54 protein-coding genes (2 of these 54 running past the window's edge) are annotated in these 56,875 nt (G+C 42.3%); 28 read left to right on the top strand and 26 right to left on the bottom strand.

The annotated features are described in order from the left end of the window. From AC04MN_RS03815 to AC04MN_RS03805, 3 genes are all read left to right on the top strand, one after another. A protein-coding gene (locus tag AC04MN_RS03815) for a DUF4143 domain-containing protein (protein ID WP_475381865.1) crosses the window boundary here: on the top strand, positions 1–304 show its 3' portion. It extends 155 nt beyond the left edge of the window; only the last 304 of its 459 coding nucleotides appear in the window; its start codon lies beyond the left edge, outside the window; its stop codon occupies positions 302–304. 54 nt (positions 305–358) lie between these two features. Next, positions 359–1,543, top strand: a complete 1,185-nt coding sequence (locus AC04MN_RS03810) for an ATP-binding protein (protein ID WP_475381864.1) — start codon at positions 359–361, stop codon at positions 1,541–1,543. A gap of 188 nt (positions 1,544–1,731) precedes the next feature. Next, positions 1,732–3,003: a hypothetical protein gene (locus tag AC04MN_RS03805; RefSeq protein WP_475381863.1), complete on the top strand. Its 1,272-nt coding sequence runs from the start codon at positions 1,732–1,734 to the stop codon at positions 3,001–3,003. 90 nt (positions 3,004–3,093) lie between these two features. Here the strand turns inward: AC04MN_RS03805 and AC04MN_RS03800 are convergent, their stop codons facing one another. Further along, entirely contained in the window at positions 3,094–3,630 is a 537-nt protein-coding gene (locus AC04MN_RS03800) for a hypothetical protein (protein ID WP_475381862.1), read from the bottom strand. Positions 3,631–3,891: 261 nt separating this feature from the next. Continuing rightward, complete coding sequence (locus tag AC04MN_RS03795) at positions 3,892–5,001, bottom strand: hypothetical protein (RefSeq protein WP_475381861.1); 1,110 nt, start codon at positions 4,999–5,001, stop codon at positions 3,892–3,894. Between the two features lie 156 nt (positions 5,002–5,157). Here AC04MN_RS03795 and AC04MN_RS03790 point away from each other — a divergent pair, with 156 nt between their 5' ends. Next, positions 5,158–6,234, top strand: a complete 1,077-nt coding sequence (locus AC04MN_RS03790; protein WP_475381860.1) for a helix-turn-helix domain-containing protein — start codon at positions 5,158–5,160, stop codon at positions 6,232–6,234. Next, a complete protein-coding gene (locus AC04MN_RS03785; protein ID WP_475381859.1) occupies positions 6,231–6,509 on the top strand; it encodes a hypothetical protein in 279 nt (92 codons plus the stop codon). Before AC04MN_RS03790 ends, AC04MN_RS03785 begins: the two co-directional genes overlap by 4 nt. Positions 6,510–6,518: 9 nt before the next feature. Here the strand turns inward: AC04MN_RS03785 and AC04MN_RS03780 are convergent, their stop codons facing one another. After that, a complete protein-coding gene (locus AC04MN_RS03780) occupies positions 6,519–7,625 on the bottom strand; it encodes a glycosyltransferase family 9 protein (protein ID WP_475381858.1) in 1,107 nt (368 codons plus the stop codon). 51 nt (positions 7,626–7,676) lie between these two features. Between AC04MN_RS03780 and AC04MN_RS03775 the strand changes: the two genes are divergently transcribed. The 8 genes from AC04MN_RS03775 (at position 7,677) to AC04MN_RS03740 (ending at position 16,176) form a co-directional block, all read left to right on the top strand. Beyond that, complete coding sequence (locus tag AC04MN_RS03775) at positions 7,677–8,912, top strand: O-antigen ligase family protein (protein WP_475381857.1); 1,236 nt, start codon at positions 7,677–7,679, stop codon at positions 8,910–8,912. A 134-nt stretch (positions 8,913–9,046) separates the two neighbouring features. Then, positions 9,047–10,435 (top strand): lipopolysaccharide biosynthesis protein, encoded by a 1,389-nt coding sequence (locus tag AC04MN_RS03770; protein ID WP_475381856.1) that lies wholly within the window; start codon positions 9,047–9,049, stop codon positions 10,433–10,435. A gap of 15 nt (positions 10,436–10,450) precedes the next feature. Further along, positions 10,451–11,545, top strand: a complete 1,095-nt coding sequence (gene hisC, locus AC04MN_RS03765; RefSeq protein ID WP_475381855.1) for a histidinol-phosphate transaminase — start codon at positions 10,451–10,453, stop codon at positions 11,543–11,545. Continuing rightward, entirely contained in the window at positions 11,542–12,177 is a 636-nt protein-coding gene (locus AC04MN_RS03760) for an HAD family hydrolase (protein ID WP_475381854.1), read from the top strand. Before hisC ends, AC04MN_RS03760 begins: the two co-directional genes overlap by 4 nt. Before the next feature lie 2 nt (positions 12,178–12,179). Further along, on the top strand, positions 12,180–13,538 hold the full coding sequence (locus AC04MN_RS03755) for a phenylacetate--CoA ligase family protein (protein WP_475381853.1): 1,359 nt from the start codon (positions 12,180–12,182) through the stop codon (positions 13,536–13,538). After that, the gene (locus AC04MN_RS03750; RefSeq protein ID WP_475381852.1) at positions 13,531–14,637 is read left to right on the top strand and encodes a glycosyltransferase; all 1,107 of its coding nucleotides are present in this window, start codon (positions 13,531–13,533) and stop codon (positions 14,635–14,637) included. Before AC04MN_RS03755 ends, AC04MN_RS03750 begins: the two co-directional genes overlap by 8 nt. Beyond that, positions 14,634–15,362, top strand: coding sequence for a DUF2334 domain-containing protein (locus tag AC04MN_RS03745; RefSeq protein WP_475381851.1), 729 nt, complete (start codon positions 14,634–14,636; stop codon positions 15,360–15,362). Before AC04MN_RS03750 ends, AC04MN_RS03745 begins: the two co-directional genes overlap by 4 nt. Before the next feature lie 106 nt (positions 15,363–15,468). Further along, entirely contained in the window at positions 15,469–16,176 is a 708-nt protein-coding gene (locus AC04MN_RS03740) for a class I SAM-dependent methyltransferase (RefSeq protein ID WP_475381850.1), read from the top strand. Positions 16,177–16,369: 193 nt separating this feature from the next. On the opposite strand, the gene AC04MN_RS03735 is transcribed toward AC04MN_RS03740, so the two are convergent. Genes AC04MN_RS03735 through AC04MN_RS03725 form a run of 3 tightly spaced genes read right to left on the bottom strand, consistent with a single transcriptional unit; the run spans position 16,370 to position 19,309 of the window. Further along, complete coding sequence (locus AC04MN_RS03735) at positions 16,370–17,509, bottom strand: glycosyltransferase family 4 protein (protein WP_475381849.1); 1,140 nt, start codon at positions 17,507–17,509, stop codon at positions 16,370–16,372. Next, positions 17,481–18,557 (bottom strand): glycosyltransferase family 4 protein, encoded by a 1,077-nt coding sequence (locus tag AC04MN_RS03730; RefSeq protein ID WP_475381848.1) that lies wholly within the window; start codon positions 18,555–18,557, stop codon positions 17,481–17,483. The genes AC04MN_RS03735 and AC04MN_RS03730 overlap by 29 nt, the downstream gene beginning before the upstream one ends. A gap of 29 nt (positions 18,558–18,586) precedes the next feature. Continuing rightward, positions 18,587–19,309, bottom strand: coding sequence for a hypothetical protein (locus AC04MN_RS03725; RefSeq protein WP_475381847.1), 723 nt, complete (start codon positions 19,307–19,309; stop codon positions 18,587–18,589). Between the two features lie 757 nt (positions 19,310–20,066). Here AC04MN_RS03725 and AC04MN_RS03720 point away from each other — a divergent pair. The 3 genes from AC04MN_RS03720 to AC04MN_RS03710 all read left to right on the top strand — a co-directional run bounded on the left by AC04MN_RS03720 (position 20,067) and on the right by AC04MN_RS03710 (position 23,118). Beyond that, on the top strand, positions 20,067–21,326 hold the full coding sequence (locus AC04MN_RS03720; protein ID WP_475381846.1) for a nucleotide sugar dehydrogenase: 1,260 nt from the start codon (positions 20,067–20,069) through the stop codon (positions 21,324–21,326). 25 nt (positions 21,327–21,351) lie between these two features. Continuing rightward, a complete protein-coding gene (locus AC04MN_RS03715) occupies positions 21,352–22,323 on the top strand; it encodes a GDP-mannose 4,6-dehydratase (protein ID WP_475381845.1) in 972 nt (323 codons plus the stop codon). A 414-nt stretch (positions 22,324–22,737) separates the two neighbouring features. Next, a complete protein-coding gene (locus AC04MN_RS03710; RefSeq protein ID WP_475381844.1) occupies positions 22,738–23,118 on the top strand; it encodes a hypothetical protein in 381 nt (126 codons plus the stop codon). 104 nt (positions 23,119–23,222) lie between these two features. On the opposite strand, the gene AC04MN_RS03705 is transcribed toward AC04MN_RS03710, so the two are convergent. The 5 genes from AC04MN_RS03705 to AC04MN_RS03685 all read right to left on the bottom strand — a co-directional run bounded on the left by AC04MN_RS03705 (position 23,223) and on the right by AC04MN_RS03685 (position 29,656). Beyond that, complete coding sequence (locus AC04MN_RS03705) at positions 23,223–25,082, bottom strand: DUF5050 domain-containing protein (RefSeq protein ID WP_475381843.1); 1,860 nt, start codon at positions 25,080–25,082, stop codon at positions 23,223–23,225. Between the two features lie 64 nt (positions 25,083–25,146). Next, positions 25,147–27,003 (bottom strand): hypothetical protein, encoded by a 1,857-nt coding sequence (locus AC04MN_RS03700; RefSeq protein WP_475381842.1) that lies wholly within the window; start codon positions 27,001–27,003, stop codon positions 25,147–25,149. 78 nt (positions 27,004–27,081) lie between these two features. Then, entirely contained in the window at positions 27,082–27,747 is a 666-nt protein-coding gene (locus AC04MN_RS03695) for a hypothetical protein (protein ID WP_475381841.1), read from the bottom strand. Positions 27,748–27,931: 184 nt separating this feature from the next. Then, on the bottom strand, positions 27,932–29,116 hold the full coding sequence (locus AC04MN_RS03690) for a hypothetical protein (protein WP_475381840.1): 1,185 nt from the start codon (positions 29,114–29,116) through the stop codon (positions 27,932–27,934). A gap of 9 nt (positions 29,117–29,125) precedes the next feature. Continuing rightward, positions 29,126–29,656 carry a peroxiredoxin gene (locus tag AC04MN_RS03685; protein WP_475381839.1) on the bottom strand — a complete coding sequence of 177 codons (531 nt, stop codon included), beginning with the start codon at positions 29,654–29,656 and terminating at the stop codon, positions 29,126–29,128. A 67-nt stretch (positions 29,657–29,723) separates the two neighbouring features. On the opposite strand from AC04MN_RS03685, the gene AC04MN_RS03680 reads away from it, so the two are divergent. Both AC04MN_RS03680 and AC04MN_RS03675 read left to right on the top strand, forming a co-directional pair. Further along, positions 29,724–30,491, top strand: a complete 768-nt coding sequence (locus AC04MN_RS03680) for an exodeoxyribonuclease III (RefSeq protein ID WP_475381838.1) — start codon at positions 29,724–29,726, stop codon at positions 30,489–30,491. A gap of 3 nt (positions 30,492–30,494) precedes the next feature. Next, the gene (locus AC04MN_RS03675) at positions 30,495–31,064 is read left to right on the top strand and encodes an FxsA family protein (RefSeq protein WP_475381837.1); all 570 of its coding nucleotides are present in this window, start codon (positions 30,495–30,497) and stop codon (positions 31,062–31,064) included. On the opposite strand, the gene AC04MN_RS03670 is transcribed toward AC04MN_RS03675, so the two are convergent. Then, the gene (locus tag AC04MN_RS03670; protein ID WP_475381836.1) at positions 31,009–32,229 is read right to left on the bottom strand and encodes a penicillin-binding transpeptidase domain-containing protein; all 1,221 of its coding nucleotides are present in this window, start codon (positions 32,227–32,229) and stop codon (positions 31,009–31,011) included. The genes AC04MN_RS03675 and AC04MN_RS03670 overlap by 56 nt on opposite strands. A gap of 159 nt (positions 32,230–32,388) precedes the next feature. Between AC04MN_RS03670 and AC04MN_RS03665 the strand changes: the two genes are divergently transcribed. The 3 genes from AC04MN_RS03665 (at position 32,389) to AC04MN_RS03655 (ending at position 34,178) form a co-directional block, all read left to right on the top strand. Beyond that, positions 32,389–32,997 (top strand): TetR/AcrR family transcriptional regulator, encoded by a 609-nt coding sequence (locus AC04MN_RS03665; RefSeq protein ID WP_475381835.1) that lies wholly within the window; start codon positions 32,389–32,391, stop codon positions 32,995–32,997. A gap of 30 nt (positions 32,998–33,027) precedes the next feature. Beyond that, entirely contained in the window at positions 33,028–33,474 is a 447-nt protein-coding gene (locus tag AC04MN_RS03660) for a hypothetical protein (RefSeq protein ID WP_475381834.1), read from the top strand. Between the two features lie 338 nt (positions 33,475–33,812). Further along, the gene (locus AC04MN_RS03655) at positions 33,813–34,178 is read left to right on the top strand and encodes a TraR/DksA family transcriptional regulator (RefSeq protein WP_475381833.1); all 366 of its coding nucleotides are present in this window, start codon (positions 33,813–33,815) and stop codon (positions 34,176–34,178) included. A 46-nt stretch (positions 34,179–34,224) separates the two neighbouring features. Here the strand turns inward: AC04MN_RS03655 and AC04MN_RS03650 are convergent, their stop codons facing one another. From AC04MN_RS03650 to AC04MN_RS03640, 3 genes are all read right to left on the bottom strand, one after another. Then, a complete protein-coding gene (locus AC04MN_RS03650) occupies positions 34,225–34,959 on the bottom strand; it encodes a hypothetical protein (RefSeq protein ID WP_475381832.1) in 735 nt (244 codons plus the stop codon). Between the two features lie 75 nt (positions 34,960–35,034). Further along, positions 35,035–35,559 (bottom strand): hypothetical protein, encoded by a 525-nt coding sequence (locus tag AC04MN_RS03645; RefSeq protein WP_475381831.1) that lies wholly within the window; start codon positions 35,557–35,559, stop codon positions 35,035–35,037. Further along, positions 35,556–36,539, bottom strand: coding sequence for an A/G-specific adenine glycosylase (locus tag AC04MN_RS03640; RefSeq protein ID WP_475381830.1), 984 nt, complete (start codon positions 36,537–36,539; stop codon positions 35,556–35,558). The genes AC04MN_RS03645 and AC04MN_RS03640 overlap by 4 nt, the downstream gene beginning before the upstream one ends. A 73-nt stretch (positions 36,540–36,612) precedes the next feature. On the opposite strand from AC04MN_RS03640, the gene speB reads away from it, so the two are divergent. Then, on the top strand, positions 36,613–37,548 hold the full coding sequence (gene speB / locus AC04MN_RS03635) for an agmatinase (protein ID WP_475381829.1): 936 nt from the start codon (positions 36,613–36,615) through the stop codon (positions 37,546–37,548). Positions 37,549–37,581: 33 nt separating this feature from the next. On the opposite strand, the gene AC04MN_RS03630 is transcribed toward speB, so the two are convergent. The 4 genes from AC04MN_RS03630 to AC04MN_RS03615 all read right to left on the bottom strand — a co-directional run bounded on the left by AC04MN_RS03630 (position 37,582) and on the right by AC04MN_RS03615 (position 42,313). Continuing rightward, positions 37,582–38,976, bottom strand: coding sequence for a sigma-54-dependent transcriptional regulator (locus AC04MN_RS03630; RefSeq protein WP_475381828.1), 1,395 nt, complete (start codon positions 38,974–38,976; stop codon positions 37,582–37,584). A gap of 135 nt (positions 38,977–39,111) precedes the next feature. Beyond that, complete coding sequence (locus tag AC04MN_RS03625) at positions 39,112–40,971, bottom strand: histidine kinase dimerization/phospho-acceptor domain-containing protein (RefSeq protein ID WP_475381827.1); 1,860 nt, start codon at positions 40,969–40,971, stop codon at positions 39,112–39,114. Continuing rightward, positions 40,959–41,636: an HAD family hydrolase gene (locus AC04MN_RS03620; RefSeq protein WP_475381826.1), complete on the bottom strand. Its 678-nt coding sequence runs from the start codon at positions 41,634–41,636 to the stop codon at positions 40,959–40,961. Before AC04MN_RS03620 ends, AC04MN_RS03625 begins: the two co-directional genes overlap by 13 nt. Next, positions 41,633–42,313 carry a DUF2817 domain-containing protein gene (locus AC04MN_RS03615; protein WP_475381825.1) on the bottom strand — a complete coding sequence of 227 codons (681 nt, stop codon included), beginning with the start codon at positions 42,311–42,313 and terminating at the stop codon, positions 41,633–41,635. The genes AC04MN_RS03620 and AC04MN_RS03615 overlap by 4 nt, the downstream gene beginning before the upstream one ends. Positions 42,314–42,359: 46 nt before the next feature. Here AC04MN_RS03615 and glmU point away from each other — a divergent pair, with 46 nt between their 5' ends. Next, positions 42,360–43,766 (top strand): bifunctional UDP-N-acetylglucosamine diphosphorylase/glucosamine-1-phosphate N-acetyltransferase GlmU, encoded by a 1,407-nt coding sequence (gene glmU / locus AC04MN_RS03610; RefSeq protein WP_475381824.1) that lies wholly within the window; start codon positions 42,360–42,362, stop codon positions 43,764–43,766. A 3-nt stretch (positions 43,767–43,769) separates the two neighbouring features. Then, a complete protein-coding gene (glmS, locus tag AC04MN_RS03605; protein WP_475381823.1) occupies positions 43,770–45,656 on the top strand; it encodes a glutamine--fructose-6-phosphate transaminase (isomerizing) in 1,887 nt (628 codons plus the stop codon). Positions 45,657–45,761: 105 nt separating this feature from the next. On the opposite strand, the gene AC04MN_RS03600 is transcribed toward glmS, so the two are convergent. The 5 genes from AC04MN_RS03600 to AC04MN_RS03580 all read right to left on the bottom strand — a co-directional run bounded on the left by AC04MN_RS03600 (position 45,762) and on the right by AC04MN_RS03580 (position 50,636). Further along, the gene (locus AC04MN_RS03600; protein WP_475381822.1) at positions 45,762–46,874 is read right to left on the bottom strand and encodes a hypothetical protein; all 1,113 of its coding nucleotides are present in this window, start codon (positions 46,872–46,874) and stop codon (positions 45,762–45,764) included. A 114-nt stretch (positions 46,875–46,988) separates the two neighbouring features. Further along, positions 46,989–47,840, bottom strand: a complete 852-nt coding sequence (locus AC04MN_RS03595) for a PilZ domain-containing protein (protein WP_475381821.1) — start codon at positions 47,838–47,840, stop codon at positions 46,989–46,991. 66 nt (positions 47,841–47,906) lie between these two features. Beyond that, positions 47,907–48,875, bottom strand: coding sequence for an ABC transporter ATP-binding protein (locus AC04MN_RS03590; protein ID WP_475381820.1), 969 nt, complete (start codon positions 48,873–48,875; stop codon positions 47,907–47,909). Further along, positions 48,875–49,864: an ABC transporter ATP-binding protein gene (locus tag AC04MN_RS03585; protein ID WP_475381819.1), complete on the bottom strand. Its 990-nt coding sequence runs from the start codon at positions 49,862–49,864 to the stop codon at positions 48,875–48,877. Before AC04MN_RS03585 ends, AC04MN_RS03590 begins: the two co-directional genes overlap by 1 nt. Positions 49,865–49,958: 94 nt before the next feature. Beyond that, positions 49,959–50,636: an HAD family hydrolase gene (locus tag AC04MN_RS03580; RefSeq protein ID WP_475381818.1), complete on the bottom strand. Its 678-nt coding sequence runs from the start codon at positions 50,634–50,636 to the stop codon at positions 49,959–49,961. 47 nt (positions 50,637–50,683) lie between these two features. On the opposite strand from AC04MN_RS03580, the gene AC04MN_RS03575 reads away from it, so the two are divergent. Continuing rightward, positions 50,684–51,355 (top strand): O-methyltransferase, encoded by a 672-nt coding sequence (locus tag AC04MN_RS03575; RefSeq protein ID WP_475381817.1) that lies wholly within the window; start codon positions 50,684–50,686, stop codon positions 51,353–51,355. A 110-nt stretch (positions 51,356–51,465) separates the two neighbouring features. Next, complete coding sequence (gene infA, locus AC04MN_RS03570; RefSeq protein WP_475381816.1) at positions 51,466–51,687, top strand: translation initiation factor IF-1; 222 nt, start codon at positions 51,466–51,468, stop codon at positions 51,685–51,687. A gap of 44 nt (positions 51,688–51,731) precedes the next feature. On the opposite strand, the gene AC04MN_RS03565 is transcribed toward infA, so the two are convergent. Then, positions 51,732–52,493, bottom strand: coding sequence for a hypothetical protein (locus AC04MN_RS03565; RefSeq protein ID WP_475381815.1), 762 nt, complete (start codon positions 52,491–52,493; stop codon positions 51,732–51,734). Between the two features lie 122 nt (positions 52,494–52,615). Here AC04MN_RS03565 and AC04MN_RS03560 point away from each other — a divergent pair, with 122 nt between their 5' ends. After that, positions 52,616–52,885: a hypothetical protein gene (locus AC04MN_RS03560; RefSeq protein ID WP_475381814.1), complete on the top strand. Its 270-nt coding sequence runs from the start codon at positions 52,616–52,618 to the stop codon at positions 52,883–52,885. Further along, a complete protein-coding gene (locus AC04MN_RS03555) occupies positions 52,882–55,728 on the top strand; it encodes a tail fiber domain-containing protein (RefSeq protein ID WP_475381813.1) in 2,847 nt (948 codons plus the stop codon). Before AC04MN_RS03560 ends, AC04MN_RS03555 begins: the two co-directional genes overlap by 4 nt. A 71-nt stretch (positions 55,729–55,799) precedes the next feature. Here AC04MN_RS03555 and AC04MN_RS03550 read toward each other — a convergent pair whose 3' ends face one another. Next, positions 55,800–56,875, bottom strand: partial view of a thiamine pyrophosphate-dependent enzyme gene (locus AC04MN_RS03550; protein WP_475381812.1) — the end only. Its footprint extends 1,720 nt past the window's final position; 1,076 of the gene's 2,796 nt are visible here — the last part of the coding sequence; the start codon falls outside the window, past its right edge; the stop codon is at positions 55,800–55,802.

The following is a 56,875-nucleotide window of genomic DNA, read 5'->3' as shown; positions in this document are numbered from 1 at the left end:
ATTTTACTGGCTAAGAGATCAAGGGACTCAGAAAGCTGAAGTAGACTTTTTAATAGAAAAAGATAGTCGAATTGTTCCAGTTGAAGTTAAGTCTGGAAGCATTGGGAAATTGCAGTCTCTTCAGCAGTTCATCATTGATAAGGGCGTAAATTATGGAGTTAAGTTGTCACTTGATGAACCAGGGAATTATGAGCAGAGTTTTATAAAAAATGGCGTAAAGATAGATTGCGCTATTCAATCAATTCCTATTTTTTGTGTTGAATATATTAATGATCACTTTGAAATCTCAAATAAACCAGTTTGAAGTCCAGACTTATGGTGTTGACTATATTTGGATTTCATCCTAAAATAGCCAAATATGTGGATTAACAGGGATTTGCAGTCATTTTTAAAGTCAACTCAAGCTCTTCCTATCAAAATATTGAAGGGACCTAGGCAGGTTGGCAAAACCTCTCTGCTAGAGAAGTTAAGCGGATATAAGGTCATTTACTTTGATGATTTGATGACCCGACGGGCTGCTTCTGAAAATCCTAGAATGTTTTTTGATCAATTTACTGAGCCACTAATTCTAGATGAAGCTAGTTTGGTTCCAGAGATTTTTTTAGAGTTAAAGAGAAGGGTCGATGAGCAAAGAAGAAATCCAAGTTTACCAAAAGTGGACTTCTGGATAACGGGTTCTAATCAGACTTTGCTTCAAAAGAACGTTCGCGAGTCACTAGCCGGTCGGGCCAGCTACTTCAGTTTAAACACCCTATCCATGCATGAAATCGGAGATACGAAATTAGGTGATTTTTTGATTCGTGGTGGTTGGCCTGAATTGTACGTCAATCGTGAAATTTCGCCAGTCCGATATTTGAATGACTTCGCTCATACCTTTATTGAAAAAGATATCGTAGCGGCTGCGGGCATTGAAAGATCAGGGGCATTTGGAAAAGCCTTAAGTTTAATCGCGGGAAGGGTTGGCCAACTGGTTAACTCCTCGGACATCGCCAAAAATGTTGGCGTAGATACTACAACAATTCAATCTTGGACGAGGCTACTTCAGCAGAATGGAGTTGTTTCAATCGTGCCTCCATACACGACTAATTTAAATCAACGTCTAATTAAAACGCCTAAAATTTTTTTTGACGATGTGGGATTGGCCAGCCGACTACAGGGATGGAGTGACATATTGCCATTAATGTCTAGCTCGCAGTTCGGGCATTTGGTTGAAAATCTAGCATTTACAGAGCTCTCGAAATTCTTCACAAATTGTGGTGAAGATCCAAAAATATATTTTGTTCGTTCAAAGGATCAGGTCGAAGTAGATTTCTTAATTGAATTTAATAACAATCGATTTATTGCCATAGAAGTTAAGGCCACTCCAGAGTCATGGTCTGAAAAACAGCATGAGTTAATTGAAAGCTTGGGTATTAATGTTGTCGAAAAGTGGGTTGTGACTCCCAGCTATCTATCGACGTCTTTTATTAATAATCCTGCTGTAAAGCTAATAGAGTACAAAAACATTTGGGCTGAGCTACAAAGATTTTCATCGGCGGGTTAATACCCGTGCAAAAGAGAAGTGTTTTTGGGGTTCCTTTGTCCAAAGTTTAGACAGTCTTATAACTCTTACCCTTGAAATCCTCTTGAGTCGAAAAAACGCGAAATTTTTTATAGAATGGCCCGACATCAGAATCGTGGCCCCGTCCTTCTAACTATTTCAGTCGGGGATTTTTTGTTAAGGGAGATTTTATGACCATGTTTGCGAGCTCTAAAAGTTCCATTAAGGCGCTGTCGGTTGTTCTTGCATTATCTGCCTTAGCTTCGGGCTGTTCTTTTAATAAAAAGAATGTCGAGACAAAAATTAAGAATTCAGAAGTCCTTTTAGATGAATCCCGCAAACAGCTTTCAGAGCAATCAGCCGCGCGTATTACTGCTGAAGATGTAAAGATCTCGTTTATCGGCCAAGCCGACGCGAACGACTACCTGATGAGAATAGAATGGCCTGAATCCGTTCCTGCGATGCAGGTGGAGGTCGGTGATGGCCAGCCAATTCAGGCGAAAGATACGTCTTCTATTGAACTTCCGGTATCTGGCGGTGCAGAAATTAAATTGAAATTGAAATCGAAAACTAAAGATGGCTTGGTTATTTCGAGTTTTGAAGTGGCTAAGAAAGTTCCATTAGACTTTGAGTTTCCTAAGTTACTATCAGCTTCGAAAGATGTTGAGGTTAGTGATGATTTCAATCGAATTTTCTTTAATGACGACTCTACTGTAATAACGAATGGCTACAGATTATTACTACATTCAAACGAAATTGTTTTTAAAACCAACGTAAGAATTTTTACGTTCGCTCCTAATTCAGTCAGAATTAAGACTTCTAACCTAAACCTTCTCGAGAATGGTCCTTACATCGAGATGAATGCTAAATCTGCTCGGGGGATGATTTTTATTTATTTGATTGGTGCAAATGGTGCTGATGGAAGAAGCTCTTTGGATTTGGCTTTTGAGGCTTATAATCAAGATATTCGTAAGCCGGCACCTGCGGGCGGAGTGGGAGCTCCTGGTGAGTTGACGACTACAAAGTGCTCTGGCAAGGGGGACTTCCAACGCTGTACGGATGTATGTGTTGGTGCGACGAACGGTCAAAATGGTGCAGATGGTTTAAAAGCTCCGGATGCCGAAGATGGATATATGGGTGGACGCCCAGGTCATTTGAAAGTGTTAATCGAGGATTATTCGAAGGCTGCATTTAGAATTTACCAGAAGGCTGGTTTGCCTGGTAAAGGTGGTCAAGGGCACGCATCACAAATTGGTGGAAAAGGTGGCCCGGTTCATCCGCAGACTTGCAGCGATCGAGTTCGTGCAGGAGCTGATGGAATTACACTGCCTGCTGGCGAGGAAGGTCGATCAGGGCAAGAGGCTCAGCCCGCTATATTAGAAGTCCCTCGTGATCCAGGGATCTTTATGGTTCAACAATTAACCGAATCCAACGATCCCTTCCGAGTCTTCGCTACTAAGTAGCGGTCACGCGAAAAGCACATCGTGCTAGACAGTAACCGCCGTCAGGCGAAAAGCACATCGTGCTAGACAGTAGCCATCGCCAGGCGAAGCCTAAAGACTATTCATGAAATTAAAGATTCGAATAAGATACGGTAGGACTGCGGCGATGGTTAGTAAAAAACCTAGTAGCAGTGCTAAGACTTTGACCATATTTAGAAAATCCAACGCAGGTCTGTCTTTAATAGCAACGGTAAGTTCTTTGATAAGTATCTTATGTTCGTCAAAACGATTGTTCATTTCATCGAATCTGAGATCTATTTCAGCGAACCTATTGTCGATCTGTTGAAATCTAATATCTATTTCTTCAAACCTGTTGTCGATCTGTTGAAACCTAATGTCTATTTCCTTAAACCGGTTATCAATTTCTTTAAACCGGTTATCGATTTCCCTAAAGCGGGCATCCATTTCTTTAAACTGAAATTGAACGCCTTGAAACTGCATCTGCATTTCGCTAAAGCCTGCCTTCATATCCTTTTGAGTTGCCACGTCGCTCACAAGTACCTCTTTTAAAAGTTGTGTATGAGTTTCGGCTTGTCGGCGAGTAAGTCCTGCTTCAATTAATCTGTTTGAGTACGACATCGTATCCATTGCTTGCTCCGCATATCGTGAAAAGTTCGATGCAGAAGTAACACTACATAGATGATGCCGGTCTCAAATGTAAAAGCACCGAAGCTCATTGCCGGTAATCCGAATTCACTTAGTCTATCGGAAAGGCCATTAAAGAATTCAAGTGAGAATCTTAGAAAAAATAAAATAATCCTGACAAATTTTACCGCCGCTGGGGCGGTAAAAATCGGAAGTTTGATATCGAAAAAGACTTGCTGGCTGAGGGCGATGAAATGTCGAAAGCTAATTGGATTTCAGGTATTGCAGTAAATGAATCTGTTGTTTGGATTGATTGAATCGACTGTCATTTTTAATGTTCGATTTTAGCTGATTTAAAACGGCTATTCTTTCCGACAAAGTCGCAAGCAAACTTCCCAGCTCAGGTATTTCATATCCAATCGAAATATCTTTGAAGTAAGGGCTGGTATGTATACTTTGATGCATGATCATCGGAAGCTGGAACCCATAGGATAAGCTATAGGTGCCTGTGATTTTGAACTTCGAAAAGTCCTCGAAGGCATCCATTCCGGGGTGCATAAGTGGAGCTAAAACATGGGATTTGGAAAGCCATGAAAATAGAAGCTGATTGGGTACAAAACCATCAAAGAAAATAAACGAATCATGTAGTCCCATTCTTTGAACTTCAGATTTAAGCCAAGGACCATCGCCACGAAGACTATTGCCCAAGACCGCAAATATAAGTTCTTTCGAAGGAGGCTGGGCAGCTAGAGCTTTTAGAAGGCCCTTATAGTCACGGCGAGTTTGTTCGACTGTCCCTGGGATCGCAACAACAATTTTATTGTTTATCAATTTTTGATGATCTTCACCGATAGTGGAATTGCCATCAAATTCATAATAACAAGGGAAAAAGTTAGTTGTTGAAATTGAAGACTTCGCAAGGAAAGGCTTCAAGTTGTCATGCACGTAGTCTGCAAGGACTAGATATTTTTTAAGACGTAAGCTGATCAATTTTTGGGAAAATGAATTTATCAGTTTTACAGCATTGTGGTGAATACCGCGAACTTCGATCTTATGCCCTTGCGAGTTGCGAAAGGGCATCATCAATAAGAAGTCCCGAACAACATTGCTTTGTGCGGTATTGATAAACACAATATCAGGGTCTATTTTTTTAAGATGCTTCAACCCCTCAATAGCCGTTTTCCATGAGGCGCGACCTTCTGTTTGAAAGAATTTTTTAGAGGCATAGGTAATTGAAGTGGGTATTCTGTCTTCTAGCAAGGGATTGGTTAAAAGATGAATTTCGTATTCGTCTTTAATAAGGTTCATGACAGAAAACATCACATCGTGATGAGCCGTTCCGAACTCGCAGTATAGCATGACTTTTTTATTCATAGATATTCAATGGACCTTAACTCAGGAGCTAGATTTCTGAAAAGACTAAAGTATCAATTTTGCATCATACGACATGGACCTAGGTGCGTAAAGCTATGTAAAATAGTGTAAATTAGTGTAAAACAATGTAAATTAGTGTAAAATAGGCGAATATTCATGAATATAAATGGGTACTTATCGATCATTGAAGCTGCGGCCTTTGTAGGGGTGTCTCGTCCGACTTTTAATAGTCGGCGGAAACAGCTTAATTTGAACGAGGTAAAAGATGGTAATCGGACATTAATTAAAAAATCAGATCTTCTTGGGCTGTATGCTAAAGAGAATGCCTGTATTCCTATCTTGAACTTAGTGGTTACAGAGCAAGACCGTTTAAACAGTGTGCTTGTTGATGATACGACCTTCGACTTACGAAAGATTAATATTGTCGATGCTTACGGTGCGATTTCATTGATGGTTGCGGCAGCGCAGGTGATTGAAGCCAAAAGGTCTCTTTATTTAATAGTTAATAAAAGCAGGGCGATTTTGCAGCTTTGCCAAATTGGTTTTTTTCAAGAGTTACAAAGGCGTTTTGAGGGACTGGTCTTTTGGAGCTCTGATGATCTTCCAAATTTCGAAGGGGTGTCGTCTCAAATATTTTTGCCAATTAAATTTATCGCATTTAGGGGGCAAGAGACTCAATATTTAGAGAATGTTTTGAATCCATTGTTGCTTAAGCAGGGATATAAGGAAGATGTCATTGGTTACTTGGGTTGGATTATTGGAGAGATTGCTGACAACGCATTAACTCATGCCAAGGGGCCATGTTATATTCTTTTGGGGCAGTTTGGTAGTAGATCAAATTTTCTTGAAATTGCGATAGGGGATATGGGGCAGGGGATTCAGAGTTCATTAAAGAGTAATCCTAAATATGCTAACTTCTCTGACAAATCCGCCTTGATTAAGGCCTTTCAGTCCAGGGTCAGTAGTTGGTCTGATGAGAATCCCAGGGGTAAGGGGCTGAGTGATATGTTATCAATCGCTATGGGCAGTGGCTCGCTACTTAGAGTTGATTCTAAAGAGTTGGGAGTTATATTCAATTTTAGTAACGGGCAACAAGAGCTACAAATAACAACGCCAATGACGAATTTGGGTGGAACGCGATTTTGTTGGGTGCTTGTGAATGATAAATTTGAAGAAGTCGGTCGGCAAGAGGTCGATCAGTTTATTTCACGACAGCTAGAGAAGGTAACATGAAAAATATCGAATTAAAGAGTTATGGATCTGTGCTGACAGGAAGGCCTTGGGGGGCACAGGCATATGCGGACATCAAGGAATCCATTGGCGAGGAAATCATTCAGTTAGATTTTTCTGGGGTGTTTTCATTAGGATCTTCATTTGGAGAAGAGTTTGTTGTTCCGATAGCAAAAAAACAAAACAATGAAATCCAAATTAAAGGAGCTAATGCGCCTGTTCGGAACTGTTTGGCCTTAATAGCGACTGATTTCGATATAAAAATTAGTTTTATTTAGTTTCTACTATTATGCTTTTAAAAAGCTAACAGCCGCATCGACAACAGCATCAAGATCAATATCATTGATATCTTGTTCGGGTTTACCCAAGTCTTTAGAATAAATGATTTTTACATTTTTATGGATGGGCGCCCAAATCAACGAATTTTTTTCCGCTCCGAGGTCGGTTCTATACAAGGCAACTAGATTTTTTTCGAATGCCGAGCAAAGGTGGACGATGGCTGTATCCGGCGAAATGACTAAATCAGCTGCCTTAACTAAGGCGGCGTTGAAGAAGAAATCTGGGCTGGGCGAAACAACCCAATGAGTTGCTAAATGGGGAGCCTGTTCAATAAATTTCGCTGCTCGCGGCAAATCGTTATTATTTCCAATGCTGACAATCAACGCTTTAGGGTACGATTGCAATATCTTTTCAACAATCAATTTCGAGCTCTCGGCCGAGAGACTTCGCATTCTCGCTCCAGCGAAGGAATTGAGAATAACGATTCTGGAGTACTTTTGTTTTAAAGTTTTGATGTAGCTGTCGGCATTAGATTCTATTGGAGTTGGGATATCTAGGCTGTATTTTGATTTCTTGGCCGTAATATTTAAAATCTCTAGAGTTTTGCGATATCGTTGTAGGACCTGGTCTTTATTTACGTCAAACAAAGCATTTGCGTTAAAAATAGCAAAGCTATTTGAAGCAAAACCTATACGAAATGCAATATTCAAAAACCGCATTAAAAACAAAACTCGGGCGGTCACAATATGTGAGGTATTTATTCCGACGTCATATCGCGCGCGATTTGTTATGCAGAAAGCTAAAGTTGCCCAAACCCCCTTCGGAAGTTCAATTATCTGAATATTGGGCTTTGTTTTATAAAGAAAGGAGGTTTGTGGATTCGAGAGCACGGTGACCGAGTGGTCAGCATCAAGCAGTTCATTTATCAAAAAAGAAGCGGTTATTGAGTCTCCGACTTTACCGTCTAATCTTAACATCAAAATATTGAGTTTTCCTTGAGCTAGAGTGCTCTCTAGTTTCCGGTCAAAAAGAATTCGGAAGCTCTTAAGCACTAGGGATCTTCCCGCATCAATTCTGCGGTGATTCATTTTTCTGATTAGCTGGTGTAGGGTCATTGTAACAAAATAGATGATATTTAACCCAAAGTGTAGTTTAGTTTTAGGCGTATGAATTCCACACGTTACCAAAACATGATGCAGTATATTCTCCCATTGATGGCCGTGTCTTCGCTCATTTCGCAGACCTTAGTGGATTTCTTTTTGATAATTTGTGTAGGTCATTGGCTTTATTACTTCGCAAAAGAGCGGAATCGCAAAGAGTTTTTGCCTTACACGGGCCTTGAGTGGGCTTTCGGTGGTCTTTTTGTTGCGATGCTTTTAAGTGTTTTAGTGAACTATTGGGGACAGTGGGAATACTTGTGGCCTGTTCATAAAATTAAATGGGTATTTGAGTTCTATGCTATGCTTTGGTTTTTGCGACGGTATGGATTTAGTGCGGAAAAGACTGTGAAAACCATTTTGTGGGTTGGGATGATTCCCTCCATATACGCGATTGCAACTTATTTTAACGGCACTGACTTTTTGAATCCGGATCGTGATACTGCGGAGCGAGTGGTAGGCCTTGTGAACAGCGCGACATATCATGCCCATGCGGGGGCATTGCTGTTGGGATTGAGCCTTTTCCTCTTTGTTCAGGGTCGGATGTATAAATTCAGAGCTAACTGGCATTTGATTCCGATGTTATTGATCTTTTTTGTATCATTTTATCTTACATATACTCGTGGTGCTTGGTTGGCATTTTTCGTTGGATTGATTGTGTTTGTGTTGCTTCAAGGTCGAAAGGTGTTTTTAACTTTTGTGGCTCTTATGTTAATTGTGCTTCCGGTTACATATACGATTGGGCATCAATTTAGAGAGCGAGTTCAACAGTCCGTAGATCCGGCAAAAATGGATATGAGTAGAATCGGTTTATTTAATGCTTATGTAAAGATATTCAAAGAGCATTGGGTTTTTGGCGCTGGATATGATGCCTACAAAAGAGATCAGTCATTTATCCCATATACGGCCGCTGAGGGGGTCAATGGAGACTTGCAGTTGTCGCATGCTCACAATCAATATTTGCAAATTGCAGCGACGACAGGGATATTGGGGTTAATTTCCTTTTCGGCAGTTTTTGTTGTTTTGATTGCAAAGATGAGTAAGGGATTGTTGCCTGGATGTCGTCAATTAACAGTTCGTTTGCCTCTTTTGGGGATTGTTTTAGTGCTTTTCTTGACGGATCAATCTTTTGAGTATGCAAAAATTAAGACACTTATAGTTTTAACTATGGCGTTACTGTGCGTGCTTAATGATGCGAATAGATTTTCGTTGGTGGGAAAATGTGCAGTTCCTCGGGGTGTCTAGTTGGTGTGTTTATGCAGTAAATTATTAGCCGTGCCTGAAATAGCTGAGTTTGCTTTCTTTGTGTTTCACACAAGATTAGTGATATAGCTATTTAGATAGAATGTTGACTACCTTAAGTCTAGTAGAGAGATTTCATGACGAGTACAATACTTAAATACTCCCTATCGAAAGTGATTCCAGCGATGCTCTCGTTTGCCGCTCTTGCTTTATTTACGAGTGCGCTGGGGCCGACGGAATACGGAAAGCTTTCTTTACTAAATACATACATTGCATATTCATTTGGGTTTTTTTTGGTCTGGCCCAACCATTGCCTGTCGAGATTTGGGGTCGGTTCAGATGCAAATGCCTGGCAGTGCATGAAATGGCTATTTATATCCATTGGTATACTAGTAGTAGCTTTTATTTTCTGGGTCCTGGGGGGCGGGGAGTCAAGAATAGCCTTAATTATCGCGCTATCAGCAATGGCTCAGAGTTTTAGTGATTTTTGCTTTAGATTTTTGAATGTGCGAGGACAAGAGAATAAGTTTCTGTTTCAATCAATATTGAGGCCAACAGTCTACATAATATGTGGCCTTTGCTTCATCCACACATGGGGCAATTCCCATGTCGTTTTAGCATCTGCACTTGTTTGTGCATTTATCGTATCAATTTTACCGCAATTAAAATTTTTAATGGCCAGTGTATTTGGCAATCATAATTTGAAGGGCAGCATTACTTTAAAGGAAAGTTTGATATATTCTTTTCCATTGATTAGTGCTTCGGGTAGCCTAATGGTGTTTGATACTATGGATCGATTTGTGTTGAAGAGGATTGTAGGGGAGGAAGTTTTAGGTGTCTACCTTGCTAATTTTGAACTGATCGGCTTTTTTATATCATCACTATTTAATGTTGGGTTTCTAGTTTATTCGCCTATGCTATTTCGCGCATCTGATATTCAAGATATAGTTCAAATTGCAAGAATGAAGGTCCAATTCTTTCTTGGATTTGCGGCCCCAATAGCTTGGGGACTTGTACTTGCTGGAGATGAAGTACTTGTTTTGTTGTCGGGAAGCTCATATCAACTTGCATCACCGTGGATTGCATCTGTATTGGCTTTTTCAGCAATTTTGCTTGGCTTAAAGGCAAGTTTTTTAGATTCTTTCTTAATGAATAGAAATAAAACGGTCTGGGTTTTTGCGTTCAATATTTTGGCCATTGCTATTAAGGCCTTCTTGATGTGGATTTTGATCCCTCGTTTTGGTGAGCTGGGAGCTGCAATTTCTGGAAGTGGTGCGTTGCTTGTTGTCGTGCTTGCCATTCTACGGATAGAACGGCGTACTTTAATTGATGAGATTTGGATCTTTGCAAGTTCAAAATATTTCCGGCTAACTTCTGCAGTTGCTATAGTGTGGGGTGTGGCGGCGATGTCGTTAGGTGGTGTGTGGCGACTCGTTGTGGGCATATGTTTTGGAATAAGTTGGATTATGATTACTTATTTTACTAACTGGCTCGATGTTCGTAGTCGACTGCGCAGAAAAATTTAGAAATGGAATCGTGTGATGTTTGTAAATAAATTTGTTAAAAGAACTAAACCATACCCATTGGTAAAGCATTTAGCTTGGGAGTTGGCTGGTCGCAGTGATGTGTTAAAGCTGGATTGGAATGAATCATCCCTACCTCCTTCGCCAAAAGTCTTAGAAGCGTTGCATGCTCACCTGAGTTCGACGATGCTAAACTGGTATCCAGATGTGAACAATACAGAACTGCGCGAAGCGATTGCTGATTACGTAAACCTAGGACCAGATTATGTTCAGTACTATGCAAGTTCTGATTCTTTGCACGAGTATATCGTACGAACATTCATAGAACCAGGGGATAGGGTTACAATCGTCAGTCCAACTTACGACAATTTTAGGTCTTCGGCCGAAAGTTTAGGCGCCCTTGTTGACTACTTTCAATTGCGCGAGGATTTTTCTTTAGATATAGAATCTTTTAAGTCCCACTTAGAAGTGATCGAACCTAAAATTGTATATATCTGTAGCCCCAATAATCCGACGGGATCAACAACTAGTATTGGCGATCTAGAAAGTCTTTTATCTCGATATTCAAGCACTCTATTTTTGGTTGACGAGGCGTATTATGAGTTTTCTCAGATTACGGCCGTAAGATTGTGTCAGTCCTATTCAAATATCATTATTTCAAGAACTTTCTCCAAAGCTTTCGCGTTGGCTTCGTTGAGAATTGGGTATGTGGTCTCACATCCTGTGAATATTCAGTTTCTAGACCGAATTAGAAATGCAAAAAACATAAACTCTTTTGCTCAAGTCGCGGCCTTGGCCGCACTAAATGATCTCGATTACACAATGAGTGTGGTCGCTCAAATCAATGAGGGAAAAAAATGGTTTATCGATCAAATAGAAAATTCATGCGATGAGCGGATACGCTGTTACCCATCGGATGGTAACTTTGTTCTTGTGCGCATAGATAAATCATTAAAAGTTGATCTGATTTCGGACCTGGAGAAAAATGGTATATTTGTTAGAAATTATTCCCACGTTCTAGGAATGGATGATTTCTTTAGGGTTACAATGGGAAATAAAGAACAAATGGAAAAAGTTTCTTCAGCTATTTTAGAATTTTTGGTGAACAAGTGAAGTTAGTGCTAATTGATTTTTGCGATACTTTTGTTGATGGGCAAACAGCGTTAGAATTTTGCGATTTCGCCACAGGCCAGGGACTATTCACGTTGAATCGAGGTCTTTGGCGGTTAATTAAATTGCTGGATTATTTGAAAATTGTTCCAGGATCTTTGCGGCGCAAGTTTTACACTCTTTCCCTAGTTGGGCAATCTAAAAAACGACTAGATTTAGCGGCAGAAAGTTATGCCAAAAGCCTTCGGTTAAGAGTTTTCCCGTCGGTTCTTAAGTTGGTACGCGAATATAAGACTGCGGGATTTGAGGTTATTGTACTTTCTGCAGGATTTGCTGTTTATATCAGAAAACTGAATGAGGAGCTAAAAGTTTTTGATGATGTCATAGCAAATGAAATTCAATTCAAAAGTGAATTCTGCACGGGCCAAATCGCAGGAAAGGACTGTTTTGCGCACGAGAAAATTATCAGATTGCAGGAGCAGCGTGATTTGAAATTAGCCGATGAAATTGTATCGCTGTCTGATCATAGCAGCGATCTATCGATGCTTTTGATGGCGAATGTGCCTTTAGTCGTATATAAAAATGCAATGCCCAAGTGGGCTGTTGAGTTTGGGTTTAAAGGTTTGAAAGTTTAAATATGGTGTTCGTACGAAAAGTAGTGTTCTTTATTAAGTATCGAATTTCGGGACGATCGCAGCAGGCCGACTTAAGTCTTTTGATGAATTCGGACGAAATTCGAGATGTTCAATTAGCTTCTTTTAATCGATTGATTCAGTATTTATGGAATTACTCTCCATTCTATAAAGAAAAATGGATTGCCGCAGGTATAGTGAGCCCCTTAATTAGTTCACTAAGTGAAGTGTCCAAGTTTCCGATTGTTACAAAAGATGAACTAAGAGATGCAATTTCAAAAAAAAATCTTAATGTTGAACAATTTAAAAAATCAACAGTACAAAAGACCACAGGATCGACAGGACACCCTTTAAGCTTTCGACAAGAACGTGAGCTTTTTGATCTAAAAAGAACAATTTCTTTGAGGGCTCTGTTGTCGATTGGCTTTATCCCGGGCGAAAAGATCGTCAAATTATGGAGAGCAAGCTTCAAAAAGTCTTTGGTCACGAGGCTCCGCGAGTCCATAGAAGGTGTTTATACAATTTCTATATATGACCCTGAAAATTCACAAAAAACAAAAATCAATCAGCAAAGAGCTGACGATCTGTGGCGCTATATAACTAGTGTTCAACCAGAATACATTGATGGCTTTGTAAGTGCTTTCACAGCACTGATTCCCCACTGGGAACATGCAAGTAAAGTGGTAAATTGGCGTTTGAAGGGCGTAATTACGGGCGCTGAAAGATTGAGTGACGACGATCGTCAACTAATTCAGCGTTTCTTTAATGTTCCTGTTTATAATAGGTATGGTGGAACGGAGACGTCACTGATCGCACATGAGTGCCAAGTTCAGGCCGTGTCCGAGCACAAGCTGCATATCCAAGAGGATCGACATTTTGTCGAAGTCGTTGATGAGAATAACAACGTATTAAGCAATGGCCAGGGAAGAATTGTTGTCACAGATTTAGATTCGAAAATGTTTCCGCTCGTCCGCTATGTAAATGGTGACGAAGCTGAGGTCTCGGATTCGTCAAAATGTAATTGTGGCTCATCGTTTAGATTGATTGAACGCGTGATTGGTCGAACGAACGAAAATTTCATTTTAAAAGATGGTTCTCAAATTTCAAGTCATCTATGGCAGAATATTTTTAAAAAAATTGCCCAGGTTAAGTCGTACAGACTGATTCAACAAAATGACTATTCAGTCGATTTCTATCTTATTCCAGATGTGAACCTTGATGAAATTCAGTTGGAAAATATGCGTGATAAGATTTCACAGGTCATGATTGATTGTGAGGTCCGATGTCATTTGGTTGAAGAAATCCCTTTATCTGTTGGTGGAAAGTTTAGCCAACATATCTGTATGGTAAAAAGAAGTGAATAAGGAGGTACAGGTTCACTTTATAACTGGGTTAGGTGTTGGCGGTGCGGAAAATATGCTGCTACGGTTTGTTCGAAACAGTTCCCAGCTTAAGCATATCGTTTTCTATTTTGATCGATCTACGGGGATGGAGCCTGAATTTATTGAAGCCGGAGTGACACTTATTAAAATCAGAGCAACAGTTCCTGGGTTTTTGCAGGGTCTGGCTCGCGCGTGCCTGGTGTTAACGCAGCATAGGGAGAGACGATCGCTGTCATGGATGTACCATTCAAATATTTTTGCAGCGCTATGTGCTTTGATTTCTTTTAGTTCAAAACCAGTTTTATCTGTGCGGGGGAATTACGTTGCCTTGGCGACATATACTTTTGCCTTCAGATTCACACTGTATGCTAATGCTATTCTGTCCCATTTAGGCTGGAGATTTGTGTTTAATTCCGAGAGATCATTGGCAGATGCCGTAAAAATTTTGCGATTTAGAAAGAAGAACTGTATCCATATTCCAAACGGATTTGAATTGAGTAGAGTTGGATTTTCCACTGATCTAAGGACGAAAGCTAGGACTGATCTAAACGTTCATGAAAAAAACGTTGTCACTTTTTTGGGACGAACCCATTCTGTTAAACAGCCGGAGCTTGCTATAGAAGTTATGGGGGCGCTGAGGAAGATATCTGAAAGATTCTATTTTTTAGGGATCGGAAAGGGATGGCGTGGATCTGAAATGGAAGCAAAGATTCGTGCAAATGGAATTTTGGATTCCATCCTGAGGCTTGATCATGTCGATGATATTAAGTACTACTTAAACGCAACTGACGTGCTTATATTAACATCAAAGTCAGAGGCATTCCCGAATGTTGTCGGCGAAGCTTTAGGCTGCGGCGCCCGAGTTGCCTCATTTGATGTTGGCGATGTTTCTGATCTTATTTCTAGCTCTGATGGTAAAATCGTGGGCGGAGTCGATGAAATGGTTTCCGCCATTGGGAAGATGTTGGACGTTGATGAGAGCGTTGATGATAAACTTGATAGGTCAGAAAATTTTTTGTGTCGATTTAGCATCGAGGAGATGCTTAAGAAATACTTTCAGTTACTGGAGAAGTCGAAATGATGGGGCGTTATTTAGTTCGTTTTGACGATATATGCCCGACAATGAATTGGGCCGTATTTGACGAAATAGAAAAGATTTGCGATGAGTTTGGTGTTTTACCTATTATAGCTGTGGTTCCTGATAACAAGGACAAAATGTTGATATTTCAGGAGGCAGTAAGTGATGAATACTTTTGGGAGCGTATTCGAGCTGTCCAAGCCAAGGGCTGGACTATTGCTCTACATGGTTACCAGCACATTTATGAGAGCAATAGTTCGGGATTAACTGGAATCAATGGTTTTAGTGAATTTGCTGGACTGCCTTATGAAGTTCAGTCGGCAAAAATCAGTAAGGGGTTAGAAATTTTTAGGATCAACTCTGTGAGGGCGGACTGTTGGATTGCACCCGGACATTCTTTTGATCAACTGACTCTGCGTGCACTCAAGGAGAAGGGCCTTTATATAGTGTCCGATGGATTTGCTCTATTTCCCTTTCGAAAGGATGGGATTTCTTGGATCCCCCAACAGCTCTGGAGATTTAGGAGATTTCCTCTTGGCGTCTGGACAGTGTGTTTGCATCACAACAACTGGAAGGACGGCGATTTGGAGAAATTCCGAAGAGATTTGAGTCAATACGCAATTGTTAAATTTAATGACCTATCTTTTAGAAATGACATATTTTCCTTTTTTTCGAATGCTTGCTTGAAGTTTATTTGGATTCTTCTATTTAAAATTAGAAAGAGATAGGTGCCTAATCGGTAGTACTGGCGAAGTGGATTTTAGTTTTTAATCGGAGAATTCAGGTGATAACAATCAATGAAGCTAAGGCTGTCATAAATCTATTGGAGAAGATATGAAGGATTCATACTTATACGGTGTAAGAAAATTTGAATTGGGTCATATAGTTAAAAAAATAAACGCGTTCAAGCGTGTTAACGTAAATATTGTAGAAATTGGCGGTGGTAACGGCGAGCAAATTGAGGTTATGAAAAGGCTTCTTCCGAGCGCTAATTTACGAAGCTTCGATTTGTTTGAAAAATTTGATGAAGTTGGTGAGGTGCTTGTTGAAAAATACGATGGGAAAACATTGCCACTTGAGAGTAGTTCTGTTGACATTATCTTTTCATCTCATGTTTTGCTTCATGTAGAAAATATAGACTTATATTTTTCTGAAATCCGCCGAATTTTAAAAGGTGATGGGCTGGTCATTTTTGTTGTGCCTACATTTTCATGGCGAGTATGGACAAATTTTGCGTTGCCAATTGAGATAATTAAGAAAATAAAAAATAAGCAAGGTGCTGCACTGAAAAGACTGAATCCGCTTAAGGCGGGGCTGGGTAATCGTTGGAATTTACTCACTCAAGTGTACTATTTCGCAAATTGGAATTCTTTCTTTGGCAAGCATCACTGGACTGTACAAAATAGTTTTACGGTTCCACTTTTTTATACTGGCGTGCGAACATTTGGTTTAAGGGTTCCGATAGGTCTACGGCTTGCAATTTCATATCTGTTGGGTGGGAGCTCTCGAGTGCTTATTTGTATCCCGATGAAAAAAAGTTGATCAACCTCAATTAGAACGAACCAACTTTATAAGTCTGCCAATTGTGCTTCGAGGAGATTGAGGCAGTATGCAGACATATGGTCCGGAATGAGTGTCTGTAACAAATTGGAAGTCTATTTTGTGGTCTGCTCTGATCTTTCCTCAAATTTTTTTTGGGGGGGGCGGGGGTAGATTAGTAAATAATAACTGAACTTCATGATGCGCCATAAAAATGTTCAATTGCATTTAATATTAATTTTGAATCGTACTTATTGATTGCAAGATCCCGAGAGTTATTGCCATATAAAATTAGAGTTTTAGCATTGCAAGTTAGAATTTCTTTTATGGCGGTCGCTAGGCTATCCACATTTCGTGGTTCGCAGATAAAGCCATTATTAGAATCCGATATGCATTCTCGGCAGCCAGGCACGTTCGTTGTTATAATAGGTAGTTCCATTGATAGGGACTCAAGTAGAAACATTGGAACACCTTCTCTGTAAGATGGTAGTATGGCGCATGATGCGGTTTCAAGAAATCGAGTAATATCGTTTTGGTGCCCCCAAAAAATACATCGAGGATGGGATTTTTTGTATTGGGCAATGTCTATTGTCGACAGGCTTGCTGGGTTGTCTGGATCGATATCGCCGACAATATCTATAACAAAATTGTAGTTGGATGTTATTTTTTTTGACGCAGCTAAAAGTTCCTCAATTCCTTTGTCTTTAATAAGACGAGCGCAGAATAAAAAACGAAAAACTTCCGATGTTTTTTTTTCTGTTGGAGTCTTCCTTTTAAAAATTTTCGTATCGATGCCTGAACCGGAAATCACAGTAAATTTATCTACGTTGCGGTCAATTATCTTGAGTTTCAAAAATAGATCTAGATCATCTTTATTCTGAAAGATCGTGCGTATATTGCTTCCGGTAATGGCGACTTTATACAAAGTCTTTACTATTTGCCTAATTAGTGTTGCCTTAAGTGATGAATTAGTAAAGGTATATCCAAGGCCTGTAATACTGTTTATGAAAGTGATCTTTTTGAAAAACTTTGCGATTAGAGAGGTGTAGATGACCGGTTTTATTGTAAAGCTATGGAAGTATTGCGGCTGTATTTCAAAAACTTTTTTGGCGATCGATAATATGGACAAGAGTTCGTTAATTGGGTTTAAGCCTTTCCGGGACAACCGAACTTTGTGTAAAATGTGTGGAGCAATGTCAAGACCTGCTAGGCTTTCGAACTCGGGCAGCAAAATATGAACGTCATAACCTTTTGCTACTAAATGCTTGTAAAGGCCGAAGCGATGAGCCTTGAACGAGTGTGAGGAATTATTGAAGAGAATAACGCGTTTTGACATTTAGGCGCTTTCTGATGCATGTGTATTTAGCTGCTGCCATTAAAATTGCAAGATAGGCAAAAACAACTAAGGAAGTCCAAGCAGATCTCATATTGGCAAGTGGAATAGCGATCAAGATGCAGCTAAGATTTGTAATAACCAGAGTAATTGTTGTGGTAACGTGGTCAAAGCCACGATCGACAAAAAAGTGATGAATATGAGAGCGATCTGGAGTGAACGGAGATTTTTTATTAGATAGGCGAATTAGGGAAACTCGTATTAAGTCAAAAAGTGGGATTGAAATGACGGCTAAACCCACCGCAGGTGCATTTACAATGTGGTGAGTTAAATTTGGAATTGTTCGATTAAACTCAACAAAGCGAATCGCTAAAATAGCTACCACAAACCCGATGATCATAGAGCCAGTATCACCCATAAAGATTTTGGCGTTGTAGAAGTTGAAAATAAGAAAGCCGAGCAAGGCGCCTGCTAATGAAAAACCTAGTATTGCGTGGCTATTAAGGTCATTTAGTTGGAACCAAATTGCAAAACAAAGCGACGAGACGGCACCCAAGCTGCCAGCAAGTCCATTGATTCCATCAATTAGATTAAAGGCATTAATCATAGTCACGATGATCAATGCAGAGACGATGGTTCCGATAATCGGAGAGACTTCGTTAATGCCCATTATACCCCAGAAGTTATTCAGACGTAGATTCCCAATGGCCGAGACGATAAGGGCTGCGGCGAATTGCAGCGCAAGCTTTTTCTTGGCGGTCAGAATGAGTATGTCGTCTTTGACGCCTGCTAAAAATAGTATCACGAGGGATGGTATGATAAAGCGCAGATCGGTGAAACCGTTAATGTCATAGGCGACCGAATAGCCAATGATCAGTCCGGAAAAAATGCCAATACCTCCCAGTGTCGGGGTGCGAACCTTGTGGAATTTGCGATCCTCGTCGGGTTCGTCCATTAGGTGTTTAAGGTCTGCGACTTTGATAATAACCGGTATTGCATTGACGACAATGAAAAAGCTTAAAATGAAAGGCAGTAGAAAACTTTCAAACATAGTGAGCATTGTATCCTATACTTTTCTAATTAGTCGAGTTCAGTTTTAATTTTTATGTTTTTTGCATTTCGTCGCTTGTTATGAATACAAAAGACAAAAATCAGAGATGCTGCGTAGATAAAATATGAAAATGACATTTTCATTCTGTACAGCGTTCCTAAGTTTACTATTGCCAATGCTTGGATCGTTGTGCCAATGGTAAAAGTCAGAAGTGTGATGCTGCATAAGATTCGCAAATCGTAGTGTATCGAGGCGCAATAAACTAGAAATATTAAGCATGCTGTTAGTATGATGGACTCAATTTTTGCTACCAACGATTCGATTTGGGACATTTTGTTGTATCTAAGCGGATTTTTAACTTCTGTTCGCAGGAATGGGCCCCAGAGTGATATCTGTACAGCTCTTGGAATGTACTTTACAATGCTTGAGATCGATTGGAATTGAATAGTTGTGTCAATATTTGAATTTGCGTCCGGACAGCACTCGCTAAACCCCTTTCTAATCTCAGATATTTTAAATCCAATGCGTTCAATTGGCTCCGGCATGTATTTTGTTTTGGTCCAGCTTAAGGTGGCTGGGGTGTCGATAGAAGGTTGCGGCTGTCCTTCGTAAAATAAATTGTTAGTGGTGGGGGTCTGCGCTAATCCGTATAAAACCGCAATGGCGGTCAGAATCAAGCCCATTTTAATCAATTTTTCAGCTGTTTTCATCAATGCCAACAGAACCCCAGATCCTAATAGAGTGACTAGCATTATTTTTAGATAGTAAGGCCTGATTAAAAGGGCAAGTATTCCAGCGGAGGTGATGCCAAATAAACAGGCTGTAGCTATTTTCACAATGGACGTTTTCTTTAGTAACAGAATTTGAAGTATGACAGCTTGAAGTAAGCAGATGCTTAGTACCGTGAATGTGTCTTTGTGGATTTGACTGTATAGTATTGCATGAGACGGGAGGAGAGCGTAGAACATTGGTGGAAATATGGCTTGCGTCTCTGTTAACCCATGTAGTCGTCCGGTCTTGAAAATGGCAAGCGAAGCTATTGCTATAAGTCCAGCATTTACAATTAGGAAAAAAAAAGGATAGGGTCCAAAAATATAGTAAATCGCTGTCAGTATTTTAATTAAGACCGAAGTTCCATTAAATATCATGCCGTCAAAAATACTCAAAAAACTTGTTGCAGACTTTGAAGCAAGGGTTGCTGAATGGTGAAACTCAATCCAATCCCTATTGTTCAATAGGCCCATGGTGTTAAACTCCGGGAGTAGAAATGAAATAGCGAGCTGAGTAATGGCCCCCAAGGTCAATGGGAGACAGAAAAAAACAAATAGTACTTTGTATTGTATATTAGCTCGCAAAATATTCATCGTGAAGTAGGCTATTTCTGATTTTTGATGGCAAGCAAGTGTTTATTTCGACCGTTGTGCGTCACCATTTAATTTGATCGACTTTTCTATTATCATTACTTTATTTTTACCTACGGTAACAAGTTTGTATTGAAAGAATGTGTATATGCGAAAAATTTCGGTAGTAGGGTTGGGTTATGTTGGGTTGCCTTTGGCAGCAGCCATGTCACATAAATTAAATGTTATTGGCTTTGACATTTCAAATTTAAGAATTCAAGAGCTCGAGTCCGGTGTTGATCGGACTCTCGAGTTGACGCCTTCGGAGCTTAATGAAGCAAAAGTGGTCTATACGAGTGACTTAAGCCGACTTAGAGATTGCGATTTTCATATTATTACTGTGCCAACTCCTGTCAACGAATCTCGCCAACCTGATTTGACCCCTTTGATCAAGGCTTCAGAGTCAATTGCTAAGGTTCTTAAACGAGGCGATATCGTTGTCTATGAGTCCACGGTCTATCCTGGCTGCACTGAGGAAGTCTGTGTGCCTTTGTTAGAAAAAGGTAGTGGTTTAAAGTTCAACGTTGACTTTTTTTGTGGCTATTCGCCCGAGCGCATCAATCCTGGGGACAAAGAACGTACTGTGACGAAGATTTTAAAGATTGTCAGTGGTTCGACGCCTGAATCTCTTGATGTAATTAGTAATATTTACAGTTCTGTAATAGAAGCGGGTATTTATCGAGCGTCATCGATTAAGGTTGCTGAGGCTGCGAAAGTCATCGAGAACTCACAGAGGGATATTAATATTGCTTTTGTTAACGAGTTGGCATTGATCTTTGAGCGCATGGGTTTGGATACCCGGGAAGTCTTGGATGCTGCTGGAACCAAATGGAATTTTTTGAAATTCTTCCCCGGTTTGGTAGGAGGGCACTGTATCGGAGTCGATCCGTACTATCTTACTCACAAGGCTGAGCAGCTTGGCTATCATCCTGAAGTAATTTTGGCCGGCCGACGTATTAATGACAATATGGGTGTACATGTCGCGAACCAAGTAGTGAAGAGAATGATTCGTAAAGGTCTGAATGTTCATGGTGCACGAGTTCTTGTTTTAGGAATGACTTTTAAAGAAAATTGCCCAGATGTTCGAAACTCTAAGGTGATAGATGTGGTGCGCGAGTTAAAAGAATTTGGAATTTCTGTGGATGTTTATGATCCTCATGCAATTTCAGATGAAGTTGTGCATGAATACGGGTTTGAACTTGCCGACGCTCGCGTCTTGCGAAATATGGCTGGATACGATTCTGTTATCTTGGCAGTTGCGCATAAAGAATTTTTGGAGCTTCCGTGGGTTGAAATGGATCGCAGTCGCATGGTTATTTATGATGTTAAAGGTTTGTTACCCAAAAATCTAGTAGATGCCCGATTGTAAAGACGTCAGACGATAAGGATTTTCAATGAAAAAAGTTTTGGTAACTGGCGCTGCCGGTTTTATTGCGTCCAAGGTATGTGAATTTTTATTAGCTGATGGGGTTGAGGTTGTTGGTATTGATAATATGAACGACTATTACGATGTTCAGTTGAAAGATTATCGTCTAAAGCAATTGAATGGAAAAAAAGGCTTTCAATTTCATCAATTGGATATCGAAAATCAAAGTGCTTTGACGAGTCTTTTTGATTCACACAAGTTTGACGTTGTATTTAATCTTGCCGCGCGAGCGGGAGTTCGATACTCCATGGAAAATCCCCATATCTACATGACTACAAACGCTAACGGCTCTTTAAATCTTTTAGAGCAAATGCGACGTACTGGGGTTAAAAAATTCATCCTGGCTTCAACATCTTCTTTGTATGCTGGCCAGAAGATGCCATTCACTGAAGACCTTGCTGTCAATGTGCCGATCTCACCGTATGCCGCCTCGAAAAAGGCCGCAGAGCTGATGGCTTATTCGTACCATTACCTATATGGCATTGATGTTTCGATTGTTCGGTACTTCACTGTATTTGGTCCTTGTGGTCGTCCTGATATGTCCATCTTCAGATTCACTCAATGGGTGATGAACGAGCAAAAACTTGAGGTCTTTGGAGATGGGGCGCAATCTCGGGACTTTACTTATGTTGAAGATATTGCGCGTGGGACTATTGCTGCAGCCAAAGAGATTGGTTATGAAATTATCAATCTAGGCGGTGGACGCAATCCAATTTCATTGAACCGAGTTATAGATGGCATCGCAAAATACGTTGGTAAGCCAGCGGTTTGTGACAATAAAGCCTTTCATAAGGCAGACCTACTAGAAACGTGGGCTGATATTAGTAAAGCAGAACGCCTTCTGGGCTGGAAGCCAATCGTCAGCTTTGAAGAGGGCCTTGAGCGCACCGTGAAGTGGCATTTAGACAATGCCGAATGGCTAAAAAATGTGAAGTTGTAAATTTTTACAGAGAACTCTATCAAAAGGATTCAGATTGATCTGCATTCCATTCGATTGGTGAGCCGGAGAAAGTTACGAAGCGCTAGGTATCGTATATTTCTAGTGGTTCATTGCTTACCGCCGCGATGGCGGTGAATTTTGTTACTTTGAACAGTAAATGATGAGAATTTTAATCATTTTTAGTTTCAACTCTTTTCAGTACTTGCCGATCAGAATATGGAATTCGGATTGCACAAGTAAATTAGGGAAGCCTAATTCATATTAGAAGATGGTATTATAGCTGAATATCCAAGTATTCAATTAGTTAAAGCGAAAGGATATATGGATACACTGGTACACTCTAATAGACTCGTCGATGCGGGGTTTACTCGAAAGCAAGCCGAAGTTCAAACACAACTTTTGAAAGAGGTGATCATGAGCGATTTGGCAAAGCAAGTTGACGTGGCCAGTGGCTTTAGGGATATGAACAGTAGCTTCAAGGAAGTTCAAAATCAATTTCGTGAAGTGAATGCTCAATTTAAAGAAATAGATAATCGGTTTAAAGAAATAGATAATCGATTTAAAGAAGTCGATAATCGGTTTAAAGAAGTCGATAATAGGTTTGATCAAGTTCAAATACAAATTGAAGGTCTAAGTTTGCAAATTAAGGAATTAGCAGTTTTAATCAAGGATCGTCCAGCTTTGGATTTTATAAATGTTATAAAAATGTTAGGCTTGTTGATGGGTTTTCTTTTTGCCGTTTCCGCTGCATTGCCTTACCTCATTAGAGTGTTTAATTTTTTTAGCAAACTCTAGGGAGGTAATAGACAGTAGCCGTCAGGCGAAAAGCGGGCACCGCTAGACAGCAGCCGCCAGGCGAAAAGCGGGCACCGCTAGACAGTAGCCGTCAGGCGAAAAGCTTATGGTTGGTATCTCAAAGTGTAAAATCCGTCAAACCCGATAAAGAAAAGTGTGTTGGCATCAATACGGTACATGTTGTTCAGGGTTCCCCCCATTGATCCCATGTCGGTGTGTTGAATGATATCTGTACCTGTGGCCGGATCCAGCGAGTAGATGTTTGCATCGGACCCGGTGTCTCCTGTAAAAAATATTCTATCGCCAATCAAAGTTAACTTACCTCCAACAGCTAAGCCCGAGGTATGAACTTTCAAATCAGCGCCGCTCAGATTTGTCGAGAATAAACCTGATTCCATTTCGCCCGCTCCAACAAAGTAAATGCGACCACTATTGACGACAAAAGCCTGAGGACCAATATTGTAAGTTGTCCCGTCACTGTTTAGGTCAATCATCAACGTGAATTTCTGATTCGCAGGATTGAATAAAAAGTAAGATGACATATCGTCAGCAAAGTTTTCTTTCATTCCGGCAAACCACAGTCCGCCTTCTTTAAAAAATTCGATTGAATAAGTATATTCAAGATCAACTATTTTTTCCCAATTTAAAAAATCAGAGCTGACTTTATAAAGTCCAATTCCTTGAGTTGTCGTTTGGCCGCTAATATAAAGCTGACCATCGATATCGAAAACTCCACCTATATCAGAACTTGTGCTTAACGAGGGGAGCCGACTGATCGTGAGACCCGTTCCGTCGTTATTGGAATCAAGAACAAATAATTTTGCCTGATCTGCAGAGGCCGAGCTCGCACGAGCGGAAAACAAAAGTTTGCCATTAAAGACAATTAAATTTGAAATACCATCGGCATCACCTGGAACAAAGTTAGTCACTTGCTCTACGCTCGATCCGTCCGGGTTCATTCTAAATAGCTTATCTTTATTATAGTTTCCTATATTTAGCGTAAAGTAGACTTTGGATTTGAATTCAATCGAATTAAAATTGAAATAAGGGCTAATGTCATTACCCGAGGAGTTCGTTGCAGCAATACGTTTCGCATTAGAGTAATCGATGTCTGCAATATAAAGAGTGGTATTAGAGGTTCCTGGTTTATATGCTTTAAAGTATCTTTTCCCAGCGACAATAGGGCCAGCAAAGAAGCCATCGTAGCCTGAACTACTATACATAATTTCTTTGCAAGTAGTGCCATTTAGCCGGCACCCCATCCCGCCGCTTGCTGTACTTAACGCTAAGACTGCTTGATCAGTGATGTCGACTCCACCGTTATCGTGCTCTGGATTTGCAAGCCGTCCCCAAGTAGCCCCGTTAGTAAATTCGACTTTCGAAAAGAAGTATTTTTTCATATTCAGGTCGATCTGCCCACCAGATAAAGAAATTGAAAGTATACCTGAAGTCAGTTGGTTGCGAGGAATTGAAACAGAGTCATCACCACAATTGACTCCAGGGAGAGCTGGCGCCAATTGGCAACTGCGCGCAGATTTGATGCTGCCATTGCCTGTGCTATCTTTGACCAGCAAAATATTATCAGAGATGAACGACGAAGGATAAGGGGCTTCGTCCGAAGGGTTGTTGGCAATTGAAACTCCAGGAGGGCGAATAAAGGCTTGAACATTGCTGGTGACAGTCGGAGCCGATAGTAGATTCACAGAGCCAATCGAAACGGCCGCAGCAGTTGAATATGAAGAAGCCGCAGCGGGATTTGAAAGATAGACGTTATCGTAAGTCCAGGTCTCTGAAGTTGCAGAGACTTCCGTGAAGATAATAGATGAATTGGGCTTTAAGCTAAACCCACTGGAAGATCCTGATGCCGCATCTAGTTCATTTAAGAGGGATGCATCCAAGCTGCAAGCTGTCAGCATTGCAAGTAAAGCAAAGGATAGTAATAAACGCGCTTTTCGTGTTCCCATTATATTGGATTATCGGAACAAAACTAGAATATCTTTATACGTTTTCCCAAATTGAGACAGGGGATTAGATGTCTTCCTTATGCACTGAAATTAAGTTGAGCAACCGAGCCATCAAGTCGGGCTGAACCACCGGAGTTGGCAAAGGCTGACGGTAAAAACGGCTAAGTTCGACTTCGGGAAGGCCACGGTGTTCTAGCACGAACCTGTCGACAATCTTTTGAATTTGATCAAAGGGCAGTCCTTTGCGGCGTTCAGTTAAAACCTCGTCGACAATTTCGATTAGCGCATTACCCGTGATGCGATGATCGGTATTGAGCCGTTCGGTGCGTTCTTTAATGGCCGCGATTTCTCGATGAAGTGTATTTTGTTTTGTATTCACACTTAAACACGCTTTGGCTAAAGCTCTATACGAGTTAAAAAGCTTTGTAAGGTGCTGGCTTTGCGTCTCGCTCATCTTTTGATCCCGAGACTTAGCAAAACCCGATTTTATTTTCGAAAAGAAATCGCGGGTAGAAATGTCATTCAATATAATTTGTGGAAGGATAGTCAACGCGGTTCGCATATTGAAAAGTGCCGGATGGTTGACTCCATCTGCGACTTTTTCTTGGTGCCCAGAAACCTTGGCCTTTTCAAACCAAGAGTATTCTTTATCGAAGCTCGCCACTAGGCGACGATGCTTTTGAGTTAAGATTTGGCGCTGTTCTTGGTTGAAGCCGGCTCGATATAGAAGACGTTGAACTCTTTCTCGTTCGAAATGATGATCGAACTCGTTTAAGACGCTGTGTTTTGCGAAATTTTTAAGAGGCTTTTTATCTTTGGTTTTTAGATAGTCAACGGCTTGAGCAAAGACCTGAACGATAAGGCGAGCTTTGCCTTTTTGTTCATTAAGATTTGTAGAAAATCTTTCTACGTCGTCATATCGATATTTATCGTGTCGAATACCGAATTGTCGAACAGAGCCATAGTCGATAATTCCGGCGTCAGCTAAAACGTTGTCTCCATCCCAGTCAAGCCATGCAAAAACATAGTCCATCTCTAGGCGGGCCGAGAACTTAGCAAATGCAAAGCTGATTTCTTTAAGCAACTGATCGTATTTTTGGGGGCTACGTAGATTGATATTCCATTTCTTATTGTTTACTTGTCGCTCAATGAGGTAATCGACTGACGACTTAAGATCGTAATAGCGTTCTTGCTTTAGATATAAAAACAGATGGGCTGGTCGAATCAGGTTTTGAGCTGCTCGAACTCCGATACCGTAGCCATTGCCATGATCAATTACACAAAGCATACGTTCTGTTTCGTAGCCTTGAAGATGCATAATTTCGGCAAGAATTGATGCGCCCACCAATTCATCGATTTCTGCCAGGCCACAGCCATATCCAAACTCTGTTCCGCCTGTTTTAAGTGGACGGTTGGCTTGTACGGCTCCTGGTGCTAACGACGTCACTCCGGTGCCTCGACTGGAAACATCCCAGGTTATACCTTTATGCTGAACAACCCCGTTCCAAATGCCACGGCCGTCACCAGATGTTTTGCCTTGTTTGTTACTGTGTTGAAGCTGCAAGTAGCGAGTTGCCATGTAGGCGTTAGGTTTGATTGTTTGAGGGTCTAAGCGTTTTTTTGAAAGTTCATCGTACTCGTTAATAATTTGGATCGAGAAGGTAGAGATTAGTTTGTCGACAAGCTGGGGATTTAAGGTATGAGAATGATCTTGAGGAATCAAGCCCATCTCTTTTGCTAGAACAAAATTAAAGTAAGCAATTTGCCCTTTTCCCAGTTCACGCACTTTGTAGGGGACATAACCTTCAGGAACTTTATCCATCCACGGATGCAGTCCATTCAGTTGATCAAGCGCTGAATAAAAATTTGAACTCTTGTTAAGTGTTTGATTCTTGCGTAAAACCTGGTGTTTTGTCGTCATGCCTAAATTATCGGCTATTTAAGGCTGTTCTTAAATGAGACATCGATAATCTAGACTTTTGAAGTATAAAGATTTTTCCTACCTGAAGTTTGAAATCGCATCGTAGCGGATGCTAACGGCCTTAAGAATGCCGTCTTCTTTTTTCGAAATGACGATTTCGAACTCGTCATGGCTTAATTGAAAGACTCTGACATCGGTTCCATTTTCAAAAAGTTTGTCGAACTTATTGGCGATAACGGGGCTTTTTCTATTCCATGCAGAGACTTGATTTTGGCTGGTTTGCAGTTGAAAACTCCAAAGGCTGTTCCCAATTTTTTGGCTTGGAGTGAAGTCGATAATTGTTGGTGCAGACATCTGCAGCCGCAGCCCAGCGCTCTGAGCTGTGGCGCTTCCACATAGAACTTCAGCGGCCTTACGTTGACCCGCAAAGGATTGAAAACTATGAATACGTAGGTTTTTTTCAGAGAGTCCTTCTACATAGTATTCAGCATCTTTTGCGACTAAAATCAGGTTCTTGGGAAGGCTGTTTAGATCCTTAATCTGAGATTCCTTAGTTAATGAACTCACGAATTCTGGTCTGGCAGCGCAGGTCGCGGCTTCGATAAATGAGGGCTTGAAAATCCGGTTGCTTGCGGGCTCTCGGCTGGTAAGTCGAGCTTCAGATTTAGCAAGATTGGAAGTCGCCATGCTAAACGGAGTCAGTAGAATTAGACTAGTTGTGAAAAGAAGTGCGTGCTGTTTCATCCGAGTCCCCAGACCAATGTATGAGTTCTAAGTTGTTATACCAAATGCTTTTCTTAGTAAATAGCAATTGAGATGCCAACGACTAGACCTCCAATTGTTATATAGGGGCTTCCCAGTCTGTGCCGAGACAAAAAATTAGAATCAAACTGTCTAAAGATTTAATTCGTAAAGTAATTAAACATTTTTATTTAAAATTCACGCAAGCAAAACCACCTAGAGGTGTTTTTAAATTTGTGACTTGGCCTTGGTAAATGCGAGCAATAACCAGCTGAAGTTCACCTTGGTAGGCGTAGCAACGTAAGTCGAATTTAAAAGATTGGGGGCCGGCAGGAGTTTCAAAAATTTGTTCAGGGGCTGGCACATATTCTTGTGCTAAGGTTTCTGAAGGTTCTAAACTATCAAAAAATTTACGACTTATCGATGCGCCTTTGTAAGACTGTTTTGATCCATAAGCCCGTAAAGGCTTAAAGAACCACTTCTTTTTTTCGCCCCAAAGAGATTCTTTGTTATCAATCGTAAGTACAGAACATTGTGGAATGACTTTTTGCAGACGCTCTTGGAAGTCGGGAGTAAATCCCAACTGGGTTAAATAGTCGGGGCGTGCCCATTCAGTCATGCGTTCTTTGTCAGCCAATAAGTAATACTCAAAGGGGTGCGGAGAAAGGCAAAGTTCTTGGGACTCCCAAGCATCTCTGATTTGTTTAGATTCGGGTCCCGATAATAGAAAATCAGTGAAGCGATTATAGATAAAATCATAATCCACAGGGTTGATTTGTCGATAATCAAGAACGTCAACACTCCAGCCCCACTGCTCGAAAAGGCTTTTATAAACCAAAAATTCGACAAAGAGTCTTTGAGAAGCAGGTTCCTCATCTATGATAGCAATGCGAATTTTATCGGCATTGGGGGGCGTTTTCTTTTTGCCTGCCTTCGCATGCAATTGGAGTTCGGAAAGTACCATTTGTTTGATGACCTCTTCGTTGAAAGAAGATACCGGGTTTACACCTTTTTTGCATAGGTACAGCTCTAATCCTAATGCAAGAAAGGCGGCATTTGTATTCATCTCGATAAGCTTGATATTCCCATTTTCGTCGATATGAAAATCAAAGCTGTTGGCCATCGCTCGATTGCCGGGATCTATAAGGCCTTTCTTTTTAAGTTCGGCTTGATGGGCTTCGATGTATTTTGATGAAGTCCGTAGCTGATCAAAGTCCAAGATGGCTTGTTGAATTTGTTCGAGTGTGGAATTCGGCAAGTTAATTTCAAAAGGTGAAATTAGATTTTCAGAAACAAGAGGGGCAAGCTCTTGATCGCCAAGGCGTGGAAAGCGAGCATGAAGATGTTCAAGAAATTTGCTTTTTGTTTCCACGCAAGACTCCTACTTGGGTACTACGATATGAGAGTCGCCTTTTTTCCAACCCGCCTGGCAGAGTTCGCCGGACTGACATGCTAGTAAGACTCGCAGGATCTCGTTGGCATCACGCCCAACAGCTGTATTATTTATCGAAAAGTGTTGGATGCGTTGTTGAGGGTCGATGATAAACGTGCCGCGAGTCGCGATTCCGCGTTCCTCGATAAGAACGCCGTAATCTTTGGCCACTCTTTTTGTAAGATCCGAGATTAGGGGATAGTTGAGGTTCCCAAGATCGTCGCGAAGCCATCTTTTGTGTGAATGCTCGGAGTCAACGCTGCAACCTAAAACTTGAGCTCCAGCTTTTTCAAAAGAAGACGAGAGTTCGCGAAATTGAGTCAGTTCTGTCGGGCAAACAAAAGTGAAATCCAAGGGATAGAAAAACAAAACCACCCATTTTCCCTTATAGTCTTCCAGAGAAATTTCGCGGATCTCGCCGCCATCAAAAACAGCTTTGGCCTTAAATTGAGGTGCAGGTTGTAAGATTTGAATTGGCATGGCTTTTTTCCCCTTGGTTTGCTATCTATTGATGCCAACGATCGGGCTTCAACTCAAGGAGAAATTAGTGAAAATTGTGACATGGAATGTGAACGGCATTCGAGCTTGTTATAAAAAAGGTCTTGAGGATTTTTTAGTCAAAGAGCAGCCAGATATTTTTTGCGTGCAAGAGACAAAAGCCCATATTGAACAAGTTGAAGAAGGGGCACGAAAATTAGGACGTCTTCATTCTTATTGGAGTTCAGCCGTTCGGAAGGGATACTCGGGGACTGCTACTTTTACTGATATGGAGCCCGCGAAAATCGAAAAAGGCATTGGCATCGAAGCCTATGATTCTGAGGGCCGAATTGTGATGACCGATCACGGCTATTTTGACCTTTACAACATTTATTTTCCAAACGGGGGGTCTGGCGAAGAGCGGCACTTGTTTAAACAGCAATTCCTTAAAGATTTAAATACTCATTTGGCCGAAAAAATAAAAAAGGGGCGCGAAATAATTGTGGTGGGGGATTATAACGTCGCCCATACGACGATCGATGTTTATGATCCGGTTCGGTTGTCAAAAGAAAGTGGGTTCTTACCCGAAGAGCGCGCCTGGTTTGATTCCTTTCTGGCGTTAGGATTTGTTGATACTTTTAGACATTTTCATCCCGAAGAACCCAATAGATACTCGTGGTGGTCATATCGAGAGCTGGCAAGAACCAATAATCGTGGTTGGAGAATCGATTATATTTGTATTACCAAGGGTCTGTTGAAATATTTGAAGTCTGCAGATGTGTTGGATCAAGTTGAAGGTTCGGATCATTGCCCTGTTGTGGCGACGTTGGAGTTTTAATTTATGTTTAAGTTAATACCTTTTTGGTTTATCGCAGAGATCGTGGCTTTTTGGGTGGGTGTGAAGCACTTAGGCTTTTGGGATACGATGTTGTTATGGTGGGGGCCAAGTTTGATTGGATTTATTATCACCTCAAGTTTTACTCGGGCCGCTTTGGCATCGATGCAAACATCGGTGATGGCGGGGCAAGTACCTGAAAAAAGAATTCTTCATGCTGGAGCTATATTCTTTGGTGGAGTCCTATTTTGGCTTCCGTTTATAATGACCCGAATCGTAGGACTGTTGTTTATTCTTCCAGGTTTCCGACATTTGATTTTGTATCGCTTCCAAAAAATAGCTTCTGAAAAATTAGCTCAAGGAGCCGCCTCCGCGTTCCAGTTCAATATGTTTGGCACTAATGCGGGTCCGGCAGGAATGGGCGGATTTAAATTTTATCGATATGATATGAAAACCACTAAAACTTCCGAGCGTGATGTAACTCCCGATCAAGATGTGTTAGACGTAAAGCCGATCGAGGTTACTCACTCTTCGACTTCAGATTCGGATTCGGAAGGGTCGCGCCAGAAGAACTAAAAAACTTTCTAAACATCGACTGGCCTAGATGCCCAGATTTGACGGTCCAATATTTTTTGCTGACCGTCACTGCGGCCACGGCAATCTTGTCTTCATCGTCCATTGCATAGCCAACAAACCAGTCGACACGACCTGCAGGTTTTTCACCTGTTAAGTGGCCCGTTTTACCGCCCATTTCAATTTCTTTAAACTTACGATCGCGAGTGATCTGGCGAAATGTTTTACGAGAAGTTCCTGCGATCACGGTTCTTTCCATTAATTGGCGTACTTCTTCGGCCGAGTCTTTATCCATAACTTGCCCTTTCGCGAGGGCTTCAGAGGTGTAAAGGACGTCTCCGGATTTATCTGCAATTTTATCTACGAGGTAGGGAATCACCATGTTGCCATCGTTCGCGACCGACGCTGCGATCATTGCGCCTTGGACGGGGCTCATTTTATTAGTTTTATTGTAACCCGAAGCGACCTCGGCCATCTCGAAACCTTTTTCAGGTGGAACATAGGCAATGCCCATTTGAACCGGAAAATCCGTCGGGATCGGCTGATTAAACATAAATCGTTCAGCGTAAGTTTGAATGTCGATAGGGTCTAAATTTTCAATACTCAGACGGCCAAAGGCAGTATTCAGCGATCGGGCAAAGGCATCGCGCAGAGTGACCGTGTGAGTCCAGCGATTGACTTGGTCGGAAAGAACATTCTTTTTATAAAGAGTGTAAGCGCCGCCATTATAGTTGATCCGATGATCTGCATTGATACCTTTTTTATCTACCGCTGCTGTGGCAGTGACTACTTTGAAAACCGAAGCTGCCGGGAAAGTAGCCTGAAGAGCCCAGCTCAAGGCATTGGGATCATCTTTTTGGAAACTGGTCATCGCTAAAATACGACCGGTTTTGGCATCCATTAATACAATAGATGCATAATCGGGCTTGTAGCTTTGGAGCAGCTTTTCGGCTTCCCGTTGAAGTAGAGGGTCAATTGTATATGTGATCTGGGCCTGGCGCTTCTTGCCCCCAAGGGTGATCTCGTAGGAGGCAGGGAACTGATTCTTCTGGATGGCGGGACCCAGGCTCTGAGCGATTTCGGCCCGCGACAGAGTTTTGGTCTCTAAAGCTTTTTCTGCCTTTTCGGGTTCTGAGCCCCCAAAAATGAAGCCCGACAACAGAGCCATACAGGCTCCCGAAAATGTGAGTAAAATTAAAGGTTTGCCGAGGCGGCTTATTTGCTTCAGTTGCATTTGTTTAATGGTAACCAAAAAACGAAGCTGGAATCAACTAAGTATAGATAAAGACCTTTATTTTTGAAACATGTTGCGCTAAGACAGGCCCTCATGAAGACCAAAGAACGCATTCTTGTTACTTCCATTGAATTATTCAATCGCAACGGTGTTGCCGCTATTACGACGAATCATATCGCCAAGGCGATGGATATCAGTCCGGGCAATCTTTACTTTCACTATGACAACAAAGAAGAGATTCTTGTCGAGTTATTCAAGAGAATGGCTAAAGACACCTATGCTATTTGGCGCCCCAAAAAAGTGAAAACTTTAACGCCAATTAAGTTTATTGAAGAAAACTTCGAGATTTATTGGAAGTACCGTTTTTTTCATCGCGAGATGTACTCTTTAAGACGTAAAGATACGGCCTTGGCGAAAATGTGGAGAGCCCATATTCAAAAGATGATTAAGCTAATGATAGTTTTGTATCGTCAGTGGGTGCGTCAGGGGTATATGGCTAAAATCGCCGATCTTTCTGAAATGCAGTATATCGCTGAATCTTTATTGGCCATGGCGACGACGTTCTTGCAGTTTTTTGAGTCGGCCGAGAAGAGCCCAGGAAAGAAAAGTATCGAGCGCGGAAAGCGCCACGTAGCCCGGCTACTATTGCCATACACTACTGGCGAAACAAAAGCCGAGTTTGAAAAATTTCTATTGTCATGACAAAAAAGGGCTCGTCAGAGCCCTTTTATTTTGAGTTGGGCTGGCTCGGCATTTGCTTTTATTCCCACTATTACGATCACTGATTTTGACGAAGAGTCCGTTAGAGAGTGGGTTTCGATGAAGTTCTTATTGTTTTTAGCCTTTGTGATGGGTTTGGTTTTGAATGCCGAGGTGGTGCTTGCGGCAAATAACTCGATGGCGAAGAAGATGGAGTGTTCTGCTTTGAAGGAAGAACTTAAAGCCATGCAGCAGGCTCAACAGTCCATTGTGAATTCCTTAGTTTCAAATCATCAAACATTTGCAGTTACTTTAGAGGAGTATTCTGACACGGCAGTGTCGGCTCCGAAGGTTGCCAGTAAAGAAATGAAAAGATCCGCTCAATCTTTTAGAAGCCGTGGGGTTCAGGGTAAAAAGATTGCGGAAAAACTTAATAAGGCCAGTGCGGATTTAATCGCTCGAGTGGCGACTTGTTTGTAAGTTGAGGCCTTTATCAAATTCTGTAGCTATCTTTGAAGTTCGGGGGAATGGAAAAGGAGCTGAATCGAAGCGATCGTCGAAAGACGATCGCTTTTTTGTTTTGATTTGAGAAATTTGAAACCTTTTTCGCGATGCGATATAATGGAGTGATAAACAGGTTTCTATAGGGAGAATGACAAATTCTTACATGTCGCATTGTTTAGAAATTACGAATATTTGGTTAATTTTAAGTTAATGTAAGATTTTTTACTTGCAAAAAATACACGCCTACTACTTAATAAGGCAGTTCCAAATTGGCACTCTGGACTAGAGTAGGAACTTTAACTTGAGGGGGAGATATGGCTATCTCTGAGAAGTTGGTTGAAGAATGTAGATCTAAGCTTCTGCGTACAAAAGCAGACTTGTTGAACCGAGTGAAAGATTCTCGCACGACATTGGATAACGATGAGCGTGGTGGTGATGAAGGGGATCAGACGGTTCGAGTGCTTGCGGAAGCGGAATTCCTAAGTATGCACGAACGTCTTCGTGGTCAACTTATGGAAATCGAAAGTGCGTTGGCTCGTATCGATTCCGGAACGTTCGGTCTATGCGAAGAGACTGAAGAAGAAATCGAGGCAGAAAGATTGTTAGCGATTCCTTGGACTCGCTTATCGATTGAAGGTGCTGAGATTCGTGAATCAATGAATAAAAGGTACGCGCGCTAAAATTGAGTATTTTAAAACCCCGGGTGAGAACTCGGGGTTTTTTGTTTTAGTAGCTAAAGACTTTTATCGAATCTGTAGTGGTTCCATACAAGATAAAGATTCGATTCTGCGAGTCCCATTCGACTCGACCATTAAAGGTGTTGGTTATTTGATTTTCAAAAATCAATGGTTTGAATAACCAAATATTGCCTAGTTTTGTTTTCGAATTTCTACGTAAAGATCTCTCTTGCGTGATGACATCTATCTGACTGCGATTATGATTTAGATAGAGTGTATCTGAAGTTCGAAATTTATTTTTCTCCCAATAAAGTTTTATTCGATCGTGACTAAAGCGAATCTCTTTTAACCTGTGGAGTGTAGGGGCGTATATTTCTCCTAGGTACTTAAAGCAGGTTTGTGATTCTCTTTTTAAATTCCGAATGATGCGAGGGCATGCGGTGAATTTTTGTTCTAAATAGGACCACACCCTTATTTCGGTAAAATGAAATTGAAAGCGACTCCATTCAGGCGTGTCGGTTTCAGGATCCTCTTCGTTGTCCTCATTTTCAGAAGGAGGATTCTCTACGGGCGGGGGGGCTTCGTCTGTAGGATTGGTGGGATTGGGATCGGTGGTTGTCTCTGAAGGGGGTGTCGTGGTGTCCTCTGTGATGTCAGAAGCTGGAGGTGTAGCAACTCCGATGCTTTCTAATATTTCCGCCGCCTTCTTGTTGTCAGCTTTTTGGCAGGCGACAAGAGTCACAGCAAGTATCGGTAAAAGCAGGAGCCAGCATTGAACCTTCATACTACAGATTGTAGTCCTATCCTACTTAGCGAGGGTTAAATGCGGGTAAGATTTATGAGTCGAAATAAGCTGCCGCTATTCAGTTAAACGCAAGCTTTGATAGATGTCCGTGCAGGGTTTAATGAGTCTTGGGAAGCTTTGAGCTTCACTAGAGCAGGTCAAAGTAAGAGTCCCTTTTCCATTGTTGATAATGAATTGGCGCATCTGTCTGTTTTTGCCACGATGATGAAGATCAAAAACCTGAGTGGATAGAGCTTCATGTTTAAAATTTTTGGAAGCCAGAAGTTCAAATCCCAAGTTGAGATAATCTTGGGGTTTGGATGTAAATTTAGAAGATGGCTCGTAAGCCACGCTGACAATCAGATCTTCGTTGTTTTTTTTGCTTGTCATTTGAAGGCGCGTGATTTGGGCTTGCTCGAGGAAGCTCCATTGGGCGTCATAGTTGGTAGGAAGCTTCAAAGAATAGCGTTTATTTAACAACCATCGATAGCTAAGTGGGTCGGCAAGAGCCGAACTGCCAACACCAGGATGAGGTGCAGCTTTCGACAGACTTTGATATGCTGTAATGAAAAATAGAACCCATAACACGGTAAACTTCATGAAATTGAATTTAGCACTTTTTGAAGTAGGGAAGAAGGATTGATTTTCTTCAAATTTGAAATCTCGACCCATTCTAAATTAACATTTTTTGATTTGGCCGATGTTTCTTTAGAAATTTTAATATTTACATAAATATCGTGATGAGTGATCGCGTGTTTGACGTCCCAGTTTTTGGGTTTGTTTTTGCTAATAGTTATTTTTCCTGGAAAAATCATCTGCTTTTTTAGAAAAGGGGCGTAGTCATTTTGAACTAACGCCACCCTGTTATTTTTGACGTGAAGATCGACATCCCAAATCCAGACTTCTGATTCTTTTCGAGGTTTTTTTAAAGGAAGTTCGGCTACCTTATTTTTTTCGAAGGCGACACACGAAGACGCCCACGGGCACATAGTGCATAGATACTTTTGTGGACTGCATAGAGTTGCACCCAGCTCCATCAAGGCTTGATTGACAACGTCGGGCTCTCCGAGTTGGGAAAGTTGATCTGAAAGATCCTGAAGCTTTTGTCGGCCGGTATTGCCCCACCACTCTAATTTTAAGCCGTGCTTCCGTGATAAAACTCGAATGACATTGCCGTCAAGAACGCCCACTTTTTCCTGAAAGGCGATACTAGCCACCGCTCGAGAAGTGTAGGGCCCAAATCCAGGAAGCTCGATAAGTTCGGCTGCTGATTGCGGGAATGAAGGAAGTGAGGCGATCGCTTTTGCAGCTTTGTGTAAATTGCGGGCGCGAGAGTAATATCCTAAACCAGCCCAAGATTCTAGAACTGCAGATTCCGGCGCTTCAGCTAAAGCGTGAACAGTAGGAAATTTACGAATGAATTTTTCAAAATAAGGAATGACGGCAACGACCGTCGTTTGTTGTAGCATGACTTCAGAGATCCAAATTTGATACGGATCTTTTGTTCTTCGCCAAGGTAGATCTCGGTGATTTTTTTTGTACCATTGCGTAAGATTTTTGTGGTCGTTTTTCAGGTTCATTCGCGATACATTAATCATGAATTAGATGTGCAGTCAAAGACTGTAGCGTACGTCAGTAAGGACGAGGTGAGATATGGAATTTAAACCCTTAAGTGGCCGAGATTTTCCAAGATTTTCTGCAATAAAAACTTTTTTCCGTATGCCAATTGCCAATATTCAAGATGATTTCGATGTGGCTTTGTTTGGGATTCCCTATGACGGTGGAGTCTCTTATCGACCCGGCGCAAGATTTGCTCCTTCGAAAGTTCGAGAGCTATCCAGCTTGGGGCGAGGTTTTCATTGGGGCCGAGCTCAGACATTTTTCGAAAAAATTCGTGTGGCTGATATCGGAGACTGCCCAACAGTTCCGATAGACCAAGCGCAGACTTATGAGCGTATTGAAAAATTTGTGACTCAAATTTTAGATTCGAAAAAAAGATTTGTCTCGGTCGGCGGTGATCATTCTACCACTTTGCCGGTGTTACGGGCCTTGCGCAAACATTATGGGCGCCCGCTGGCATTTATTCATTTTGATGCCCACTTAGACACGTATCCTGCGGCATGGAACTGCGAATATCATCATGGTGCTTTTGCACGTCATGCTGTGGAAGAGGGTTTGGTGGATCCCAAGCAGATGATTCAAATAGGTATTCGAGGTCCGCTTGCGGGGGGCGATGATTTGGATTTTGTAAAACGCCATGGTATTCGAGTGGTCACAGTAGACGAAATTCGCGTTCAAGGTCTTGAAAGCTTTTTGAAGACACTGCCCGAGTTTAAAAATATTCCAACCTACATAAGCTATGACATTGATAATTTGGATCCAGCATTTGCTCCTGGGACGGGAACGCCAGTACCAGGGGGCTTATCAACATATGAAGTTCAAAGAATTTTTCGCGCCCTCAAGATTGATCAAATGGTTGGGGGGGATGTCGTCGAAATATGTCCTGCATATGATCATGCTGATATTACTTCTTTAGCCGGCGTTGATGCCATGTTTGAGATGCTACATTTGATGGCGAGCTCAAAATAAAGAAAAAGGCGGTTGGGTAAACCGCCTTTTTTTTTAAATCTGTTGATCTGGAGCCAAACCTTTTTTCTTAATCTTTTCTACTAAGGTTGTGCGGTTCAGGCGCAATAGAGCTGCTGCCTGGTTGCGGTTCCATCCGGTTTTCTCTAAGGCCTTGGTGATAAGGGCATTTTCGAAAGCATCGACGGCGCTGTTAAAATCAAGGCCGCCCTCTGGAATCTCTAACGAGCCAATCTCTGTCTTAGCCGCTTTCGAGGTTTTATATTTCGCCGGTAGATCGCTGACATCAACTTGGCCTTGTCCTTTAAGAATGGTCATTCGCTCGACAAGATTTTCAAGTTCGCGAATATTGCCAGGCCAATTGTAGTTCATCAGGCACTCTAAGGCATCCGCGGTGATGCCGGTTAAACCTTTGCCTTTATTGCGACCAAATATATCCATAAAGTGATTTAACAAAAGTGGGATATCCGAGCGACGCTCGCGCAGAGCAGGAACAGGCATCGGAATGACGTTCAGTCGATAGAACAGATCTTCTCGGAATCGGCCATTTTCGACAGCATCTTCTAAGTTAATGTTGGTTGCGGCGATCACGCGAACATTGACGGTCACTGTTTTTGTCGAGCCCACAGGTTCAAAACTGCGCTCTTGCAGAGCTCGTAAAAGTTTGACCTGAAGGGATGGTTCTAGATCACCGATTTCATCTAAAAAGATAGTCCCACCATCGGCCATTTCAAAACGACCCATGCGGTTGGCGATCGCTCCGGTAAATGCGCCTTTGATATGACCGAAAAGTTCACTTTCTAAAAGCTCAGAAGGAATGGCTCCACAGTTGATAGGAATAAAAGGGCCATTTGCACGAGGCGAGTTGTAGTGAATTGCTTTAGCAATCAATTCTTTTCCGGTTCCGGATTCACCTTGGACTAATATGGTCGAGTCCGAGTCAGCAACTCGCTCGATCAATCCTAAAACGTTCTGAATTTGTTCGCTGGTTCCAATAATCTGATCAAATTTGTATTTTTTATTTAGCTCTGAACGAAGCTGTTTGTTTTCTTGTTGAAGCTGCTTATGGGCCATAGCTTTTTCCACTAAGCTTAACAGTTCATCCAGGTTAAAAGGCTTAGTTACAAAATGGAATGCGCCCTTTTGGGTTGCACGTACTGCGGATTCGACAGTCGCATGTCCAGTTAAGATGATAACTTCGCAGGAAGGATACTGATTTTTGATCCAGGTCATAAACTCGATACCATCGCCATCAGGCAGATTTAAATCGACAATGGCTAGATCAACAGAGGTGTCTCCTTGGCAAAGGAGTTTGGCTTCTTCAATTTTATTTGCAGTGATGACGCTAAGTCCTTTGCGATCAAGCACTCTAAATAAAGCCGTTCTAAGACTGGATTCATCATCCAAAATAAGAACTCTTTGGTTTCGCATGAACCTTCCTTCCTGGTGGGTTCGAAAATCCGAATTAGATCCTGGAGGAGTCTTTAATAAATCCTTTTTAAAGATCCTTACAGTAGGATAACAAATTTGACGGGACTGTCAAAAAATCCGCACCAATTAAGGCTTTCAGGACCCTAAAACTGGACGAGGGAAGGAAATTTTTGCCAGGTAGAGGCCTGAACTTGCAGGCTCAAAATCTAGGCTGGCATTGTGGTCTCGAAGGATCTGTTGAGCCACTGGAAGTGCTAAACCTACAGGAGCATTGAAGTTTTCTTGAGTCGTCGATTCAAGATCATTGAGATTGCGAATATTGATTCGGATTTTTTCGAGGTCTGCTGAAACATCAATGATGACGTGAAGGGGAAGCGAATTCTTTTCACGTTTCTTTTCTAAAAGATGATCAATGTGTGCCTGAAGAACGTTCTTGAGGGCTTGAGCGAGCATATTAAAATGTCCTCGAATCTCAAAAGTAGCGGTTTGAAAATTGCCATCAATAAGAATTCCCGCAGACTTTGTTTTCAGCTCAATCACTTTAAGTGCGCGAATGATGACCTCTTTGATTTCGAAAGTTTTTTCGGTATCCGAGCCGGGATCTCGGGTGAACCCCAGAAGATTCTGAATGATTTCTTTGCAGCGCAAAGCCCCTTGCTCCATCTCTAAGATGTCTGGATACAGCGGATGAGAGTTTGGAAGATCCATCTTTATCAGCTGAGTGAAACTGATAATTCCCGCCAGAGGATTATTTAATTCATGAGCAATACTGCTGCCGATAGTTCCCAGCTCGGCTAAGCGTGCGGACTCTAGAATCTGCCTTTCCATTTTCACTTGCTCGGTGATGTCATGATATTGATGCACAAAAACTGGAGGCTTTTGTGCATCTAATAACAAACTCTGTGAAAAGACTTCGAAGTGCTTCCGTTGATGGTCTTTGATTTCCATACGGAAGTTTTGCCCGCGACGGCAGTCGGCGCAGGGCTTGTCTTTTTTAAAAAGCACCTCATAACACTTGCGGCTTTTCGTCGACTCGATGTCGGGAATAGACTTTAGGTTGTTTGTCTGAATAATGTCGTAATTTGGATCGATAATCACGACTGGCTCGGACATCGAGTTGAATGTCGTTTCCCATTGTTCTTTGATGGTTTCAATCTGTTGAAGCTTGTGAATTCGGTCCAGGGCTAAGCTGACGGTTTCTGCAACCCTTTGAAGGAAGTTGCTTTCTTCTTTATTGAAGGCCCGATCCGGAGCCCTCATGAAAAAAATGGATCCTGTTTTACTATGATTTTTAAACAGGCCCACTTTGAGGGCGGCAAAATTCAGATCTTTCTTTAATTGATTTTCAAATAGCTCATCTTGGGGAGAGAAAAAAATGCGAATCCATGACGTGTCCACTGTTGGCGCTAAAGCATGAACAAGAGTGCTTTCTATTTCAGCCACCGAGCTGGATTGGTGAACCGCTATTAATGCCTTCTTTAAACCTTCGATTCGATTATTGGTAATGAATAATTTTCTTCTTGATTCTGTGAGATACCGAGTCCTTTTTTCAACTCGTTGCTCTAATTCGATTTGAAGTTTTTTAAGAGCCGAAGTTTGCTCTCGAATTAGGACAACCAGATTTTCATCTTGCTTTCTTTGGTTGGCTTCTTCGATGGCCGAATAAAGAAATTTTTCCATCTCGGGGTCTTGGGTGTCTTTAAGTATCCGAAAGAAATTGTACTGCTCGTGAAGCTGAGCCAATTTATCGGAAGAAAAATCCGATGGTACAGAGGCGATAAATTGAGTCGCTGGATGTCGGTCCTTTATAGTTTTAAAGATATCAGCAAATTTCTTTTCCAAAATATTCGTGATAGTCAGAACGATCACGTCGTAGTCGGTCTTTTCAATCCATTGGCGCGCCGTTATTAAATCCGGGGCGATCTGTATACCCCAGTCTTCAAGCTTACGATCCCAACTACCGACAAAAAGAAAGCCTGCCTTTAGAGTTTGCATGTATCCAGCAATTCTTTTAGGTGATGGATTGTGAAATCGGGGTGATCTTCGGGGAGCTCTGGTTGTTCGCCGATATGTTCTCCGTATGCGAAGTAACAAGTTTGGCAGCCCAGCTTTTTCGCATCACGAATTTCAGCCGAGAGGCGGTTGCCGATACTTAAAAGAGCTGCCGGTGAGATGTTTTCTCGCGCCAAGATGTCTGCAAAAGCTTTTTCTTTTCTTTCGCCTCGGAAGGAATCTAGAATGTAAATCTTTTTAAAGAATTTCTCGATTCCTAGGGCTGAAATCTTTTGTAGTTGGGCGTCCCTTTGTCCCATGGTGACTAAGTACATTGGAAATCTTGAAAAAAGATTTTTTAAAAGCTCTTCGCCTCCATCCATGATTGGTAAGCGAGGCGGAACCTCTGGCGAATAAAATTCCGAGATCGCGGATTGTAAGGCCAGCTCCCGTTCAGCGCCCTCGTAGGTGTCGGTGATAATGCCAAATATTTCAGGATGCGAAAAAATGCGAGAAAGTTCTTTGCGAAGTTTTAGACACTCTTCCAGGGTACAGCTTGTGCCGACAGACATCATCGCTAAGCAGGCCTTTTCAGCGGCTTTTGGAATAAGCAAACCCGAGGTGTCCAGTAGGGTGTCATCAAGATCAAAAGCCAAGGTTTTAATCATAGGATCTCCTTGGTCATCATAAGTCGAATGAGTCCATTTTTAAAGCGTGGCCAGATGCTATCGAGAGGATCATGTTCTTGGGCCTCGATGCATATAACGGGAATTTTATGCTCTAGCCAGCCGTATTGGCCTAAGCTTCCTGGTGTTGGATAGCCGATGTCTTCTCGGACTTCGTAGCCTGTGTCGGTTCCTAGAATTTCTGCGGCTTTTTTGCCGGTTTTTCCCGTATAGACAATGCACGGCTCCCAAGAGTGGAAATGGACAATCAGTTGTGGTTTTTTACTTGAAATGAAACTGATAAGGGCTTGAGTTTCTAGTTCGCTTCCGGCTTGGGGGCCTGGCCAATAGCGGGGAGCTTTGGCATCAGAGGTCCAATCAGCCGAGGGAAAGTTTCGGTTCAGGTCGACACCGTTGGCATTGGTTCTTTGTAAAATTTGGTAGCCGTCAGGGTTGATACAGGGGATCAGATGCCAATTGTGAACGGTTGTGTCGTTGTTTTCTTGCAACCATTTTAAAAAATCTTGTGCTAAGCGGACTCCCTCGGGTTCGTCGCCGTGAACTCCTCCAATGAAGAGGATGTTTGTATTCGCTGAAGTGTGTGTTTTTGAATACAATTCAATGGGAGTCCCGCGCGATGTCGTAGCCCAACAAGAATCGTGCAAAATTTTTTGTTGCATGCGATGATTGAAACTGATTTTTTCTGACTTGAAAAGGAAATTGCCGATGGCTGACAATAAAGTTGAAAATTTGACGATGATAGTCCTAGCTGCCGGTAAAGGAACTCGTATGAAGTCTCCTTTACCTAAAGTTTTACATCCCGTGGCAGGGCGTCCCATGGTAGAAAAAGTCATTAAGGCTGCTCAAAAAGCAGGAGCCTCTGAAGTTCGAGTGATTGTGGGACACGGCGGCCCGCTGGTGAAGTCGGTGGTAGAGCCTTTGGGATGCTCGACTTTTGTACAGGATGAACAGCTTGGTACTGCGCATGCCGTGCGGTGTGCAAAACCTGAAGAGTTAGAGGGGGACGTTGTCATTATGAATGGCGACCATCCTTTGATTGAAGCTGCTGACGTAGAAGATTTTATTCGTAATTTTCGGGATCAGCGTTGCGATCTAGCTGTTGTGACGGCGTCAGTAAAAAAGCCCGGCGAATTTGGTCGTATCGTTCGTCATCACGGGACTTTAAAGGCTATAGTAGAAGCTAAAGATGCTTCGGCCGAAACCCTAAAAATTCGAGAAATCAATACTGGGATTTACATTGTTAAAGCTCAGGTTTTAGCGAAGCTCCTTCCTCAGATAAAAAATAATAATGCAAAAAAAGAATATTATATCACGGATATGATCTCGATGGCGATAGAGGCGGGACTAAAAGTTCAAGCTATCGCTTCAACTCCTAAAGTGGCTGTTGGTGTGAATACTCAGTTGGAATTAGCAAAAGCCACTCGCTTGCTCTTTTTAAGAAAAGCTCGTCGCTTGCTTGAAGAAGGGGTTTTACTTATTGATCCAAAAACGACCTACATCGAAGAGACTGTTGAAGTTGGTGCTGGCTCGGTGATTTATCCGAACGTGTTTATTCGTGGAACTTCGAAGGTGGGCTCTTTTACAGTTATCGAATCTAATTCATTTATTTCCGACTGTGAAATTGGTCAAAGTGTTCAAATTAAGGCGGGTAGCTATTTAGAAACTTCTTACATTTTGAATAAAGCTTCAGTTGGCCCCTATGCTCGCATTCGCCCGGAAACTATTATTGGTGAAGAGGCTCATGTGGGTAACTTTGTGGAAATGAAAAAAGTTGTCTTTGGTCGGAAATCAAAGGCGGGTCATTTGACTTATTTAGGTGACGCTGAAATTGGCGAAGAGGTAAATGTTGGTTGTGGGACTATTACCTGCAATTACGCTGTTGATAAAAAGAAATATAAAACAAAAATTGGAAATCGTGTTTTTGTTGGAAGTGATACCCAATTCGTTGCGCCGATTGAAGTTGGTGATGATGCGATTATTGGATCCGGATCGACAATTACAAAATCTGTTCCGGCCAAGGCTTTGGCCGTTGCCCGAGGCAAACAGGTGAATATCGAAAATTTTATGGAAAGAAAATCTAACTCTGAGAAGACATCTCAGACCGAGGAATAACTTATGTGCGGAATCGTAGGATATCTGGGCCCTCAAAATCCCAAAGACATTATTGTTAGCGGATTAAAAAAATTAGAATATCGCGGGTACGACAGTGCCGGTGTTGCGATTCTTCACGAAGGAAAAACAAAGCGTGTCCGAGCTTTAGGAAAGTTGAAGGCTTTGGAAGATAAGCTTTCGAATGAACACTTCGATGGTCATATCGGAATTGGTCATACTCGTTGGGCGACCCACGGAGCTCCGTCAGAGCGCAATGCCCATCCACACCAAGTACGTGGCATTAGTTTGGTTCATAACGGAATCATCGAGAACTACGTCGAAATTCGTGAAGAGCTTTTAAAAAATGGCGCCCACATTACTTCTGATACTGACTCCGAGTTGGTGGCTCATTTGGTTGCCAACGAAATCGAGAAGACTCAGGATCTTTATCAAGCAGTAGAAAGAACTCTTCACCATTTGCGAGGTGCTTTTTCAATTTGCGTGATGTGGGAGCAAGAGCCGAATCATTTAGTAGCGTTTAAGGACGGACCGCCATTGGTGGTAGGAATTGGCGAAAAAGAATCTTTCGTTGCTTCTGATGTGCAAGCGTTGATTCAGTACACGAAGAAGTTTGTGTATTTGGAAGATCGTGAAATTGCAGATATCAAAGGTACGGATATTCGCTTTTTCTCGGCGAATGGATTTCCTATTCAGAAAAAAGTTGTAGAGTTGAACTGGAATCCTGAAATGGTTGAAAAGCAGGGTTATTCCCATTTCATGTTGAAAGAAATTTACGAACAGCCTCGAGCTGTTGCTGCGGCGATTGAGCCTCATGTCAATACTGAAACGTTCAGCGTTGCGATGAAGAACATCGGTTTTTCCGCGAAGTCCGTACAAGATCTTGAGAACTTAGATTCTGCTGCTGACTGGAAAAAAACGGCAGAGATCTTAAAAGGTATCGAGCGAGTTTTTATTGTGGCTTGTGGAACAAGTTTCTATGCGGGGCAAGTTGGTAAGTATCTTATTGAGCAATTGGCAAAGGTGCCGGTAGAGACTGATATTGCCAGTGAGTTCCGCTATCGGAATCCTGTTATCCCTCCAAAGACTTTGCTAATTACGGTGTCTCAGTCGGGCGAGACGGCAGATACTTTGGCTGCCATTCGCATGGCTAAAGAAATGGGCGCAACGACTTTGAGCATCTGCAACGTGCGAAATTCTACAATCGACCGCGAAGCTCATGGTCATTTGTATATGAATTCAGGTCCAGAAATTGGTGTGGCTTCGACGAAGGCATTCACTTCAACATTAGCAGTTTTGAATTGTTTTGCGATTGCGATGGGTGCGGTTCGTGGTGTTGTAAGTCGCGATCAAGAAAAAGAACTTGTTCAGGCTCTTCTTGCGACGCCTTCGCAAATGGAAGTGGTGTTGGCGTATGATAAATACTTCGATGAAGCAGCCCATAAGTTGAAAGAGTTCAGAGGATTTTTATATTTGGGCCGAGGCACAAGCTTCCCGATCGCGATGGAAGGTGCTTTGAAACTTAAAGAGTTGGCCTACATGCATGCCGAAGGTTATGCAGCAGGTGAAATGAAGCACGGGCCCTTGGCCTTGATTGATGAGCGTATGGCTATCGTTATGATTGCACCGACTGACCATTTATATGAAAAGTCGATCAGTAATTTGGAAGAGGCACGGGCTCGTGGTGGACGTGTAATTTCCATAGGCACTGGTGATAACGAACAACTTCGCAAGGTCAGTGATTATTATTTGGCATTGCCGAAGGCTCACTGGACAGTGAACCATTTGTTGTCCGTGATTCCGTTGCAACTGATGTCGTTCCACTTGGCTTCAAGCCTAGGTTACGACGTCGATCAGCCCCGCAACCTAGCAAAGTCAGTCACCGTAGAGTAAGCGCGGTCACGCGAAAAGCGCATGGCCCTTGGGCCATCGCTAGACAAGGGCCGGTAGGCGAAAATTCCGTATAAATAAAAATGGTCTACTTTGTGTAGATCATTTTTATTTTACTAACATAGCCGAGATACACTTAGAGCCAACCCAGCCTGGGGACCATGGCGAGGTTCCGACTCGAGTCAGGGTTTTTGCTACAGGATCGTATTTGAATTTTTCAATATTATAATTGGTGACTGTAGCCGAGATCGCATTTGCCATGGCGACATAAAGAGTGCTGTCCGAAGAATCATAGGCCATGGAGGTCGCACCAAACAAATAGGGTGCATACTTTGTTCCGGCACTTGAATTGTTTTCTAAAAGACTTTGACCATTAGTGATGGCATTAGTTGTAGGGTCAATATCATAAACATAGATAGAGTTCATGTTATTGCCAGTTGTTGAGTCGGCCATCGATACTAGCAGCTGGTTAGAGCCTGAAAGATAGACCATATCGGTAATGTATGAAGGTACTGTCACTGCCGCTGTGCTGAGACAGTCTCCGGCAACCTTGTAGCCAGCCGCTGCGATAATCGAAATTTTTCGGCTAGAGGCTGTTGCTGAAGCATGCCCATAGACAATCTTGCCATTAGGTAAAACTAATGTCGAAGTGACCAAGGTGTTAGAGGCTCCGCAGTTGCCTGCTGGGTTGTTCACCCAAGGATTGGCGCCGGCAAGATCACGGCTTGGTGACATATTGATTCTTTCGATGGCTGTCGTTTTATTGACTAGAAATGCGCCATTGATCGAGTCAAAGGCACTTCGTCTTAGAACTCCGCTAAATGCAGTAGCATTTGTGTAGAAGTATGTTGGCGATGTTGTACTGTCTTTAACGGATTCAATTCTGCGAGCTCCTGCAGTTGTGTTTTCCACAACTACCCAGATCGATTCACTATCTTTTGAGTGAATGCTGACAGGGCTTGAGCCGGGCACTGCAGCAGCTGTGTTGTAATCAGCAAGGATTTCTCCGGGGGCTCCGGTGGATAAATTTACTTTGTATATTAAGTTCGAAGCGGTCGTAGAGGTAAAAGTCGTTATACCATTTCCTGAATAGCAAAGACCGCTAGCCACATAAAGGGCCTTGCCTGATGAAGAGGAATCGACAAGATTTTTCTTAGCGCACGAAGCTCCACTTAGTGCGATAAAAGCGAAAATCCATTTTTGCCAATTCTTTAAGATCATTCTAAAGACTCCTTGAGGTAATATCGGCGTCTTTGTCTGATTCTTGATATCAAATTGATAAAAGCTTGAGAATCTAGACTCTGTTTGAGAAGTAACTGGTCGTTCGCTTGGCCGCTAGCCAGTTTGTTTTTTCATCGCTTGCTGGTAGTGGACGTAAGCCGTTAGTAGGGCCTCGAGACGCGATATCATCGAGTCCTCGACGTTCACAAACATCAGCCGACGAGGATTGGTAAGATCACCAACAATATTCGCCTTGAATAGTAAACGCGCTTTTTGAGGATTGGGTTCGAAACGGTTGATGATAACCAAATCGAAGGGCTTATTTAAAAAGCTTTTCGGTATGGCATCTTCAAGCAATGTTCCCGTTGCTGAAATATTTTTGGAAAAAGTACGGAACGAGCCTTCTTTGTTAATAAGAACAATTTCTAGTTTGAAGTTGTGCCGAATGGCGCGACGACGGTCGTCCTCAACATCTGTATGAGTGATTGTTTCGGTTTTTAAAGGCTTTACCTTATTTAAGTCATCTAAACTTAGTTGATCGCCAGTAAAGTCATTATGGTAATAGCCATAATCGATCTTTTCTTGCTTTTGAGGGGTGCCAATAATAATTTGAGTGAAGTCAGCATCGCCTTTTTTCTTTTTTGTACTTTTTGTTGTGCTTCCGACATTGGTGATGGCTGTTTTGGTTTTGTCTAGATCTAGAACCTTAGTGGTTGCTATATTTTTTCTATTGGGATTGGCTTCAGGGCGAGGCGGTTGGGCCATTGCAAAATACTTCTGATCTGTTTTTAGATATTCCCCTAGGCATTGCCACTCGGGCCAGCCAGGTGTCCAAATAAAAAATTTGTTGAGGTCTTTCATCTTTAACTGAAGCAATAGCATTTGAGCCTGAACCACTGACATGGGTTTAGTTTCGTTTCCGGATTCAGCGTCGTAGAATACCCAAACTCGTCCTTCAGCTTTCATAGAATAAAAAAACCTCCGAAAATCTTTTCGGAGGTTTCAGAAAGAACCTTAAGATGAGCCTTTGTTCTAGACCTTTAGGCAGGAGGCTATGTGAGAGCTTCCAACGTTTTTAAGCTGAGGCGTCTGTTGACGGCACTCTTCTGAAGCCGACGGACAGCGAGGATTGAAGTAGCAACCCGCTGGTGGATTGATCGGGCTAGGAACATCTCCAGTAAGGATAATGCGGTCTCCTTGACGTTTAGGGTCTGGTACTGGAATTGCTGACAGCAAAGCCTTGGTGTAAGGATGCTTAGGATTCATGTAAAGCTCTTCAGCTTCCGCCATCTCTACAATTTTACCCAAATACATCACAGCTACTCGAGTTGAAACGTGTTCGACAACTTTTAAGTCGTGGGCGATGAATACGTAAGTAAGACCTAGTTTTTGCTGCAGATCCATTAAAAGATTCACAACTTGAGCTTGAATCGAAACATCCAAAGCCGAAACAGGCTCGTCACAAACGATCAGTTTTGGATTTACAGCCAAGGCCCGCGCAATGCCCACACGCTGTCTTTGTCCACCCGAGAACTCGTGAGGATAGCGGTTTAGCGCTTCTTTACGAAGGCCAACCAGCTCGGCCAATTGGTGAATACGATCCGTACGATCTTTTGGAGTTTCGAATAGGTTATGAATAATCAGAGGCTCTTCAAGAATAGCTCCGATTGTCATACGTGGATTTAGTGAAGCAAAGGGATCTTGGAAGATGATTTGCATTTTTTTACGAAGTTCGCGCAATTCTTCGCCTTCAGTGTGCGTGATGTTTTTTCCTTCGAAGAAAATATTTCCTGAAGAAACATCGTGAAGGCGAATCAAGCAGCGACCCAAAGTGGACTTCCCGCAGCCAGATTCTCCGACTAGTCCTAGGGTTTCGCCTTCTTTAAGTTCGAAAGAAACATCCGAGACGGCTTTTACACTAGCAACTTCGCGCGAAAGAATTCCACCATAGATGGGAAAGTGTTTAACAAGATTTTCAACTTTTAAAAGAGTTTGGCTCATTAAGCGTTCTCCTCAGATAGGGGGTGGAAGCAAGCCACTTTACGTGATCCACGAAGGTTTTCCAAAGGTGGCATCGCTTGCCCACAATCTGCTTTGGCATATTTGCAGCGTTCTTGGAAACGGCAACCTTTTGGAAGATTCAGTAGCGAGGGCACCATTCCCGGAATAGTGTTGAGGCGCTCTAGCTTTTGACCACTTTCAAAGTGAGGAATCGATTCCAGCAAGCCTTTTGTGTAAGGGTGTTTGGGGCGATAAAAAATATCTTCTACAGTGCCATACTCGACAACTTTTCCAGCATACATCACCATGACTTCTTGGCACATCTCTGCAACAACCCCAAGGTCATGAGTGATCAAAATCATGCCTGCATTGAATTCCTTTTGAAGTTTACGCATGAGATCTAAAATCTGCGCTTGAATGGTCACGTCCAAAGCTGTGGTTGGCTCATCGGCAATCAACAGCTCGGGATTGCATGAGATGGCCATTGCGATCATAACACGTTGGCGCATACCACCTGATAACTGGTGGGGGAATTCAAAGAAGCGCTTTTCAGGTGCTGGAATGCCGACCAAGCGAAGCATATCGACGGCTTTTTCGCGAGCTTGCGCTTTGTTAAGATTTTTTTGGTGCAGTAAAATAGCTTCTTCGATTTGATCGCCAATTGTGAAAACAGGATTGAGCGAAGTCATAGGCTCTTGGAAGATCATCGCAATGTTATTGCCACGAATGGTTCGCATTTGATCATCAGACATCGACAGTAGGTCTTGGCCTTTAAATAGAATTTGACCGTTTTCGATGGAACCCGGTTTCTGAATAAGACGCATGATCGACAAAGAGGTCACTGATTTTCCGCATCCGGACTCACCAACGATTCCTAAGGTCTGACCTTTTTTAACCGAAAAGCTGACGTCATCAACGGCGAAAAAAGAACCGTCGTCAGTTTTAAACTTCGTCTTTAAGTTTTGGACTTCTAAAAGATTTTCGCTCACCGGGTTGTCTCCAATCTAAATCGGGCTTTCTTATATAGTTCAGTGCGTAAAAAGGGTACCAAAAATCTCAATTAGGATGCATTTTAGCCGTGCGTTACCGCTCTAAATGCAGATCCCAGGGCCAAGTTCGAATGATTTGGGGAAGCTCGTCATAGTGGCCAAGGACTCGATGGGCTCCAAGCCCCTGCAAAATATTCACGTCCGTGTAGCCAAAACCAATAGCGAGGGCTCCGGTGCCGGCACGTCTGGCCGAGACAATGTCGGGGGTTCCGTCACCAATCATAATAGTTTCGGCGGCCGAGACTTTGGCTTTTTCCATCATTGTTCTTAGGGGAAGAGGGCTGGGTTTGCGCTCTGCAAGACTATCGGCCCCAAAGATATCGATCCAAGGGTATTTATCTAAGCCCAAATGGCGAATAATGATCTTTGCTGGGGCGATATTCTTATTTGTTATAATTCCCATTGGCCCAGCATAAGAGTCTAAAAATTTTTCGACGCCAGGGAAAATTCGAGTTTGATTCAACATTTCTTTTTCGTAGGTACGCAGAAATTCTTGCTCGAGTTCAATTTGTTTTTGTTCGTTGTTGAGGGCTTCTGGAAAGAAGTCCGAGAGCAGCTTACGGAGTCCTTCGCCGATGTGGGCCACGATTGTTGCGTGAGGAAGTGGGGACTTTCCGTTGTTCAAAAGTGTTTTATTTAACGCCTCAGAGATATCAAGTGCCGAATCAATCAGGGTGCCATCTAAATCAAAAACTAACATTGGGTTATTCATGCAAAGTATTCTTGCATGAATAACAGAAGCATGCCAGTTTGCAATTTATGCGCGATCAAAAAAAATCGATTGAAAATGAGTATCTGGATTCGGTTGTTCCTGCCGAGAACCCGACGAAGTTGGCTTCGCGAATGGCTGCAGAAAAGTTAGGTCTGGCTCGGATTAGTGTGGCTCCACATGAGGCACAGTTGTTAAAAGTTTTGGTGACTCTGGCGGGATGTCGCCGCTTTATTGAAATTGGTACTTTGACTGGTTTGTCGGCGCAGTATCTTTGGGAGGCCTTACCTGAAGGTGGGGAACTTTGGACTTTGGAAAAAGCCCCAGAGCACGCGGAAGAGGCGCAGAAGATCTTTGAAAGCTTGAATTCATCTGCTGAAATGAATAAAAAAATTCACGTAATTGTTGGAGATGCTCGGGTCGAGCTTTTGAAGCTTGCAGAGCTTGGGCCTTTTGATGGAATTTTTATTGATGGCAACAAGGCTGCTTATGGAGACTATCTGGCCTGGGCCGAGACGCATATTCGAAAAGGCGGACTTGTTTTAGCAGATAATGTTTTTTTGTCAGGTGCAGTTTGGGGCGAGGCAACGACTCAGAAGTTTAGCGAAAAGCAGATCAAAGTGCTTCAAGAGTTCAATCGAAGAGTTACAAATCCTGATTTATATCAAGGAGTTATAGTGCCCACCTGGGAGGGTTTGTCGGTATCGGTGAAGCTCTTTTAAAAAGTGCTCAAGTGGTATTGGGGGTCTAAGGGGAGGCCACTTTTTTGTGGCAGTCCCCTGCATTTCCTTGTATACCAAAACTACAGAGAGATTGAAAAGGACGGTAAGGCTTGGCTAAAGACGATTTAGTAAACGTAGAAGGTAAGATCACGGACATGTTCGGTGGGGGAACTTACCAAGTAACTCTTGAAAATGGTGTCGCGATCAATGCGCGCCTTTGCGGTAAAATGAAAAAATTCAATATCAAAGTTGTTGTTGGGGACCGCGTAACAGTGGGTGTTTCTCCTTACGATCCAACACATGGTTTGATTATCCACCGCCACAGAGTTTAGTTTTCAGTTTGTGTATTTAAAAAGGGAGCCTTGGGCTCCCTTTTTTATTTTGCTGCAAGCAAAGTCGAATGTCTTTTTAAAAAACTGCTGACCGTTGGTTCGTATTCGGTTCGAAAATCCTTAAGGCCGTTGAGGTGTCCAGCTTCAGGTAGACTTAATTTTTGCCAGTCTAAATTTGCGTGCGGTTCGAAGACCTCATCGATATGCGCTGGCGGAATTAACTTATCTTTCCATCCACGAATTGAAAGAATTGGGAAGTGCGAGGGGAACTTGTCTAAATCGGCGTGAATGTCTTTGTGAAGTAAGGGACTCCAGCCCAGGCTTAAAAGGGGAGTTAGTGCCACTTTTAAAGGAAAGAAGTTGATCTTCATTTCGTGAGTATACAGGTTCCAAGCTGATGGGATAAATTTTGCGGTGGGGCCCGAATCACAAATCATTGCAACAACATCAGAGCACTGACGTCGGGCCATAGCTTCAAATGCCGAAGCGCAAGGATTTGAAAATGAAAATACAATTTTCTTTCCAGGTAACATATTCAGTAACTGTTCTATTTGTTCGCTGTAGCGATGTTTTGCGCCAAATTTACCATTAGTGCTAACCGGAATTTTTCCACGCAAAAGATCTTTGTGATCACCTTCAAGTTCAAAAGCAAATGCATCAAAGCCCAACTTGTTTGCCAGCTCGATATGCCTTTTAAGTTGAGCTTTCTTCCCTTGATAAAAAGGAACAAAAAAAACAGTCTCCAGGTAGAGCTTATTTTCAGCAGGATAGAATTCACCTTTAAACGGATACGCATGACTAGACATAGGGCTATTTTGGTCTTCTCTGGCGTAGGAGTCTAGGAAAATTCTGCTGGGTGATTCTTAAAACTCTGGTAATTCAGGCTGGGCGAGTAGGAACTTGTAACTTTGTTCAGTAACATTTAAGCATGAGAAAAACTCGGCTCGTTTTTTTTATATTTTGGATCGGCAGTACTTTATCGGCTTGCACCAAGGGGAGTCCCTTGGTTGAGTTTTTAGAATCTCGTCGTCCTATTGGTAAAGCACCGGCTGGTAGTCGGGCTTCGACGGTGCAGGGTTCAAATCATATTGCGGGAACTTATAGTGTAAGCTTACAAACAGATGGGCAATCGGCTGGCTATGGTTCGACTCCGGGAGGATATCAGGTGCGATATCAGCTAAGAGGTGCGACTCCATGAAGTTAATTTCTATAGTTATTTTTAGTCTATTCCTTTTTCGTTTTGCCTTAGCGGCTCCCGAATCCTTAGCATTATCTGGGCAGATATTAAAATCCGACGGATCTGCATTCGAATACAGCTCCGTAAGTTTTGTTATAGAAATAGTCGATCCCGCCGGCAGTTGCACTTTATTTAAAGAGCAAGTGAATGGCTACAATATGACTGGAAGCAAAGGTTACTTTGATCTTGCGGTGGGGGCGGGGACGCGATCCTTTCCAGATCCAGGGGCGTTTCCTTCATTCGTAATTAGTCAAGTTTTCGAGAGCGGAACTTCCTTAAGTTGCCTGGCAGGAGGCAGTTACACAGCTCCAAACAATGCCGCTCGTAAGTTGCGAGTTAGTTTCTATGACGGAAGTTCTTGGCAATTGATTTCTCCAGACAAAGTGATTCATTCCACGGGGTTTGCTTTTAATGCAAATTCTGCAAACTCTGTTCAGGGTAAAACTATTAATGATTTGATGTTGAAAAATCAATTCCCAGGCAGCGCTTGCTCGGGCGGTCAGGTAGCAAGTTGGGATGGTTCTCAAGTTTTGTGTGTGACTCCGGCGTCGGGAGTCTTGGATGTCTTGGCGGGCACTGGCTTGAGTGTTACGGGAACCACGACAAAAACGCTGTCAGCAAATTTTGGTACAACAGCCGGGACAATCATGCAAGGCAATGACTCGCGAGTTGTCAGTGCTATTCAGACAGGCACTTCATTTTCAGGTGATGTTAGTGGCGTCTATTCGGCGACAAAGGTAGAAAAAATTCAAACGGTTCCTGTTAGTGCTACCTTGCCGACAAGTGGGCAGGTTCTAAGTTACAACGGCAGCGTGTGGGCTCCTCAGAGTATCGCTGCGGGTGGAGTGACGTCGGTGGGAATGGCCGTGCCTGCTTACATGACTGTTTCAGGGGCTCCGATAACTACAAGTGGTACAATCACTTTGGGGTTTTCGTCTGCCGCTGGAAATAAGGTTTTTGCTTCACCAATCGGGGCGGCCGGGCTGCCAAGTTTTAGAAGTCTTAATATTGGAGACATCAAATCGACGGTAGGTGGGCTTGATTTTTTGAATACGGCCCCAGCTTGTTCTGCAGGGACGGCACTTTCATATATTTCAGCAACTGATAGAATTGAATGCGTCAGTGTGTCGTTGTGGAGTGTCTCAGGGTCCGATGTTTTTAGGTCTTCGGGGAATGTGGGGATCGGAACATCAACACCCTCAACTCCATTGCATGTATCAAGTACTTCTTCAACGGTGGGAAAGCTTCAATCTACGAGTCCTGTTTCTATTTTAGAAATCACTAATAACACAGGGACAACCCAGCTATACACTGGGGCATCGAACAGCTTTGTTATGAGGTCTGAGTCTGGAAAATTTTGGTACTTTGAAGATGCAGATGGGAGTTTTACGACTAATCGTTTTAAAATGACGACCGCTGCAGCTGATGGACTCTTTTTAAAGTCTGATGCTTCGGGCGCTGCTTCTTGGTCAACTGTGCCGGGGACTATTCTAAACCCCGGAGCCGCCAGCAATTTTGCGATTGGGGCAACCGGTTATGCGCTGAACGGAACAAGTGCTAACAATACATTGTATGGCTTAGATGCAGGAAAAAGTTTGAACTCGGCAACTAACAACACTGCGATTGGAAAAGCGGCATTGTTTAATACGACCACTGGATCCTATAACGTCGCAATTGGTTTAGAGTCCTTACCAAACTTAACATCGGGAACCTTTAATACCGCCTTGGGACATCAGAATGCGGCCAACGTTGATACGGGAACTCAGAATTTATTTTTAGGAGCTCGAGCTGGTTTTTATGCTGCTGGAGCAAGTTCACGAAATGTATTTATTGGCTATAATTCTGGACCAGCCTCAAACACTGTCCTCAACGATCAACTTTGGATAGTCAATTCAACTGGAACTCCCTTAATTTTTGGTGATTTCGCTGGAAAAAAAGTTGGGATAGGGACAATTTCTCCGACGGCGGTTTTAGATATTCAGTATCCTGATTTAACCTCGGCAATTAGTATTACTAATACCAGTTCTTCGGCTTCTCAGATTCCTACGCTTGCGATCAATCAGTACAATAACTCTGATGTGAATGCGTCTCCTAGAATAATTTTGAAGAGATCGAGAGGAACCATGGCTTCAAGATCTGCGGTTCAGAATGGTGATATGCTTGGAAAAATTCAAGTTTTTGGTCAATATGATTCCTCGGCCAGTGATCGATTTGCGTCAGCCATAGAATTTGTGGCGACAGCGAATTTTTCAGCCTCAGCTTCTAACACAGCAATTAATTTTGTAACAGATAGTGGTGGAACATCGTCAGTTAAGATGAGTATTCGCGATAATGGAAATATCGGAGTGGGTACAGTATCTCCGTCTTATAAGTTTGACGTGCAAGGTGGTGACATCAATACATCAGGCAGCGTTAGGGCGGCGGGAGTGGCGCTGTCCTCGGATGTTCGCTTTAAAAAGAACGTAATGACGATCGAAAACTCGCTGAACAAAATACTGTCTTTGCGTGGAGTTGAGTATGATTGGCGCAAAGAAGAGTTTCCGTCGAGGGGATTTACAGATCATCATCAAATAGGTGTGATTGCTCAAGAGGTTGAAAAAATATTTCCAGAGCTTATTTTAGAAGATCATCAAGGATATAAATCCGTGAACTATCCGGCTTTGGTGGCTCCATTGGTTGAGTCAGTTAAAGAGCTAAATGCTAAAAAGGTAAATCAAGTAGAGTTCGAAAAACTGCGTGCTGAAAATGAAATGATGAAAAAGTGGATTTGCTCGAAAGATCCAGATGCTGGGTTCTGCCAATAAAAAAATCCTCGAAGTTTCCTTCGAGGATTTTTTTTCCGAATTTTAAAATAATATCGAACTAGGTTAGCCAATTAGTGGCGAACAGGCCAAAGCTCTGTCCAGTGAGTACCCGCAGGGGCGGCTACCGTTTTTGCTTCGTGCAAAGCAGATTCTGCAACAACCACTTTTTCAAGCGCAGTTTCAGAAAGAACTTTTCCACAAGCCTCAACAACAGCGTCGGCATCGATGCTGTGGAAGTGGTAGATTTCTGAAGGGCGACCACACTTCGAGTGCTTGCGTACAGCCAAAGCCTCTTGGCGAACACCAATCACTGATCCGATATTGTCCAACAATCCAGCTTCACCGTCGTGAACACTGACTACTGGAATACGGCGGCCTGAAGCTGTCACTAAATCGCCTGCGCCAACATCTGTTGTGCGGATATACAAGTCGCTGTTGATACCAAGACCTTGTTTCAAGTATTGGTAGTCATTTTCGTGAGCTTGAATTCCAACTAATAAGTCAGATGAAGTCACAACAATCACGTTTGCGTAAATGCCACGAGCAAGCAAGCTTTCAGATGCCTTGATGGCCTCTGTCACCATTGAGCCCATTGCAAAAACATTCACGACATTGTCGCCTGGTTCGTAACCAGCATAGCCACGGTAGTCGATAAGGTAATATGCACCTTGTAGAACTTCTTCGCGGATTGTGCGAAGCATAGATGCTTCGTCAATATTAGCTACTTCTTCTTCATTAGCTCCACCAGCTACAGGGTAGTTGGCGCGAGCAAGCAAAACTTGCTCTGCTTTGAAGCGAGCTTGCTTTTTTAAGTAAGTCATAAAGTCTTTTTGTTCTGCACCACGAGTCACTAGACGAAGCAATGAGCCTGTGCGGCCAGCGTTGTCGTTCAATACATGACGTTTCATAGTGTCGCACAAAATCCAGTCTAATTCTTGGCAGAAGAATGGCTCCCAAGTGATTTGATTTGGAATTTGAATGTCGGACTTCCAACCGTGCTGAGCGCCTTCAGGTGATAATGTCACGCCTGATGGTGTTCCCACGCAAATGAATGAAGACTTCCAATAAAGATTATAGAAGTATTGATCCAATGCTCGCTTAATAAAGAAGTCGTAGACTGTCATCAATGGCATGATTGGAATGCCCA

The sequence above is a fragment of the Bdellovibrio sp. ZFWA1 genome, assembly GCF_056175665.1.
Note: the sequence above shows the minus strand (reverse complement) of the source record. Positions and strands in the feature narration are given on the sequence as shown.

What these genes read in the sequence shown, in the direction of transcription:
- AC04MN_RS03810 (WP_475381864.1), top strand. Translation starts at nt 359, where the DNA reads ATGTGGATTAACAGGGATTTGCAGTCATTTTTAAAGTCAACTCAAGCT.
- AC04MN_RS03805 (WP_475381863.1), top strand. Translation starts at nt 1,732, where the DNA reads ATGACCATGTTTGCGAGCTCTAAAAGTTCCATTAAGGCGCTGTCGGTT.
- AC04MN_RS03800 (WP_475381862.1), bottom strand. Translation starts at nt 3,630, where the DNA reads ATGGATACGATGTCGTACTCAAACAGATTAATTGAAGCAGGACTTACT.
- AC04MN_RS03795 (WP_475381861.1), bottom strand. Translation starts at nt 5,001, where the DNA reads ATGAATAAAAAAGTCATGCTATACTGCGAGTTCGGAACGGCTCATCAC.
- AC04MN_RS03790 (WP_475381860.1), top strand. Translation starts at nt 5,158, where the DNA reads ATGAATATAAATGGGTACTTATCGATCATTGAAGCTGCGGCCTTTGTA.
- AC04MN_RS03785 (WP_475381859.1), top strand. Translation starts at nt 6,231, where the DNA reads ATGAAAAATATCGAATTAAAGAGTTATGGATCTGTGCTGACAGGAAGG.
- AC04MN_RS03780 (WP_475381858.1), bottom strand. Translation starts at nt 7,625, where the DNA reads ATGACCCTACACCAGCTAATCAGAAAAATGAATCACCGCAGAATTGAT.
- AC04MN_RS03775 (WP_475381857.1), top strand. Translation starts at nt 7,677, where the DNA reads ATGAATTCCACACGTTACCAAAACATGATGCAGTATATTCTCCCATTG.
- AC04MN_RS03770 (WP_475381856.1), top strand. Translation starts at nt 9,047, where the DNA reads ATGACGAGTACAATACTTAAATACTCCCTATCGAAAGTGATTCCAGCG.
- hisC (WP_475381855.1), top strand. Translation starts at nt 10,451, where the DNA reads ATGTTTGTAAATAAATTTGTTAAAAGAACTAAACCATACCCATTGGTA.
- AC04MN_RS03755 (WP_475381853.1), top strand. Translation starts at nt 12,180, where the DNA reads ATGGTGTTCGTACGAAAAGTAGTGTTCTTTATTAAGTATCGAATTTCG.
- AC04MN_RS03745 (WP_475381851.1), top strand. Translation starts at nt 14,634, where the DNA reads ATGATGGGGCGTTATTTAGTTCGTTTTGACGATATATGCCCGACAATG.
- AC04MN_RS03740 (WP_475381850.1), top strand. Translation starts at nt 15,469, where the DNA reads ATGAAGGATTCATACTTATACGGTGTAAGAAAATTTGAATTGGGTCAT.
- AC04MN_RS03735 (WP_475381849.1), bottom strand. Translation starts at nt 17,509, where the DNA reads ATGTCAAAACGCGTTATTCTCTTCAATAATTCCTCACACTCGTTCAAG.
- AC04MN_RS03730 (WP_475381848.1), bottom strand. Translation starts at nt 18,557, where the DNA reads ATGTTTGAAAGTTTTCTACTGCCTTTCATTTTAAGCTTTTTCATTGTC.
- AC04MN_RS03725 (WP_475381847.1), bottom strand. Translation starts at nt 19,309, where the DNA reads ATGCTAGTCACTCTATTAGGATCTGGGGTTCTGTTGGCATTGATGAAA.
- AC04MN_RS03720 (WP_475381846.1), top strand. Translation starts at nt 20,067, where the DNA reads ATGCGAAAAATTTCGGTAGTAGGGTTGGGTTATGTTGGGTTGCCTTTG.
- AC04MN_RS03715 (WP_475381845.1), top strand. Translation starts at nt 21,352, where the DNA reads ATGAAAAAAGTTTTGGTAACTGGCGCTGCCGGTTTTATTGCGTCCAAG.
- AC04MN_RS03710 (WP_475381844.1), top strand. Translation starts at nt 22,738, where the DNA reads ATGAGCGATTTGGCAAAGCAAGTTGACGTGGCCAGTGGCTTTAGGGAT.
- AC04MN_RS03705 (WP_475381843.1), bottom strand. Translation starts at nt 25,082, where the DNA reads ATGGGAACACGAAAAGCGCGTTTATTACTATCCTTTGCTTTACTTGCA.
- AC04MN_RS03700 (WP_475381842.1), bottom strand. Translation starts at nt 27,003, where the DNA reads ATGACGACAAAACACCAGGTTTTACGCAAGAATCAAACACTTAACAAG.
- AC04MN_RS03695 (WP_475381841.1), bottom strand. Translation starts at nt 27,747, where the DNA reads ATGAAACAGCACGCACTTCTTTTCACAACTAGTCTAATTCTACTGACT.
- AC04MN_RS03685 (WP_475381839.1), bottom strand. Translation starts at nt 29,656, where the DNA reads ATGCCAATTCAAATCTTACAACCTGCACCTCAATTTAAGGCCAAAGCT.
- AC04MN_RS03675 (WP_475381837.1), top strand. Translation starts at nt 30,495, where the DNA reads ATGTTTAAGTTAATACCTTTTTGGTTTATCGCAGAGATCGTGGCTTTT.
- AC04MN_RS03670 (WP_475381836.1), bottom strand. Translation starts at nt 32,229, where the DNA reads ATGGCTCTGTTGTCGGGCTTCATTTTTGGGGGCTCAGAACCCGAAAAG.
- AC04MN_RS03665 (WP_475381835.1), top strand. Translation starts at nt 32,389, where the DNA reads ATGAAGACCAAAGAACGCATTCTTGTTACTTCCATTGAATTATTCAAT.
- AC04MN_RS03655 (WP_475381833.1), top strand. Translation starts at nt 33,813, where the DNA reads ATGGCTATCTCTGAGAAGTTGGTTGAAGAATGTAGATCTAAGCTTCTG.
- AC04MN_RS03650 (WP_475381832.1), bottom strand. Translation starts at nt 34,959, where the DNA reads ATGAAGGTTCAATGCTGGCTCCTGCTTTTACCGATACTTGCTGTGACT.
- AC04MN_RS03645 (WP_475381831.1), bottom strand. Translation starts at nt 35,559, where the DNA reads ATGAAGTTTACCGTGTTATGGGTTCTATTTTTCATTACAGCATATCAA.
- AC04MN_RS03640 (WP_475381830.1), bottom strand. Translation starts at nt 36,539, where the DNA reads ATGAACCTGAAAAACGACCACAAAAATCTTACGCAATGGTACAAAAAA.
- speB (WP_475381829.1), top strand. Translation starts at nt 36,613, where the DNA reads ATGGAATTTAAACCCTTAAGTGGCCGAGATTTTCCAAGATTTTCTGCA.
- AC04MN_RS03630 (WP_475381828.1), bottom strand. Translation starts at nt 38,976, where the DNA reads ATGCGAAACCAAAGAGTTCTTATTTTGGATGATGAATCCAGTCTTAGA.
- AC04MN_RS03625 (WP_475381827.1), bottom strand. Translation starts at nt 40,971, where the DNA reads ATGCAAACTCTAAAGGCAGGCTTTCTTTTTGTCGGTAGTTGGGATCGT.
- AC04MN_RS03620 (WP_475381826.1), bottom strand. Translation starts at nt 41,636, where the DNA reads ATGATTAAAACCTTGGCTTTTGATCTTGATGACACCCTACTGGACACC.
- AC04MN_RS03615 (WP_475381825.1), bottom strand. Translation starts at nt 42,313, where the DNA reads ATGCAACAAAAAATTTTGCACGATTCTTGTTGGGCTACGACATCGCGC.
- glmU (WP_475381824.1), top strand. Translation starts at nt 42,360, where the DNA reads ATGGCTGACAATAAAGTTGAAAATTTGACGATGATAGTCCTAGCTGCC.
- glmS (WP_475381823.1), top strand. Translation starts at nt 43,770, where the DNA reads ATGTGCGGAATCGTAGGATATCTGGGCCCTCAAAATCCCAAAGACATT.
- AC04MN_RS03600 (WP_475381822.1), bottom strand. Translation starts at nt 46,874, where the DNA reads ATGATCTTAAAGAATTGGCAAAAATGGATTTTCGCTTTTATCGCACTA.
- AC04MN_RS03595 (WP_475381821.1), bottom strand. Translation starts at nt 47,840, where the DNA reads ATGAAAGCTGAAGGACGAGTTTGGGTATTCTACGACGCTGAATCCGGA.
- AC04MN_RS03590 (WP_475381820.1), bottom strand. Translation starts at nt 48,875, where the DNA reads ATGAGCCAAACTCTTTTAAAAGTTGAAAATCTTGTTAAACACTTTCCC.
- AC04MN_RS03580 (WP_475381818.1), bottom strand. Translation starts at nt 50,636, where the DNA reads ATGAATAACCCAATGTTAGTTTTTGATTTAGATGGCACCCTGATTGAT.
- AC04MN_RS03575 (WP_475381817.1), top strand. Translation starts at nt 50,684, where the DNA reads ATGCGCGATCAAAAAAAATCGATTGAAAATGAGTATCTGGATTCGGTT.
- AC04MN_RS03565 (WP_475381815.1), bottom strand. Translation starts at nt 52,493, where the DNA reads ATGTCTAGTCATGCGTATCCGTTTAAAGGTGAATTCTATCCTGCTGAA.
- AC04MN_RS03560 (WP_475381814.1), top strand. Translation starts at nt 52,616, where the DNA reads ATGAGAAAAACTCGGCTCGTTTTTTTTATATTTTGGATCGGCAGTACT.
- AC04MN_RS03555 (WP_475381813.1), top strand. Translation starts at nt 52,882, where the DNA reads ATGAAGTTAATTTCTATAGTTATTTTTAGTCTATTCCTTTTTCGTTTT.